The 56,342-nt window shown below is 64.4% G+C and carries 56 protein-coding genes and 1 riboswitch (1 of these 57 running past the window's edge); of the genes, 30 read left to right on the top strand and 26 right to left on the bottom strand.

Annotated features, from left to right (window positions below; all coding sequences use genetic code 11):
- Nucleotides 1–112 precede the first annotated feature (112 nt).
- Complete coding sequence (locus tag IVA98_RS21755) at nt 113–760, bottom strand: EF-hand domain-containing protein (protein WP_247355495.1); 648 nt, start codon at nt 758–760, stop codon at nt 113–115.
- On the opposite strand from IVA98_RS21755, the gene IVA98_RS21760 reads away from it, so the two are divergent.
- The 5 genes from IVA98_RS21760 to IVA98_RS21780 all read left to right on the top strand — a co-directional run bounded on the left by IVA98_RS21760 (nt 759) and on the right by IVA98_RS21780 (nt 2,560).
- Complete coding sequence (locus IVA98_RS21760) at nt 759–989, top strand: hypothetical protein (protein ID WP_247296709.1); 231 nt, start codon at nt 759–761, stop codon at nt 987–989. The two genes, IVA98_RS21755 and IVA98_RS21760, sit on opposite strands and share 2 nt — an antisense overlap.
- 177 nt (nt 990–1,166) lie before the next feature.
- On the top strand, nt 1,167–1,868 hold the full coding sequence (gene rpe, locus IVA98_RS21765; RefSeq protein WP_247296618.1) for a ribulose-phosphate 3-epimerase: 702 nt from the start codon (nt 1,167–1,169) through the stop codon (nt 1,866–1,868).
- Between the two features lie 149 nt (nt 1,869–2,017).
- Nucleotides 2,018–2,161, top strand: coding sequence for a hypothetical protein (locus IVA98_RS21770; protein WP_247334490.1), 144 nt, complete (start codon nt 2,018–2,020; stop codon nt 2,159–2,161).
- Between the two features lie 4 nt (nt 2,162–2,165).
- Entirely contained in the window at nt 2,166–2,345 is a 180-nt protein-coding gene (locus IVA98_RS21775) for a hypothetical protein (protein ID WP_247334489.1), read from the top strand.
- Between the two features lie 23 nt (nt 2,346–2,368).
- Nucleotides 2,369–2,560 (top strand): hypothetical protein, encoded by a 192-nt coding sequence (locus tag IVA98_RS21780; protein ID WP_247334488.1) that lies wholly within the window; start codon nt 2,369–2,371, stop codon nt 2,558–2,560.
- Nucleotides 2,561–2,582: 22 nt separating this feature from the next.
- On the opposite strand, the gene IVA98_RS21785 is transcribed toward IVA98_RS21780, so the two are convergent.
- The 5 genes from IVA98_RS21785 to IVA98_RS21805 all read right to left on the bottom strand — a co-directional run bounded on the left by IVA98_RS21785 (nt 2,583) and on the right by IVA98_RS21805 (nt 6,922).
- Nucleotides 2,583–4,022, bottom strand: coding sequence for a serine/threonine protein kinase (locus tag IVA98_RS21785; protein WP_247355496.1), 1,440 nt, complete (start codon nt 4,020–4,022; stop codon nt 2,583–2,585).
- Nucleotides 4,023–4,027: 5 nt separating this feature from the next.
- A complete protein-coding gene (locus IVA98_RS21790; protein WP_247296610.1) occupies nt 4,028–4,768 on the bottom strand; it encodes a metallophosphoesterase family protein in 741 nt (246 codons plus the stop codon).
- Nucleotides 4,769–4,885: 117 nt separating this feature from the next.
- A complete protein-coding gene (locus IVA98_RS21795; protein ID WP_247296608.1) occupies nt 4,886–5,491 on the bottom strand; it encodes a hypothetical protein in 606 nt (201 codons plus the stop codon).
- Entirely contained in the window at nt 5,484–6,155 is a 672-nt protein-coding gene (locus tag IVA98_RS21800; protein ID WP_247296606.1) for a DUF2135 domain-containing protein, read from the bottom strand. The genes IVA98_RS21795 and IVA98_RS21800 overlap by 8 nt, the downstream gene beginning before the upstream one ends.
- On the bottom strand, nt 6,152–6,922 hold the full coding sequence (locus IVA98_RS21805; protein WP_247296604.1) for a MotA/TolQ/ExbB proton channel family protein: 771 nt from the start codon (nt 6,920–6,922) through the stop codon (nt 6,152–6,154). Before IVA98_RS21805 ends, IVA98_RS21800 begins: the two co-directional genes overlap by 4 nt.
- Nucleotides 6,923–7,136: 214 nt before the next feature.
- Between IVA98_RS21805 and IVA98_RS21810 the strand changes: the two genes are divergently transcribed.
- The 3 genes from IVA98_RS21810 (at nt 7,137) to IVA98_RS21820 (ending at nt 9,577) form a co-directional block, all read left to right on the top strand.
- Nucleotides 7,137–8,507: a sensor histidine kinase gene (locus IVA98_RS21810; RefSeq protein ID WP_247355497.1), complete on the top strand. Its 1,371-nt coding sequence runs from the start codon at nt 7,137–7,139 to the stop codon at nt 8,505–8,507.
- A 7-nt stretch (nt 8,508–8,514) separates the two neighbouring features.
- Nucleotides 8,515–9,168, top strand: coding sequence for a response regulator (locus IVA98_RS21815; protein WP_247296599.1), 654 nt, complete (start codon nt 8,515–8,517; stop codon nt 9,166–9,168).
- A gap of 103 nt (nt 9,169–9,271) precedes the next feature.
- On the top strand, nt 9,272–9,577 hold the full coding sequence (locus IVA98_RS21820; RefSeq protein WP_247334485.1) for a hypothetical protein: 306 nt from the start codon (nt 9,272–9,274) through the stop codon (nt 9,575–9,577).
- A 33-nt stretch (nt 9,578–9,610) separates the two neighbouring features.
- Here IVA98_RS21820 and IVA98_RS21825 read toward each other — a convergent pair whose 3' ends face one another.
- Nucleotides 9,611–10,198: a TetR/AcrR family transcriptional regulator gene (locus IVA98_RS21825; protein WP_247296598.1), complete on the bottom strand. Its 588-nt coding sequence runs from the start codon at nt 10,196–10,198 to the stop codon at nt 9,611–9,613.
- 557 nt (nt 10,199–10,755) lie between these two features.
- On the opposite strand from IVA98_RS21825, the gene purB reads away from it, so the two are divergent.
- Nucleotides 10,756–12,063, top strand: a complete 1,308-nt coding sequence (gene purB, locus IVA98_RS21830) for an adenylosuccinate lyase (RefSeq protein ID WP_247334483.1) — start codon at nt 10,756–10,758, stop codon at nt 12,061–12,063.
- A 147-nt stretch (nt 12,064–12,210) separates the two neighbouring features.
- Complete coding sequence (locus IVA98_RS21835; protein WP_247355498.1) at nt 12,211–13,380, top strand: M20 aminoacylase family protein; 1,170 nt, start codon at nt 12,211–12,213, stop codon at nt 13,378–13,380.
- Nucleotides 13,381–13,768: 388 nt separating this feature from the next.
- On the opposite strand, the gene IVA98_RS21840 is transcribed toward IVA98_RS21835, so the two are convergent.
- The 4 genes from IVA98_RS21840 to IVA98_RS21855 form a co-directional block, all read right to left on the bottom strand.
- Nucleotides 13,769–15,574: a caspase family protein gene (locus IVA98_RS21840; protein ID WP_247355549.1), complete on the bottom strand. Its 1,806-nt coding sequence runs from the start codon at nt 15,572–15,574 to the stop codon at nt 13,769–13,771.
- A 203-nt stretch (nt 15,575–15,777) separates the two neighbouring features.
- Nucleotides 15,778–17,685 (bottom strand): acyl-CoA synthetase, encoded by a 1,908-nt coding sequence (locus IVA98_RS21845; RefSeq protein WP_247355499.1) that lies wholly within the window; start codon nt 17,683–17,685, stop codon nt 15,778–15,780.
- Nucleotides 17,686–17,858: 173 nt separating this feature from the next.
- Nucleotides 17,859–18,680: a hypothetical protein gene (locus tag IVA98_RS21850; protein ID WP_247355500.1), complete on the bottom strand. Its 822-nt coding sequence runs from the start codon at nt 18,678–18,680 to the stop codon at nt 17,859–17,861.
- A gap of 1 nt (nt 18,681) precedes the next feature.
- Nucleotides 18,682–19,026: a hypothetical protein gene (locus tag IVA98_RS21855; RefSeq protein ID WP_247296591.1), complete on the bottom strand. Its 345-nt coding sequence runs from the start codon at nt 19,024–19,026 to the stop codon at nt 18,682–18,684.
- Nucleotides 19,027–19,200: 174 nt separating this feature from the next.
- Between IVA98_RS21855 and IVA98_RS21860 the strand changes: the two genes are divergently transcribed.
- From IVA98_RS21860 to IVA98_RS21895, 8 genes are all read left to right on the top strand, one after another.
- Nucleotides 19,201–20,277, top strand: a complete 1,077-nt coding sequence (locus IVA98_RS21860) for a SecDF P1 head subdomain-containing protein (RefSeq protein ID WP_247355501.1) — start codon at nt 19,201–19,203, stop codon at nt 20,275–20,277.
- A 251-nt stretch (nt 20,278–20,528) separates the two neighbouring features.
- Entirely contained in the window at nt 20,529–21,335 is an 807-nt protein-coding gene (locus IVA98_RS21865) for a Crp/Fnr family transcriptional regulator (protein ID WP_247280699.1), read from the top strand.
- 232 nt (nt 21,336–21,567) lie between these two features.
- On the top strand, nt 21,568–22,365 hold the full coding sequence (murI, locus tag IVA98_RS21870) for a glutamate racemase (protein ID WP_247355502.1): 798 nt from the start codon (nt 21,568–21,570) through the stop codon (nt 22,363–22,365).
- Nucleotides 22,366–22,426: 61 nt separating this feature from the next.
- The gene (locus IVA98_RS21875) at nt 22,427–23,200 is read left to right on the top strand and encodes an HpcH/HpaI aldolase family protein (protein ID WP_247355503.1); all 774 of its coding nucleotides are present in this window, start codon (nt 22,427–22,429) and stop codon (nt 23,198–23,200) included.
- Nucleotides 23,201–23,267: 67 nt separating this feature from the next.
- Entirely contained in the window at nt 23,268–23,651 is a 384-nt protein-coding gene (locus IVA98_RS21880; protein ID WP_247355504.1) for a cupin domain-containing protein, read from the top strand.
- 112 nt (nt 23,652–23,763) lie between these two features.
- On the top strand, nt 23,764–24,531 hold the full coding sequence (locus IVA98_RS21885) for an acyltransferase (protein ID WP_247355505.1): 768 nt from the start codon (nt 23,764–23,766) through the stop codon (nt 24,529–24,531).
- A 198-nt stretch (nt 24,532–24,729) separates the two neighbouring features.
- The gene (rpsD, locus tag IVA98_RS21890) at nt 24,730–25,347 is read left to right on the top strand and encodes a 30S ribosomal protein S4 (RefSeq protein ID WP_247296581.1); all 618 of its coding nucleotides are present in this window, start codon (nt 24,730–24,732) and stop codon (nt 25,345–25,347) included.
- A 273-nt stretch (nt 25,348–25,620) separates the two neighbouring features.
- Complete coding sequence (locus tag IVA98_RS21895) at nt 25,621–26,688, top strand: threonine aldolase family protein (RefSeq protein WP_247355506.1); 1,068 nt, start codon at nt 25,621–25,623, stop codon at nt 26,686–26,688.
- Nucleotides 26,689–26,732: 44 nt separating this feature from the next.
- Here IVA98_RS21895 and IVA98_RS21900 read toward each other — a convergent pair whose 3' ends face one another.
- From IVA98_RS21900 to grxD, 4 genes are read right to left on the bottom strand one after another with little or no spacing between them, the layout of a single operon-like run.
- Nucleotides 26,733–27,995, bottom strand: a complete 1,263-nt coding sequence (locus IVA98_RS21900; protein WP_247296577.1) for a serine hydrolase domain-containing protein — start codon at nt 27,993–27,995, stop codon at nt 26,733–26,735.
- Nucleotide 27,996: 1 nt separating this feature from the next.
- Nucleotides 27,997–29,283: a serine hydrolase domain-containing protein gene (locus IVA98_RS21905; RefSeq protein WP_247296575.1), complete on the bottom strand. Its 1,287-nt coding sequence runs from the start codon at nt 29,281–29,283 to the stop codon at nt 27,997–27,999.
- A 45-nt stretch (nt 29,284–29,328) separates the two neighbouring features.
- A complete protein-coding gene (locus tag IVA98_RS21910) occupies nt 29,329–29,880 on the bottom strand; it encodes an O-acetyl-ADP-ribose deacetylase (protein ID WP_247296573.1) in 552 nt (183 codons plus the stop codon).
- A 3-nt stretch (nt 29,881–29,883) separates the two neighbouring features.
- Complete coding sequence (gene grxD, locus IVA98_RS21915; protein WP_247296571.1) at nt 29,884–30,210, bottom strand: Grx4 family monothiol glutaredoxin; 327 nt, start codon at nt 30,208–30,210, stop codon at nt 29,884–29,886.
- A 236-nt stretch (nt 30,211–30,446) separates the two neighbouring features.
- Between grxD and egtB the strand changes: the two genes are divergently transcribed.
- Nucleotides 30,447–31,745: an ergothioneine biosynthesis protein EgtB gene (gene egtB / locus IVA98_RS21920; RefSeq protein ID WP_247355507.1), complete on the top strand. Its 1,299-nt coding sequence runs from the start codon at nt 30,447–30,449 to the stop codon at nt 31,743–31,745.
- Nucleotides 31,746–31,796: 51 nt separating this feature from the next.
- Complete coding sequence (egtD, locus tag IVA98_RS21925) at nt 31,797–32,768, top strand: L-histidine N(alpha)-methyltransferase (protein WP_247296566.1); 972 nt, start codon at nt 31,797–31,799, stop codon at nt 32,766–32,768.
- Between the two features lie 10 nt (nt 32,769–32,778).
- Here egtD and IVA98_RS21930 read toward each other — a convergent pair whose 3' ends face one another.
- On the bottom strand, nt 32,779–33,960 hold the full coding sequence (locus IVA98_RS21930) for a low temperature requirement protein A (protein ID WP_247280766.1): 1,182 nt from the start codon (nt 33,958–33,960) through the stop codon (nt 32,779–32,781).
- A 39-nt stretch (nt 33,961–33,999) separates the two neighbouring features.
- Nucleotides 34,000–34,254: a BolA/IbaG family iron-sulfur metabolism protein gene (locus tag IVA98_RS21935; RefSeq protein WP_028137365.1), complete on the bottom strand. Its 255-nt coding sequence runs from the start codon at nt 34,252–34,254 to the stop codon at nt 34,000–34,002.
- 175 nt (nt 34,255–34,429) lie between these two features.
- On the opposite strand from IVA98_RS21935, the gene IVA98_RS21940 reads away from it, so the two are divergent.
- Nucleotides 34,430–34,789 (top strand): DUF427 domain-containing protein, encoded by a 360-nt coding sequence (locus tag IVA98_RS21940; RefSeq protein ID WP_247355508.1) that lies wholly within the window; start codon nt 34,430–34,432, stop codon nt 34,787–34,789.
- A gap of 73 nt (nt 34,790–34,862) precedes the next feature.
- Here the strand turns inward: IVA98_RS21940 and IVA98_RS21945 are convergent, their stop codons facing one another.
- Nucleotides 34,863–35,036, bottom strand: coding sequence for a DUF1328 domain-containing protein (locus IVA98_RS21945; protein ID WP_007612121.1), 174 nt, complete (start codon nt 35,034–35,036; stop codon nt 34,863–34,865).
- A 161-nt stretch (nt 35,037–35,197) separates the two neighbouring features.
- Between IVA98_RS21945 and IVA98_RS21950 the strand changes: the two genes are divergently transcribed.
- Nucleotides 35,198–36,385, top strand: a complete 1,188-nt coding sequence (locus IVA98_RS21950; RefSeq protein ID WP_247355509.1) for an acyltransferase family protein — start codon at nt 35,198–35,200, stop codon at nt 36,383–36,385.
- Nucleotides 36,386–36,418: 33 nt separating this feature from the next.
- Here the strand turns inward: IVA98_RS21950 and purL are convergent, their stop codons facing one another.
- Nucleotides 36,419–38,629 carry a phosphoribosylformylglycinamidine synthase subunit PurL gene (purL, locus tag IVA98_RS21955; protein WP_247296560.1) on the bottom strand — a complete coding sequence of 737 codons (2,211 nt, stop codon included), beginning with the start codon at nt 38,627–38,629 and terminating at the stop codon, nt 36,419–36,421.
- A gap of 184 nt (nt 38,630–38,813) precedes the next feature.
- Between purL and IVA98_RS21960 the strand changes: the two genes are divergently transcribed.
- Both IVA98_RS21960 and IVA98_RS21965 read left to right on the top strand, forming a co-directional pair.
- Entirely contained in the window at nt 38,814–39,293 is a 480-nt protein-coding gene (locus IVA98_RS21960; protein WP_247334472.1) for a PaaI family thioesterase, read from the top strand.
- A gap of 74 nt (nt 39,294–39,367) precedes the next feature.
- Nucleotides 39,368–40,330 carry a DMT family transporter gene (locus tag IVA98_RS21965; RefSeq protein ID WP_247296551.1) on the top strand — a complete coding sequence of 321 codons (963 nt, stop codon included), beginning with the start codon at nt 39,368–39,370 and terminating at the stop codon, nt 40,328–40,330.
- A gap of 181 nt (nt 40,331–40,511) precedes the next feature.
- On the opposite strand, the gene IVA98_RS21970 is transcribed toward IVA98_RS21965, so the two are convergent.
- Both IVA98_RS21970 and purQ read right to left on the bottom strand, forming a co-directional pair.
- Nucleotides 40,512–41,483: a tripartite tricarboxylate transporter substrate binding protein BugD gene (locus IVA98_RS21970; protein ID WP_247296549.1), complete on the bottom strand. Its 972-nt coding sequence runs from the start codon at nt 41,481–41,483 to the stop codon at nt 40,512–40,514.
- Entirely contained in the window at nt 41,480–42,181 is a 702-nt protein-coding gene (purQ, locus tag IVA98_RS21975) for a phosphoribosylformylglycinamidine synthase subunit PurQ (RefSeq protein ID WP_247296546.1), read from the bottom strand. The genes IVA98_RS21970 and purQ overlap by 4 nt, the downstream gene beginning before the upstream one ends.
- Nucleotides 42,182–42,350: 169 nt before the next feature.
- Between purQ and IVA98_RS21980 the strand changes: the two genes are divergently transcribed.
- Nucleotides 42,351–43,367, top strand: a complete 1,017-nt coding sequence (locus IVA98_RS21980; RefSeq protein ID WP_247296544.1) for a magnesium and cobalt transport protein CorA — start codon at nt 42,351–42,353, stop codon at nt 43,365–43,367.
- Nucleotides 43,368–43,379: 12 nt separating this feature from the next.
- Here IVA98_RS21980 and purS read toward each other — a convergent pair whose 3' ends face one another.
- Both purS and purC read right to left on the bottom strand, forming a co-directional pair.
- On the bottom strand, nt 43,380–43,619 hold the full coding sequence (gene purS / locus IVA98_RS21985) for a phosphoribosylformylglycinamidine synthase subunit PurS (protein ID WP_247355510.1): 240 nt from the start codon (nt 43,617–43,619) through the stop codon (nt 43,380–43,382).
- 15 nt (nt 43,620–43,634) lie between these two features.
- Nucleotides 43,635–44,402, bottom strand: coding sequence for a phosphoribosylaminoimidazolesuccinocarboxamide synthase (gene purC, locus IVA98_RS21990; RefSeq protein ID WP_173015815.1), 768 nt, complete (start codon nt 44,400–44,402; stop codon nt 43,635–43,637).
- Between the two features lie 310 nt (nt 44,403–44,712).
- Between purC and IVA98_RS21995 the strand changes: the two genes are divergently transcribed.
- Nucleotides 44,713–45,036: a DUF1476 domain-containing protein gene (locus IVA98_RS21995; protein WP_247355511.1), complete on the top strand. Its 324-nt coding sequence runs from the start codon at nt 44,713–44,715 to the stop codon at nt 45,034–45,036.
- A 75-nt stretch (nt 45,037–45,111) separates the two neighbouring features.
- On the opposite strand, the gene cynS is transcribed toward IVA98_RS21995, so the two are convergent.
- The gene (cynS, locus tag IVA98_RS22000) at nt 45,112–45,600 is read right to left on the bottom strand and encodes a cyanase (RefSeq protein ID WP_247296540.1); all 489 of its coding nucleotides are present in this window, start codon (nt 45,598–45,600) and stop codon (nt 45,112–45,114) included.
- Nucleotides 45,601–45,869: 269 nt separating this feature from the next.
- Entirely contained in the window at nt 45,870–47,078 is a 1,209-nt protein-coding gene (locus IVA98_RS22005; RefSeq protein WP_247355512.1) for a TrmJ/YjtD family RNA methyltransferase, read from the bottom strand.
- A gap of 336 nt (nt 47,079–47,414) precedes the next feature.
- Here IVA98_RS22005 and IVA98_RS22010 point away from each other — a divergent pair, with 336 nt between their 5' ends.
- Entirely contained in the window at nt 47,415–48,629 is a 1,215-nt protein-coding gene (locus tag IVA98_RS22010) for an NADP-dependent isocitrate dehydrogenase (protein WP_247280674.1), read from the top strand.
- Between the two features lie 180 nt (nt 48,630–48,809).
- Here the strand turns inward: IVA98_RS22010 and alaS are convergent, their stop codons facing one another.
- Nucleotides 48,810–51,488, bottom strand: a complete 2,679-nt coding sequence (alaS, locus tag IVA98_RS22015; protein WP_247296535.1) for an alanine--tRNA ligase — start codon at nt 51,486–51,488, stop codon at nt 48,810–48,812.
- A gap of 235 nt (nt 51,489–51,723) precedes the next feature.
- Nucleotides 51,724–51,814, top strand: a riboswitch (glycine riboswitch).
- Between the two features lie 146 nt (nt 51,815–51,960).
- Here alaS and gcvT point away from each other — a divergent pair.
- From gcvT to gcvP, 3 genes are all read left to right on the top strand, one after another.
- A complete protein-coding gene (gene gcvT / locus IVA98_RS22020; protein WP_247296534.1) occupies nt 51,961–53,109 on the top strand; it encodes a glycine cleavage system aminomethyltransferase GcvT in 1,149 nt (382 codons plus the stop codon).
- 10 nt (nt 53,110–53,119) lie between these two features.
- Nucleotides 53,120–53,488, top strand: a complete 369-nt coding sequence (gene gcvH, locus IVA98_RS22025; protein ID WP_247296532.1) for a glycine cleavage system protein GcvH — start codon at nt 53,120–53,122, stop codon at nt 53,486–53,488.
- Nucleotides 53,489–53,662: 174 nt separating this feature from the next.
- Nucleotides 53,663–56,342, top strand: partial view of an aminomethyl-transferring glycine dehydrogenase gene (gcvP, locus tag IVA98_RS22030; RefSeq protein WP_247355550.1) — the 5' portion only. Its footprint extends 188 nt past the window's final position; the window shows 2,680 of its 2,868 coding nt (coding positions 1–2,680); the start codon lies at nt 53,663–53,665; its stop codon lies beyond the right edge, outside the window.

The raw sequence follows: 56,342 nt of genomic DNA on the forward strand, positions 1-56,342 counted from the left end.
CGCCATGCCCGCCGGCCTCCAATCCCGGCGGCAAGCTTGAATCATCAAAACGCTGATTTGTGAATCCCCAGCGATTCAGTCCGATGGGCTAACGCTCTAGCCTGGATCCCGCTCACACGCTCATTGACGTCGAGGAAGCGGTGGACGCGGTCTGCGCCTGGCGCTGCATCATCTGCCCCAACCAGTCATACGGCGAATTGCCGCCACCATTCGCGGTTGACGAGCGGGACGCGCCAGGGACCATCGTCGACATCTTGAAGCCGTCCGCATAGGTGACGGTCGTGATGGTCGAGCCATCGGCATTGGTCGTCGTCGAGGTCGATCCTCTGCTTGCCTTCGACGAGGACTCCGATCCGCCGCCCGACGCATCGCCCGATCCGCTGGCGCCTTGCGCCTGATGGCGGCCATGACCGCTCGTCAGCGCCTTCGTCATTTCGCCGAGGTTGATGCTGCCATCCGAATTTGCATCCATCTTCGAGAACACGTCATCGGCCTGTGCGAGATTGGTGCCGCCGGCACTGAGCGCGTCATCGAACTCGGCCTTGGTGATCTTGCGGTCGCCGTCCGCATCGATCTGCGAGAACAGATCTTTCAGCGCCGCCTCCCGGCCCTTCGAGGTCGAGTGCGCCGAACTCGATGAGGTCGAACCGGTCGCGCCGCTCGCACCATCGGTCGACTGACTCTGCGCGGCGAGCAGCGCCGTCATGGTCACGGGCGCGATCTGTGGCGGACTGGCTGAGCCGACCAACGAGGTCGTCATGCTGCTGCTGTCGATCGCGAACGGGTTGGTCGCGCCTTGCGAAGTTCCGATCTTATGCGTCGACCCGGCCTTCTGCGTTGCCGACGACGACTTCGAGTTCGTCAACGACTGGATCGCGTCGAGCGCACTCGATACCGCGCCAAGGGCAAACAACATTGCACAACTCCAAGCGATGCGGCATGCCGCGGCCAATGTTCCGACGACGTCAGCAAGCGTCGTGCCAGCGTGAAAAGCTCAACAAAATCCGCCTTCGCTGCGCCTTGCACGGCCCGGGAACACCGGCAATTCGTGCCGGTCGCGGCAGAAATTTCCGCCCACAGGAAGCAGCCTCCCCCTGCATTGCCCGCCGCAGAGGCCCATGTTAGGCGAGGCCATTCTTCTTCGGCCGCCACCCGGAAAACGCGCCATGACCCAAGCTTTCGCCCCCCGTCCCCTGGCCATCGCGCCCTCGATCCTGGCCTCCGACTTCTCAAGGCTCGGCGAGGAGGTGCGCGCGGTGGACGCGGCAGGCGCCGACTGGATCCATCTCGATGTGATGGATGGACACTTCGTTCCCAACATCTCCTACGGTCCCGAGGTCATCAAGGCGATGCGCCCGCATACGAAGAAGATCTTCGACGCGCATCTGATGATCTCGCCCTGCGACCCCTATCTTGAGGCATTCGCGAAAGCCGGCTGCGACCACATCACGGTGCATGCGGAGGCAGGTCCCCATCTGCACCGTTCACTCCAGGCCATTCGCGGCCTCGGCAAGAAGGCGGGCGTGTCGCTCAACCCAGGCACGCCGATCAGCGCGCTCGAATACGTCCTCGACCTGGTCGACCTCGTGCTGGTGATGTCGGTCAATCCCGGCTTCGGCGGCCAGGCCTTCATCCCCTCCGCGATCGGCAAGATCCGCGACATCCGCGCGATGATTGCGGGACGCCCGATCGACATCGAGGTCGATGGCGGTGTTGGTCCTGACGTTGCCGGCGCGCTCGCGGCCGCCGGCGCCAACGCCTTCGTCGCCGGCACCTCCGTGTTCAGGGGCGGCACGCAGGAGGCCTACAAGACCAACATCGCGGCCATCCGCAACGCGGCTGCAGGCGCACGCGGCGAAGCGATTTGAGCTGGATCGGGAGTCCGCAAACCTGCGGCTCCCAACTCTTGCGGCGGGCAATGCCCAAAACGGAAATCTTGATCCGTACTCATCCGGACTTCCCTGATTCGCGCAAATCACCGCAAGTGACTCCTGCCTGCTTTTGACGGGAGCACATCATGACGACGACCCTGGTTTGGACTGGCGTAGCGTTATGGTTTGGATTGAATGCTGCGATTGCAGCTCGCAGCCTCTACATGGCGCGACCGGTGAAGGCCGCATCCTCTGCCCGCATCATTCACCTTCAGCGTCGCCGGGAGTGATGCCATGCAGCTCGCACTCGTGAAACGTCAGCCGAAGCGCAGGTGCCGTATTCCGCGGCGACCGCATCCGAATCTCGACTACTTCTTCGGCCGCCTCGAACGCGCCGATCGCACGCGGAACGACGATGCCCGGCCCGACAATGCGGACGTCGACCATTCGCTTGCCGCGCAGCGCAGACACTGAGATCTCCTTTTCTGGACCGTCCCATGAGACCGCATTGCCCGAACTGCCTGAAGGAAATGACCAAGGCATCCGCGTCGCGTAACCTGTTCAATTGCGAACCCTGCCGCGAGATCATCCAGTATTTCGGCGGCAGCGCGGATCAGGGCGAGGCCGGCCCGCAATTCTCCTGGCCCATCCGCCGTAAGCACGCGGCTCACACCGCCCACGCGGCCTGATCCGCCGTTTGAAGGCGCAGCCCTATCCGGCCGCCTCACCGTCATCCGCTTCAGCCACATCCCCCGCCATGCGCGGCGGCCGCACAATGGTGACGGTACAGCTCGCCTCCGAGGCCACCTTGGCCGAGACGCTGCCGAGCAAGGTGCGCCTGAACGAGCCTTGCCGCGCGCCGATGATGACATGGTCGACATGGTTGACCTCGGCGAACTCCAGGATCGCAGCGGCGGGATCGACGGCCTCCAGCACATGGACCGACAACCGGCTCTCGTCCAGCTTGAGCGGCGCCGCCCAATGCCGGAGCGCCACCAGGCGGTCGATATGCTTGTTGGAGCCCTGCTCGTCGAGCGTCCGATCGATCGCGATGCGATTGAGCTTGAGCACGTTGAGGCAGGCCAGCCGCGCCGAGGGCAACGTGGCGAGAATGCGCTCGGTCGTCACGCGCAGTGCCTCGTTTAGCTCCGGTGCGCCCTCCACCATGTCGAGCGCGATCGCAAGAATTGGGCTCGACGCGATCTGCGCCGCGACATCCGATTTCGCTCGTGGCTGCATGACGCCTTGATTGAAGCGGCGCCGCCACACCACGCCAAGGGAATCACGCTTCAGCCGTTCCGCGCGCGCGGTGAGCTTGACCTGGTCCGGATGGGTGAGATCGAAGGCGAGCTGGGACGCCGTCGGATAACGCCACACCGGCTCGATCTCGAGGCAGCGCAGCACCACCTCCTGGAGCCAGGGCGGATAGTCGGCGCGCAATGCGCGCGGCGGATAGGGATCGCGCCACAGCCGGCGCCGCATCGCGCGCAACGTTTCACCCTCGCCGAAGGGACGCTCGCCCGTGGTGAAGAAATAGAGCAGCACGCCGAGCGAGAACAGGTCACTGCGCGGATCGTCGCGCACGCCTAGCAGCCGCTCGGGTGCCATGTAGGGCGCGGTTCCGTAAGGCAGACGAAATTCTTCCTGCAACAGGTCAGGCAGATGGTTGTGGTGCGACAGGCCGTAGTCGATCAGCACCGCCTCGCCACTGTCGCGGAACATGATGCTGCTCGGCTTGATGTCGTGATGAATCACGTTCTGCCGATGCAGGTCGGCGAGCGCGGCCGCGATCTTCGCCACGAGCTGCCGCGCCTCGTCATAAGGCAGCGGCAAGTCCGGCAGTCGCTTGTAGAGCGTCGCCCCGGGGATACGCTCGATCACGACATAGGCCTGATGCGCGAAATCCCCGGTGCCGAAGCAGGCCGGCACGTGCGGCCCCGCAACCCGCGGCAGGATCATCATCTCCATCTCGAACGAGACGATCGCCGCGGGATCCTCACCTTCCGACACCCGCGGGATCTTCATCAGCAAGGGCATGTCGATGCCGGGATGAGTGACGGTCCACAACGTCGCCATGCCGCCGGCATGAACGCATTCGCCGATGGTGAAACCGTCGATCTCCGCACCTGATCTGACCAGGGATTTCGGCATCGCCGTCAGCGCCCCTGCGACAGGCGGTCGGCCAGCCAATGCGGCAGGCCGTTGTCGCGGATCCTGCCGGCCGCGGTCGCGACGTCATAAGGCGCGCGGCAATAGGTGATCTGGCACGAGACCGTGTCGAACAGCACGAAGGCCGCGGACGGATCGCCGTCGCGAGGCTGGCCGACCGAACCGAGCACGGCAAGCCATTGCCGCCCGCGCAGGAGCTGCACGGAGACATCGGTCTTCGGCACGAAGCTCGTCATCTTCGCCGTCACCGACATCGAATAGAGCGCAGGTCTGTGGATGTGACCGCAGAAGGTGATATGCGCGGGTGTCGCGATCAGGCTCTTGGCGGCATCCGCCGTCGACCGGACATAGTGCCAGCGCTGCGGGCTGGAGGCTTCCGAATGCACGAACAGGCGGCCGTCGTTCTCCACCAGCATCGGCAATTCGGCCAAAAACCGACGCTGCGCGCTGTCGAGCCGGCCGCGAGTCCATTCGATCGCAACCTGCGCCTCGGCGTTCATGGTCTCCGCCGAGGAATTGACCGCCTGGTCGTGATTGCCGCGCACGGCGATGGCGCCGCCGGCAACGAGCTCCATCGCGGTGTCCACGACCCATTCCGGATCGGCGCCATAGCCGACGAAATCACCGAGCAGGATGAAGCGCTCCGCGCCTTTCGCGCGGGCCATCTTCAGGCACGCCTCGAACGCCTGCCGGTTGCCGTGGATATCCGAGAAGATAGCTAGGAGCACGCACCCTCCACCCTCAAAATCTTATCGGAAGCCGATAAGGCCAAATTGAGGGACGTCAAGAACATGCGCCGGCGCGTGCCGGTTTTCCAGCGGGACGCTGCCGCGATGGTGAAGGGCCTATTGCTCGTCCTTTGGCGGCATCCGCGGCGGCGGCAGCGGCGTGAACACGACGCCCTGCGCGCCGGCCGGCGGGGCGTTGAACTCGCCGGTCGAAGAATCGCCGCCGCTGGTCTCCAAAATCGTCTTCGGCGTCACATATTCTCGCACCATGTCGATCAGGCTGCCGTCACCGCCGCCGAAGTCGGCGGCGCGCCCGCCCTGCGGATGCCCAGCCGCGATCTCGTTCTGCGCTGCATGGGTCTTGTCGGCCAGCCTGTCGTCATAGGGCACCCGGAAGGCCCGCGGAATGCCGCTCGGCCGATTGTCCTCGTCGAGCGCCTCGACCCAGAGATAGATCGAGCCGGGATCGCCCTCCAGCGAATGCGGCTCGACGATACGGGCCTGGAGCAGCTTGAAGGCGGTCGGCATCCGGTCGGAGCTGGCCCAGCCGAGCAGCCCGCGCATTTCGGTGAAGCTGACTATATAGAAGGCGCTGGTGATGACGACGGCCGTCGCCTTCAGGACCCAGTGCAGCCGCGCATAGACCAGCACCACCAGCAGCAGCGCGCCGATCACGGCATAGGCGACCGACAAGGTGAGGATGACCGTTTGCAGATTACTCACGGCGCACCCTCACCCGGGTCTTCGGATCGACATCAGCGCCGTTGCGCCAGCTGCTGCGGAACGTCTCCAGCAGCGATTTCGGCCGCTGGTCCACATTGACGACCTTGCCTTCGGCATCGAGCCGGAACCGGACCGCGGTCTTCTCGTCGCCGGTGTGATCGAGCGTGAACTTGTTGTCGAAGACGACCTGCGCGGTCGGATTGAGCTTCTGCACCTTCACATTGGCAGTCACGGGCTCGCCGGTCGTCGCCACGAAATGCGAGACGTTGACGGTGTATTCGCCGGCGACGATGCCCCGCACCGTGACAATCTCCTCGCGGATGGGCGAGGCGATCTTCTTGCCGTTGACGATGATGAAGTCATTCGCCCCGCCGCGGTCGTCGCGATCGAGGGTGAGGAAGCCGGCCTCGCGGTGGCGATACCAGGCGATGTTGCCGGCGGGGTCCTGCACGAACAGGTCGAGATCATCGGGGTGGTTGTCCGGCCAGTCCAGCGTGATCATGAACTCGGCCTTGGAGTCGATCTTGCCCTCCTTGGCGTCCGGGGAGACCGCGAGCAGCGCCAGGAAAAACAGGAAGGCGATCACCTGGAGCGCCTTGAACAGCATCACGCCGAGCGGATCGAACGGCTCCTCGCGCGGATAGAGACCGAAATCATCCATCATGACGGCGATCCAGCACCCTTGTGCTCCAGGACCGGCGTCACATAGGTCTCGGTCAGCACCACCGCATCCGAGAACACACGCTGGGTCGCGGCATCGAGCATGTAGTACTGGATGCGGACCAGGATCGAGCCGACGAGGCCGGCCAGCGTCGTGTACATCGCCACCGCCATGCCGTCGCTCATCAGCCCCATCGAGGACCGCATCGCGGCCTTGTCGGCGGCATCGAGACCCGCGATGGGCGCCAGCATGATGATGAAGCCGATGATGGTGCCGAGCAGGCCGAGCTTCATCAAGGTGTCCGAGACGAAGGCGCCAAAACCGTTGGAGCCGCGCAGCCGGTCGGCGAGCGTCCGCAGCAGCAGCGTCTGGTCGACCGGCCGGTAGCCTTGCGCAGCGGCCTTGGTCACAAGGCTCTCGATGTGATCGCGCACCAGGCCGCGCGGAAGCGCTGTCGCGCTAGTATCGAGCGCCTTGCTGCCGCCGGCGGCCGACAGCACCGCCCGGCAGCGCCGTGCCGCTGCTCCCTCCCGCGCGATCGCGCGCGTCCGCAGGAAGCAGTGGCCGCAGGTGACGACGTAAAGCACCGCGATCACGCTCGAAATGTAGGTGCGGTCCGAGGTCAGCATCAGGTGAATCAGTCCGAAGCGCCACAACAGCACGATGGCGAAGATCGAGAGCCCGGTGAAGATCATCCAGAACAGCAGCGCGCTGCGCTCGGTCGGGTCGGCAGCGTGGCCCGCGATCGGCCCAATCGTCATCGAACTCATGCTGCACTGCTCCTGGCTTGCGACGATTGGCCAAGAAAGATTGGCCTAGAAGGATTCTTCGGCCGATTAGATCAAAACCGCCGCGCCAGGTCCAAAGAGCCATGCCCAATCCGGCTTGGGAAATTTGCCCGAGCTGCCATCCTGCCGTTCCCCGCAATTGGCAAGGCGCGGCGGCGTTGTTAGGCTGAGCTTACCAAAGGTTGGGGGTGATCGCATGCGCCTCGTGCTTCAGCTCGTCGCCCGTCTGCTGCTCATCGTGGCGCTGTGCCTGGGAGCAGCGACGGTATGGGCGACGTTCGACGCCTATCGCAGCATCGACCGGGCGACCGCGGCTTCCGCACAAAGGGTCGCGCAGGCGCTTCAGGCGCTATATTGGCGCGAGCTCTTGTTGCGCAGCAGCAGAGCACGTGAACATCTGTTGCCGGTTCCGGACTGGCGTTCGCTGGAGACAATGAAGCTGATATCGCCCGGTGTCTGCGTCGAGTTCCAGCCGGCTACGGCGTTCGAGAAGCCGCTCTGCGGTCAGAGCCAAGGCATCGGCAAGACGCCGCCGCATTGGTTCGCATCGATCGTGCCGACCTTCCTCGGCAGCCATGCCGAGGTGGTGCGGCCCGTTAGTCCGCGCGCGGCGGCCGCCGGCACGGTGGTTGCAACGCCGGACGCCGCCGCCGCGATCTCGCTCGCCTGGGAGTACATCCTCAACGTGATCGACGTTGCGCTCTTGATGGGGGCGGCAATCGCGCTGCTGGCTTCGCTCGCGATCGCGCACGCGCTGGCGCCGGCACGCACCATCGTCATCGCGTTGCAGCGCATGGCGCGCGGCCAGTATCGCACGAAGCTGCCGCGCTTCCGCTCGATGGAGCTTGCGATGATCGGCAGCGCCGTCGATGCGCTCGGCGGCCGGCTGGAGGAAGCGACCGAGCAGCGCGCGGCGCTGACGCGGCGGCTGATCGAGATCCGCGACGACGAACGCCGCGCGCTCGCCCGGGAGCTGCACGACGAATTCGGACAAAATCTCTCCGCCATCCTCGCCTTCGCCAACACCATCGAGACGGCGAGCGCGAAGGATAACAGGGATAAAGGCATCGCGCAGGATGCGCGGATGATCTCACAGGCCACCCATCATCTGATGGCCTCGCTGCGCGATGCGCTGAAGCGGCTGCGCAATCCCCTGCCCGAGGAGCTCGGGCTCGAGGCAAGTCTCGTAAATTTGGTAGATAGCTGGCGTTCGCAGAGTGCGGCGCGGCCGACAATCCAGCTCGACCTCAGGGGCGATCTTACCGATATCAGCGGCCCGGCGGCCATCACCGCCTATCGCGTGGCGCAGGAATGCCTGACCAACGCCCTGCGCCACAGCTCCGCGCGCGAGATCTCGCTACGCGTTGAGCGGCGCGCGGGCGAGCACGACGCGCTCCTGATCCGGGTCGAAGACGATGGCGGCGGCGATGCCAAGCGCGTCGCGCAATCGGCCGGACTCGGCCTCACCGGCATCCGCGAACGCCTTGCAGCCGCCGGTGGATCACTCTCGATCCTGCCTGCGAATCGCGGCCTCAGCGTGGCCGCCACCATCCCGCTCGCCGCATGAGGCCGACGTGAACGATGTCGCGGCAACAGGCATCTCCGTGCTACTGGTCGACGACCACCCGATCGTGCGGCAGGGCTACCGGCGCGTGCTGGAAAGCCAGGGCGATCTTCGTGTCGTCGCGGAAGCCGACAACGCTGCGGACGCCTATAGCGCCTTCAAGGCGCATGACCCCGACGTCGTCGTGCTTGATATCTCGATGCCCGGCGCGAGCGGGCTGGAAGCGATCCGCAACATCCGCGCACGCAGCCCGCGGGCGCGGATTCTGGTTTTCACCATGCACAACGAAGCCGTGCTGGTGAAAGCCGCCTTCGGCGCAGGCGCCTCTGGCTTCGTCACCAAGAGCAGCGAGCCGTCCGCGGTCGTGAATGCGATCCGCAGCGTGGCGCGCGGCGAGCGCGCCATGAGCGACGACATCGCGCATATTCTCGCCGAGGACAGCCTATCGCCGACGGGTTCAGCGCTGGATCAGCTGGGCGAGCGGGAGATCGAGATCCTACGCCAATTCGCCGGCGGCGCTACCACCGAGCAGATTGCAGCGCATCTCAATCTCAGTGTGAAAACAGTCCAGAACTACCATTATCTGATCAAATCAAAGACCGGCGCACGCACGGATGCACAGCTCGTGCGGCTCGCAGCAACGTGCGGACTGACGAGGATCTAGCAGCAAAGCTGCCGCACTCCGTCTTGAAGCTCGTCAATCTGCCGAACGAATTGGAACGGAGCCCATCCGGCTCCGGTTAGTACGGCAGAAGGAGTAAAGGGTCATGAGTAAGGGTCATCACAACGCAGTCGACCATCCCCCGATCATCACTGTAGGCGAGCTCATCGACGAACTCTGCCGTCTGCCGGACACCGCCGTCGTCCACTTCCGCTGCCCCATGCTCGATCAGGAGCTAACCTTCTACCGCCTGCGCAAGCGGTCAAAGGACGCCGTCGAAATCGCAGTCAATGCATACCCGGAAAGTCCCCCGGTGGTGCCATCGTCCGACCCGAACTTCCATGCGCGGAGACGCTCGGCTTCGGCGCCCCCGGCTCGCAATGGTAGCTTTCTTCACAAGGCGAGAGGTTGATGGCCCTCGCGCCAATTGGGCAGGTGGCGTGGCCTAACCCGCCTTCAATCCGCGCAGCAGTAGCGCCAGCGTTGCATCGACCCGCGCGGAAAGATCGGCGTCCTTCCACTCGTCGGCATGGGCCGGATGGTGGAAGCGGACGGTGGCATCGAAAATGGCGCGCGCGGTCGTCTTGACGTCGTCCACCTCGAATACGCCCTGCTTGATGCCGTCGGCCAGGATCGCCGCGATCTGGTCGATCATGGTGTCCTTGTGACATTTGACGGCTGCGCAGGCCTCGCGCGCCAGCGTCAGATAAGTCTGGAACATCTCGGGGTCGTCGAGGACGCGCGAACGCTTGGCGGCGAACAGCGTGCGCAGCCAGCGGCTGAGCCTATCAGGCGCGGGGCCCTGCTCCTCGGCGATCGCGCGCAACGGCGCGTCGATGCGGTCGAGCCAGCGTTTGGCAACGGCTTCGCGCAGCGAGGCCTTGCTCGGGAAATGGCGATAGACGCTGCCGTGGCTCACATCGAGCGCACGGGCAACGTCGACCACGGTGGCCTTGGCAAGTCCGAAGCGCCTGAGCACGTCCTCGGTGACTTCGAGGATTCGCTCCGGCGTCAAGACAACAGCTTCATTCATGCCAGCACCATTGTTCCCGTTCAGGGCTCAGTTACCCGGCAGTAGGGCTGTTTCCGAAGCGCCCTCGCCGGTCGTTTCGGAAAGCCTATGCCTTAATGAGGCAGTTTTGCAGCCTGCGCCGCGATCTGGCGCGCCACCAGTAAATTGAGCCAATGCCCAATCATGCCGGTGAAATTGAGGATTTCGGTCGTCATGTCTTAAGTCTCCATTCGTCCGCTTTCCCCGTTCTTCAATCGGCCCTCCGATCCGAGCTTGCTTCGGATGTCGGGCTCCCCGGGGCTTATCGCGGGACGCCCGATCGGAGCGTCCGGAGACGGATATACACATAGCGCTGACAGATTTCAATATCTGTCAGTCAATGATCCGTGATTGATAGCTGATCTTTGGTCCGGCGCGGGCCGGCTTCGCCCCACCGGTGGATAGTTGCCCCGTACCCGGGCCCGGATCGTTTGTTTCGTCCTCCCCGCTCTGCTAAATCGCGGCGTAAAAAGCATTTTGGCCGGAGCCCGCGCCCCCAGATCCCCAGGGGTGTCCCGCCCACCTCTTGGAGCCGTCAGATGATCCCCCGCTATACCCGCCCGGAAATGGCCTCGATCTGGGAGCCGCAAACCCGGTTCAAGATCTGGTTCGAGATCGAGGCGCACGCGGCGGACGCGCTCGCCGAGCTTGGCACCATCCCCAAGGAGGCTGCCAAGACGGTCTGGGCCAAGGCCAAGGACGCCATTTTCGACGTCGGCCGCATCGACGAGATCGAGCGCGAGACCAAGCACGACGTCATCGCCTTTCTCACCCACCTTGCCGAGATCGTCGGTCCCGAGGCACGCTTCGTGCACCAGGGCATGACCTCCTCCGACGTGCTCGACACCTGCCTCAACGTCCAGCTCACCCGCGCCGCCGACCTGCTGCTCGCCGACATCGACAAGGTGCTGGCCGCCCTGAAGAAGCGCGCCTTCGAGCATAAGATGACGCCGACCATCGGCCGTAGCCATGGCATTCACGCCGAGCCCGTCACCTTCGGCCTCAAGCTCGCTTATGCCTATGCCGAATTTACGCGCGCGAAGGAACGTCTGGTCGCGGCGCGCAAGGAGGTCGCGACCTGCGCCATCTCCGGCGCCGTCGGCACATTTGCGCAAATCGATCCGCGCGTCGAAGAGCACGTGGCCAAGGCCATGGGCCTCGTACCGGAGCCGATCTCGACCCAGGTGATCCCGCGCGATCGCCACGCGATGTATTTCTCGACCCTCGGCGTGATCGCCTCTTCCATCGAGCGCATCGCCGTGGAGATTCGCCACATGCAGCGCACCGAGGTGCTGGAGGTCGAAGAGTTCTTCTCGGAGGGGCAGAAGGGCTCGTCCGCGATGCCGCACAAGCGTAATCCGGTGCTGTCGGAAAACCTCACGGGCCTGTCGCGCATGGTGCGGGCCTATGTGACGCCGGCACTGGAGAACGTCGTGCTCTGGCACGAGCGCGACATCTCGCACTCTTCCGCCGAGCGCATGATGGGCCCGGACGCGACGGTGACCCTCGACTTCGCGCTGGTGCGCCTCGCCGGCCTGATCGACAAGCTCGTGGTGTACCCCGCCAACATGCAGAAGAATCTCGACCGCCTCGGCGGCCTCGTGCACTCCCAGCGCGTCCTGCTGGCCTTGACGCAGAAGGGCGCCAGCCGCGAGGATTCTTACAAGCTCGTGCAGCGCAACGCGATGCCGGTCTGGCGCGGCGAAGGCGACTTCCTTCAGCTTCTGAAGAAGGACACTGAGGTGAAGAAGTATCTTACCGACGCCGAGATCGAGGAGCAGTTCGACCTCGGCTATCACCTCAAGCACGTCGACACGATCTTCAAGCGCGTGTTCGGACAGAGCTGAATTTTCTTCGTCATTCCGGGGTACGCGAAGCGTGAGCCCGGAATCTCGCGCTACAATCTCCAGATTCTCTGGTGCACAGATGCGCACCATAGCTCGATGCTTCGCATCCCTCCGGAATGGCAAGAACCCACAAGAGACGGATCCCTCATGCCCATCGTCAATCGCGTTGCCGCCCTCTCCGACGAAATGGCCGCCTGGCGCCATGACTTCCACGAGAATCCGGAGCTGCTCTACGAAGTCCACCGCACCGCCGGCATCGTCGCCGATAAGCTGCGCGAGTTCGGCTGCGACGAGGTGGTGACGGGCATCGGCCGCACCGGCGTGGTCGGCGTGATCCGCGGCCGCAAGTCGGCGTCTGGCAACACGATCGGCCTGCGCGCCGACATGGACGCGCTGCCGATCATGGAGACCTCGGGCGTGCCCTACGCCTCCAAGGTCCCGGGCAAGATGCACGCCTGCGGCCATGACGGCCACACCGCCATGCTTCTCGGCGCTGCCAAATATCTCGCCGAGACGCGCAATTTCGACGGCACGGCCGTGTTGATCTTCCAGCCGGCCGAGGAAGGCGGCGGCGGTGGCAAGGCCATGGTCGAGGACGGGCTGATGACGCGCTGGAACATCCAGGAGGTCTACGGCATGCACAACATGCCGAACCTGCCCGAAGGTCATTTCGCAACTACCCCTGGCGCGATGCTCGCCTCGTCCGACAACATCCAGATCACCGTTCACGGCAAGGGCGGTCACGCCGGCGCGGGTCCGCACAAATCGATCGACAGCGTGCTGATCGGCTCGCAGATCGTGGGTGCGCTACAATCGATCGTCGCTCGCAACGTCGATCCGCTGAAGTCGGCCGTCATCTCGATCACGCAATTCCACGCCGGCACGGCCTTCAACATCATCCCGGAGGTCGCCGAGCTCGCGGGCACCGTGCGCACGCTCGATCCAGAAGTGCGCGATCTCGTCGAGCGCCGCATCGGCGAAGTCGCCGACAGTGTCGCCCGCGCCTATGGCGGTTCGGCCGACACGAAGTACACGCGGATGTATCCGGTGACGATGAACCACGCACGCGAGGCCGGCATTGCCGCCGACGTCGCCCGCGACATCGTCGGCACCGAGCGCGTCAACGACAAGTTCATTCCCATAATGGGCGCCGAAGATTTCTCATTCATGCTGGAAGCCCGCCCCGGCGCGATGATTTTGGTCGGCATGGGCGACGGCAACGAGTGCCACCACCCGGCCTATGTCTTCAACGACAACATTTTGGGCCACGGCGCCTCGTTCTGGGCGCGGCTGATCGAGACGCGGCTGCCGGCGTAGAGTCTGTAGTGGACTAGCCGAAGGCGTAACCCACCATTTTTCTGTCGACGCGGACGTAAAGTGGTCGGCTACACTTGCTAACTCACCCGACTCAATCGCAGACGTCTCTCGTCCGGCCAACCCTCACTGAACTCGCATCAGCGGTGCTAGCGCGCTCCATTCTGCATCCGTTGCCGACAAGCTGGCAGCATTGCCTCAACCTGGGCGCGCTCGGCAACGAGCCTCACCTTCTCCTGCTCGGCCGCCTTCGCCTTTTGCTCGGCTGCGGCACGCGTGTCTTCCGGCAGTGCTCTTCAGCACATCATCGCGCACGAAGCCAAACGCTTTGCGCAGGTCCAGGCCGAGAGCTCTAAGCGCGACGAGTACGCTCGAAATGAACGCTTGATCATCAGTTGCATATTTCGGCAGGTATTTTAGACGCCGGATTGGAAGGATGATTGGCCGTCCCGAGCCGGCACCCTTTGGCAATCGGCCTGCACCCGGCCGCGTTGCAGATCACCTGACCAGATGCCTGCGGCGCTGAGGGCGCGGCTTCCGTTTGTTTTCGGTCCCGATCCCGCCTCTTCGAATCCTCGCGCGTCGCAACCGGCTTCTTCTCCGGGATCTTCGCGCACTCATTGTCGTCACCGACGCGATAGCCGGCACGGCAGGTGATCTTCACGCATTGGTCGCCGTCGGCCTTGAAGCCGAAATTGCACACCAGCGGGCAGACGCGCCCCGGCTTCGCCTTCAGCGCATCGAGTGCGTCGCTGCTTGCGAGCTTCACGTCGAACTGGGTGCCGGCATATTTGTTGAACAGCGTCAGCGAGCGCTGCGCGGCCGAAGTCCACTCGCCCTCTGCAGCCGAGGTGAGGCAGCCGACCCGGCGCAGTTCGCTCTGCACCGATTTGGCGAGCTCAGCTGCGGATAATGTCGAGGTCGGTGCAGGCGAGAGCGCGGCCACCTTCTGGTTCTCAACTTCGGGAATCTGCCGGTCGGCCGCCGGCTTTGCGGCCTGCTCCGCTTTCCCTGCCGCCTGCTTTGCAGCGAGTTCGGCCTTGGCTTTCTCCGCTGCTTGCTTCTCGGCCAATGCCTTCGCCGCCGCCGCTTCGGCCACCTTGCGCTGTTGCTCGGCGGCCTCGGCCCTCGCCTGCTCGATCTGCTTCTGCTTCTCGGCCGCAATCCGCGCCTCCTCGGCGGCCTTGGCCGCCGCGGCCGCCTTCTCCTGCTCGGCCTTCTGGGCGCGCTCGGCAACGAGCCTCGCCTTCTCCTGCTCGGCGGCCTTTGCCTTCTGTTCGGCCCCCGCGCGCGTCTCCTCGGCGGCGATCTTGTTCAACTGCCCCTTGGCGAGGTTGGCGTAGAAGCCGTCCGGATACGCCGCCAGAAACGCTTCCCAGCCGTCGCGCGTGCCGAGTTGGAGCGCCAGCTCGTAATCCCTGCGAACGGCCTCCTGCGGGTTAGCCTGCGGACCGGTCGCGGCCGGCTTGACCGCGACTAACGGCACGTCGTCGCCGCCGAGTGAGCCGTAGACATAGGGCTCCTGCTTGTAGCTGGTCGCCTTGAGCACGTCGTCGCGCACGAAGCCGAAGGCCTTGCGCAGATCAAGACCCGGCTTCGGCAGGTGCTCGACCAGCGCGGCGGCGAACGGGCTGTTTCGGGAATCGCCATCCGATGCCGTCGATCCTGCTTTGGCGGCGAATGCGATCATCGTATTCGGGCTGGTGGGCTCGACCTTGGCCAGGCCGCGCCCGACCGCGCGCGAGGCCAGCGTGCGCTTCATCGTTTTCGCAAACGGATTGTCCCGGCACGCATCCAGGATGATCAGGCGCAGCTGCTTGGCCGGCTCGACTGCGAACAATGCCCGCTCGACTGGGATGGTCTCGTCGAGAACGTCGCCGTCCGTCTCCAGCGTGGCGTCGGTCGGAATGAGATAGTTGTTGCCGTCGAGCTCGATACCGTGGCCGGCGTAATAGATCACCGCCATCTCCGCATCACGCGACCTGCCGGCAAATTCGCGCAGCATACGCCGCATCTCGCTGGCGCTGAGGTCGAGCCTGACGTCCACAGAATCGAAGCCAGCCTTCTTGAACATGCCGCCGACCAAGGTGGCGTCGTTCACGGGATTGCCGAGCTTCGGTGCGCTCTTGTAGGCGGAATTGCCGATGACGAGCGCGACCCGGCGGTCGGCATGCGCCGGTCCGCAGGCAAGGCCCATCGCAAATATCAAAAAAGCAAACAGCCGAAACGGAATCACTTGCGTCCCCCCGGATGCAATTCCCTGAGACTATTCGGTAGCGTCGCCGATTGCTAATTCTTCCTATGTGATACCGGTCACAGAGAGGTCCTCAAAACAGGGGTATGGATAATGCGGCGAAGCGTCGCCCTGCTGCCCAGCTGACCCCGCGGCCTTTCGGGCCGCTACGCTTGCACCACCTCGTGGCGCATCACGAATGGTGCCAGCAGCGCGTGCACCTCGCCCGCGACCGCTTCGCGCTGGCCCGCCGGCAAGCCGGTCAGCGTCACGATGGCGATGGAGCCGTGGCTGCCGTGCGGACCGACCTTGACCTTGCAATCGATGCCGCGCTCGACCAGCGGTGCCAGCACCTTAGTGAACACACGCTGCGCTGCGTCCCAGCGCAGCTGCGGCTTGAACACTTTGCCGACGCCCGTCAGCGGCATCGGATCGATCGGAATGACCTGCACCGGCACGGCGGCGCGCTCCGGCGTGCGCTCGCGCACCCACGCTTCGAGCTCGCCCGGCTCGACGCTCGCGCCGGGCTTCAACTGCACGTACCCCACCGGCAATTCGCCAGCATAGGCGTCGGGCTGGCCAACCACGGCGGCGAAGCCGACGGCGGGATGTCTGAACATGATCTCCTCGATCGGCGCCGGATCGATGTTGTGGCCGCCGCGGATCACGAGGTCCTTGGCGCGGCCCGTGATCCAGAGATAGCCGTCAGCATCGAGGCGACCGAGATCGCCGGAATTGACCCAGACCTCGTCGATGAAAGCGCCCTTGTTGTGCTCGTCGTTGAGATAGCCGCCGAACACGCCGGGCCCGGCCATGATGACGACGCCGATCTCGTCGGGCGCGCAATCGCGGATCAGGCGTCCCTCGGCATCGAGCTGCACGATGCGCACGCGCGCGTAAGGCATGGGAAGGCCGACCGAGCCAAGCCGGATCGGCCGCGACGGATAGGCCAGCGTGTGCACGCTCGAGGTCTCCGTCATACCGTAGACCTCGATCACCGGCAGCTTCAGTTTCTCCTGAATCGCCGAGCCGACCGCGACCGGAATCGACGAGCCGCCACCTGCCGCATATTTCAGGCTCGAAATATCCGCGTTACCCGGCGGCACCGCCAGCGCGGCAGCGAGCACCGTCGGCACGCTCGACAGCGCCTCGGGCTTGAAGCGCTCGACCAGCCCCCAGATGTTCTTCACCGCATTCGGATTGCGCCAGCCGCTCGGCGACAGCACGACCAGCGAGCCGCCGCTTGACAGCGTCAGCAACGCCTGTGTCAGCGAGCCCCCGACGTGGAACAGAGGCATGCCGAACAGCAGGTTTGCGCCGGGCTTGGGCTTCAGCAGCAGATTGAGCGCCCAGGCCTGATAGACCTGGTTGGCATGGGTGTGCCGCACCAGCTTCGGCGTGCCGGTGGTGCCACCGGTGTGGAAATAGGCGGCGATGTCGCTGCCCAAGATCTTGCGGCCGCTGATAAGCCGGTCCGCCGGTTGCTGCTTGATCAGGTCGCTGAAGGTAAAGATGCCATTCGCCGGATCGCCGCCGCCGAACACCTGCACGATTGCCTTGAGATGCTTGAGTTGCGGCCGGATCTGCTCGACCTTCTGCCAGATGTCGGTGCCCGGCATCGGCCCAAGCGCCACCAGGATTTTCGTGTTCGCAGCCTCCAGGATCTCCGCGATCTGGTGCGGCTGGAGCAGCGGATTAACGGGATTGGCGATGCCGGCGGCTTCGGCGCCGAACAATGTCACGAAGGCGTCCGGCACCAGCGGCAGCATGAAGCTGATGACGTCGCCCTTCTCCGCGCCCAGCGCGTGAAACATGTTGGCCGCCTGCGTGACGCGCGCCATGAAATCGCGATACGTGACCACGACCGGCGTGTCGGCAGGATCGGCGTTTTGCAGGAACTGGATCGCCGCCCCGTCGGGGTTGCGCGCTGCACCCAGCCGGATCGCGTCATACGTGCTCTCGGCTGCGACGCGATCGGCGTAAGGAACCTGCTCGAAGGCCCGGACCTCCGCGTCCGTCAACAAATCCGGATAGTCGTTGCCGATGAGCCGATCGAGCGCATGGATGCCCGCCATGGATTTCCGTCCTCCCTCAGATGCATGTCCCCACCCTTCTTGTGACATTTTGGTTCGGCGGGGCCTCGACCGATGACCCGTCGAGCGCGGACAGAATGATGGATGATTTGGCGTTCGTCCATGGCCGATGCCATTGGCCACACGCTGCGACCCGCCGTTGTCCCCTTGAGGAGTTACGGGCGGTCGGGCGTCCAGCCCACCGCGTTGAAATCGGCTGGAGCCGGCATCACTTCCGGCTCGGCAGTCGGCTTTCGCAGGATTGCATTCGCGAGGTCCGAATCTGCGACCTCGAGCGGGACGCTCGCCTTGCTTACGGCAAGTATCCCGATCAGCTCCGCCGGCGCGGCCATCACGTAGCCGTCCGCAATTTCAATCAGACGAAGCACCTCGTCACGAATGAAAGGCGCCGACCATTCCGACGGCAGGCCCCTTACGGCGGCAAATTCCTCGGCCGGGATCGACAACGCATGCCGACGGACTTCTTCGATGGTTCGACGCGGAGAGAAATTGGGCGGCTTGCCCGCCGCAGCGAGCACGAGCGGCCCGAGCGGACAGTAGTCGCGACCGATGGCCACGAGATCGGCGATGTCGCGCGCCTTCGAACGACCTGCGGCGGCTAGCACCTTGTTGACGGCAAGATCGGCTTGATGAAGGCGGGCCCCCCATTCCTCATCTCGAATGAGCGGAAAGAATCGGAGCTTCGTCTCGGCGAACCATTGAATGATTGTCGACTCGCCATCGCGCGAAACGGTTGCATCGACGCAGCCATAGATGATGAAGTCCCGCTGCGCCTTGAAGCCGGCTGCATCGAGGGCGGCCAGATCGGACTTTGCCGCCTCGGTCACTTCCTCATCGCTGTCGTGGAAAATGTCGATGCCGTCGGATCGTCTCTGCCAATCCTTGTTGAGCATCAAACCGCCGGCAAGATAGCTGCTCTCCGAGCGGTTCTTGGCAAGAAGCCGCAGGATGTCGCTCTGTAGCTTGCTTAGAGCCATCTTAGTCCTCGCACGCGTTGACCCGATCCAGCATCTTCCTGCCCATCGCAAACGCCCTTGCGTCGCCGCGATCGATCATTGCGCGGGCAGCGACCGCGGCACGTGACCGGAGATCGGGAAGCCGATCGAGATCGACATTGTCGAGTATGCGCGGTCCATACAGACGAAGCGCATTGTCGAGGAGTGATTGGAGCTCTTTGGTCAGGCGATATTCCGCCCGCATGCGCGAGGCCATCACCAGAAGCTCGTTGCGAGCAGTCGGCGGAATCAGGACCTCGACACGCACCAGATCTGCGGCGCCGCCTTCGCTTCGGTATTTCCTAACACGCTTGTTCGCGGGAACCACGTCGGCCTTGCTCCTTTGAACAAGATCTATCACGCGTATCCCGGTTACGCAACTTCGTAACCTGGTTACGTCATCAAGTATTTGAAAATGCTGATGAAAAGTGCGAGCTGCGATGAACCTCCTCGACCGATTGCGGGACCAAGAATTGCCCCGACCGCAACACGCGAGAACATTATGCCTGCGCATCTGCGGAACCGCATCACAAGGCTGCTCGTCGTGCTCGCGATGGCATCGGCGATCGTGCTGCCTCGCGCGGCGTTCGCCGACACTCAATTCGACAAGATGCGCGCCAAGGTCGCGGCTTTCGTCGCCGAAAAGATGGAGAAGCTGGGCGGATCCCGCATCATTTACAAGGTGGACACCGACGCTCTGCGCGAGGTGGTCGTCACGGACCTGCGCGACGACGTTTACAAGATCCTGCGCGAGGGCCGGATCGCCTTCTCCGGCCTTCCGATCCGTGACGGCGGCGTCGAGGTGAGAATCCCGGACGCGAAGGGCCGCGAACAGCTCACGCGCAAGCTCGCCTCGGCGGCGGAGGGGCTGGCCACGCAAGCGCTCAGCGTGACCGATGCCGGAGATGGACTGATCAGGCTCGCGCCGACCGACGCCGCATCTGCCGCACGGCTGCACGACCTCGTCGAAGATTCCATCGCGATGATCGAGCAGCGCCTCAAGGACGCCGGCATCACGCTTGCCAGCGTCCAGGCTGAGGGAACAGACCGCATCCGCATCTTCCTGCCGGGCACGATGGAGCCCGAGCGCGTCACCGCGATCTTCGCCAAGAAGGTGCGGGTTAGCTTCCGCCTGATCGATCTCTCGATGTCGCCAGAGCAGGCGCAATCCGGCACGCCGCCCGCTGGCACGAAAGTCCTGCTCGGCTTCAAGGACAAGCTCCCCTATCTGGTGAAGGCCAGCGTGCTCGACGGCGACGACATCAGCTATGCGGGACCAGGATTTGCGAGCAGCACGAAAGAGCCGATCGCCTCGTTCCGTTTCAACGGCCGCGGCACGCGGCGCTTCGCCCACCTCACCGCAGAGAACGTCGGCAAGCCCTTCGCCATCGTGCTCGAAGACAGGGTGCTCTCCGCCCCCGTGATCCGCGAGCCCATCACCGGCGGCTCCGGCCAGATCTCCGGCAACTTCAGCCTCGAAGAGGCCAACAGCATCGCCATGCTGTTGCGCGCGGGCTCGCTGCCCGGACGCCTTGGCCTCGTCGAGCAGCAGGTCGTGCAGCCCGCCGCCAGGCCCTGAGGCGGAGATCGGGCGGCCCCGCCTTGTTGCGGCGCGCGGGTCCATCCCCAGCACCAAAGCCCGCCCCAGGCCTCGAATCATCGGCCAGACGCGCAAACCAACGAGCAATTGCCGAAACGCCCGATCAAGCTAAAATTTGCCTCTTGCGGCGTGACGGCCAAAGGCTTCATTTCAGCCGGCCGTCATTCGATTTGGGCTACACGTGTCGAGCATACCGACCAGGACTGAAGGCCTTACGCGGGGTTAGTATCATGCCGTCCGGCAGCGCAGACGTTTCGTCGATCCTCGACCGCATTCTCGATGCGGCAACGGACAATCTCAGGATCGCGAAGATCCTGGTCCAGATGGGCCTCGATCCAAACAACGTAACCTACGACGCCATCTTCAATCGGCTGCTGGAGATCTTTGTCCAGAACATCACGCTGGCCAATCTGTTTGCCGCGGTCGGCGCCGGCTTCTTCGTCGCCACCCTCTTGATGCGGACGATGGTGCCGCTGCGCGTCGCGAACATGGTCGGCTGCGCGTTGTTCGCCGTTTTCGGCGCGCTCTCCGCCAACGTCGCGACGTTCCTGCTGTATCTTCTGTTGCTTCCGATCAACGCCCTGCGCCTGCGGCAGATGCTCAAGCTGGTCAAGAAGGCGCGCCATGCCGCCGAAGGCGACATGTCGATCGAATGGCTCAAGCCGTTCATGACCGAGCGCAAATACCGCCGCGGCGACATCCTCTTCAAGCTGCGCGACCCCGCTAACGAAATGTTCCTCACGGTCACCGGCAAGTTTCTGGTCAAGGAGATCAACGTCGAAATTTTGCCCGGAGCTCTGATGGGTGAACTGGGCTTCCTCACGCCGGACAACCGGCGTACCGGAACGGTCGAATGCATCGAAGACGGACACGTGCTGACGATCACCTATGACCGGCTGCTCGAGATTTATTTCCAGGATCCGCAGTTCGGCTATTACTTCCTGGTGCTGACCAGCCAGCGCCTCTTGCAAAACATCGAGCGTCTGCAGAGCCAGCTCGCGGCCGAGCGGGCGGCAACGACGAACAGGATTGCGTGACCGCTGCGCCGTCCCCGCCGATACGGATGGCAGTGACACATCTGCTCCGTCGTTGCGCGTGCCACATTTCCTCCTGCGCCGGACGCAGCGCAGCGCTTCAGCGGTGCCCCCGGAATTTTGCGGATGTGTGCCCTCCGCGGCGCATTCAGCCGATCCACATTCGCCCCAAGCGGCCCCGCCGCAAAACCGCCCTAAAAACAGATTGGTAACCATGGCGCCTTAGGATAATGACGTGACCAATTCTCCGACGATCCTGGTGTTCGATTCCGGCCTTGGCGGACTCACGGTGCTCCGTGAGGTCGTCGCCGCACGCCCGGACGCGCATTACGTCTATGTCGCCGACGATGCCTTCTTCCCCTATGGCCACCATGGCGAGGGCGAGATCATCGCCCGCGTGGTGCCGTTGATGGGGGAATTGATCGGCACGCATGATCCCGACCTCGTCGTAATCGCCTGCAACACGGCATCCACCCTGGTGCTGTCTCACTTGCGCGCCGCTTACTCCCTGCCCTTCGTCGGCACGGTGCCGGCGATCAAGCCGGCCTGCGCGCAGTCGAAGACCCGCCGCGTCTCGGTGCTCGGCACCAAGGGGACGGTGAAGCGGGAATATACGAAAGCTTTGATCCGCGAGTTCGCGCAGGGCTGCGAGGTGACGCTGGTCGGCTCGCCCGAGCTTGCCTCGCTGGCTGAAGCCGAGCTGAGCGGCGCTCCAATCAGCGACGAGGCCATCCTTGCCGAACTCGCTCCCTGCTTCGTCGGCGACGCCGGGGATGCGACATCGCGCACCGACACGGTGGTGCTCGCATGTACGCATTATCCGCTGCTGCTCGACCGGCTCAAGCGGCTGGCGCCCTGGCCGGTTGACTGGATCGACCCGGCGCCCGCGATCGCCCGCCGCGTCTCGGATCTGCTTGGCCCGCGGGTCGTCGGCATCGCGCAGTCCGGCGCCGAGATGATCTTTACTTCGAACCGCGTGCATGGCCTTTCGGCGATGCTGACGCCGTTCTTCGGCGGCCGCGCCCTGGCCTGACTTTGCGCCGCAATGGCGCGCTGCTAGGCTTTGCCGTCGTCACCTTGCCGCAGGCCTTTCCATGTCGGTCCCGTCCACACCACTCAACCGTCTTCGCCAGCTCTGGCGCGAGGGGCGACCCGCCTTTGGCGCGATCGCGACGATCCCGAGTGTGCAGATGGTGCAGATCATGGCGCGCTCGCTCGACTGGATCATCATCGATCTCGAACATGGCCCGATCGGATTGACCGAAGCACATGCGATGATCGCCGCGACCACAGGCACGCCGTGCACGCCGCTGGTTCGGATTGCCGCGAACGAGCCATGGCTTGCGAAAGCACCGATGGACATCGGTGCCTTCGGCATCAACTTCCCGATGATCACCAACCGCGACGATGCCGAGAAAGCGGTGCGCAGCGTGCGCTACCCGCCGCGCGGCGATCGACTCTGGGGTCCCTTCCACGCGCCATTCCGCTGGGGCCAGTCGATGCCGGACTATATGGCTACAGCCGACGACGAGATGATCTGCATGATCACCATCGAGCATGTCGATGCCGTCAACCGCATCGACGAGATCATGGCGACGCCGGGCGTCGACGTCGCGGTCATCGGTCCCGGCGATCTCGCCACCTCCATCAACAAGCGCGGTCAGATGGACGATCCGGAGCTGCTCGAGCTGGTCGCCCGTGCGGAAGCCGGCATCCTCAGAAGCGGCGTGCCGATCGGCGGTGTGGCCCGCACCGCCGACCAGGCCAACGCTCTGATTGACCGTGGCTACCGCGCGATCGCGCTCGGCTTCGACTGGTCGCTGTTCCAGCGCGGCATCATGGCGGCGTTCGACGGGGTCAGGCGCTAAATCGCCGATACGGCCTTGCTGGGCACCGCGGCGCTGCTAGGGTCGTCGGCTCCAGGGAGGAAAAACCATGCTCAGAAAGACTTTGCTTGCGCTCGCTTTCACTGGCATCGCCGTCGCGGCCTCCGCCCAGCAATCCGGCATCAAGCGCACCCCGCTCCAGAAGATCGACTTTCCGGAGGGCTACACGACCGTGACCGCCATCGCCGAAGTGCCGGCCGGCGGCGCCGCCGGCCGGCATACCCATCCGGGAATCGAGACGGGTTATGTCCTGGAGGGCGAGCTCGACCTCCTCATCGAGGGCCAGCCGGACAAGCGCCTGAAAGTCGGCGATTCCTACCAGATCCCGGCGGGCGCCGTGCACGACGCCAAGACCCATGGTGACAAATCATTGAAAGTGCTTGGAATTTACGTCGTCGACAAAACCAAGCCGCTGGCGTCGCCGGCACCCTGATGCGGCGAACCGACCGGGTCCAAACCCGTTGGTTCGTGCTAGAGCACGCGGCGAGCGGACGACCCGCTTGCTGCACATACTTTAATCTTTGATCCCTAGGACCCGGAGACCAATGCGCGGGACGCCCAAGACCATCTCCCTGCGGCGCCGTCTGATCTGCGACCTCATGCACGCTTCGATGGGCGTGCCCTTCGTTTCGCTATCCCGTTCGCTCAATGTCCGCCCTCTGCTGGAAGCTCGCGCGGGCGCAACGGCGCCCGCCGGCTGGGCAGCGATGTTCGTGAAGGCTTTCGCCCTGGTCGCAAGGGAGGAGCCGATCCTCCGCACGGTCTACGCCAAATGGCCCCGGCCAGCCCTCTATGAACTGCCCAGGAGCGTGGCACTGGTGGCGGTCGCCCGCGTCGAGGATGGCGAGGAATGCGTGATGCCGCAGCGGATTGCGGCCCCCGAGGCCATGACGCTGGCGGCGGTCGATGCCGAGATCCGGCGCGCCAAGACGGCACCGGTTGAGGAGGTTCCCATGTACCGCAAGATCATGCGGGCGACCCGCCTCCCGTTGCCGCTGCGACGCCTGTCCTGGGCGGTGGGACTGAATTTCGGCCGGCAGCGCGGCAACTGGTTCGGCAGCTTCGCGGTGAGCTCGGTGGCCGCCTATGGCGGCGGCGAGCTCCACCCCATCACACCGGGACCCTTCATCGTCAGCTATGGGGTGGTCGAGGCCGACCAGACCATCCATGTCGTGATCCGCTGGGACCATCGGGTGACGGATGCCGCCCCGATCGCTCGGGTCCTGACCCGGCTGGAACAGGTCCTGAACACTGAAATCGCTAGCGAATTGCGTGCGGCCGGGCCAAAGCCGGTCCGGGCGGTGGGTACCTGATTCCGGGTTCATTCGCATTGACAGCGAGCCCCAAACTCCCCTAAAAGCCGCCTGCTCGCGGGCCGATTTCGGCCCGCGAAGCGTTTCGCGACCCGTGGTCCTATCCCCCCGCTTTGGGGATCGGACCTGTCGGTGCCGGGATCTCCCCGTCACACAGGAGGGCGCGTTTCCTCAAACCATGTACCTGAAGAGGACGCGATGACTAAGCGCAGTGAGGCGAAGTACAAGATCGATCGCCGTATGGGCCAGAACATCTGGGGCCGCCCGAAGAGCCCCGTGAACCGCCGCGAATACGGCCCTGGCCAGCACGGCCAGCGTCGCAAGGGCAAGCTCTCCGACTTCGGCGTGCAGCTGCGCGCCAAGCAGAAGCTGAAGGGCTACTACGCCAACATCAGCGAGCGCCAGTTCCACGGCATCTACGTGGAAGCCAGCCGCCTCAAGGGTGACACCGGCGAGAACCTGATCGGCCTCTTGGAGCGCCGTCTCGACGCGGTCGTGTACCGCGCCAAGTTCGTCTCCACCATCTTCGCCGCGCGCCAGTTCATCAACCACGGCCACATCAAGGTGAACGGCCGCAAGGTCAACATCTCGAGCTACCAGCTCAAGGTCGGCGACGTCGTTGAAGTCAAGGAAGCCTCCAAGCAGCTCGCCCATGTGCTTGAAGCCAGCCAACTCCCCGAGCGTGACGTGCCCGACTATCTCGAAGTCGACCATGGCAAGATGACCGCGAAATACACGCGCATCCCCAACCTTTCCGACGTGCCGTTCCCGGTGCAGATGGAGCCGCATCTGGTCGTCGAATTCTATTCGCGCTAATCGTTTCGGCAGATCGAAGTTCAAAGGCCCCGGTTTCCGGGGCCTTTTTCGTTCAGGCAGCCACTCCGATGTCTCAGCCTATCCGCATCCTTATGCAGGACGGCAGACCACGCGTGCATACGTCCGTCGCTTGCCGCTCAACGCTTATCCTCATCTGATCGATTATCGTGTGACCGAGACAGAAATCGCTATTATGCCGTTTCGTCACGCCGCCGGCGTCCACCTAGAACTCGCTGACCGCGAGTGAATGCCAATCCCTCAGGGAGCAAGTTGATGCTCTACACCCCTCCCCCCATCGACCCGAAGGCACCCCCGGTGCACATCAATCTGCTCTCGGACACCCAGACCAAGCCGACGGCTGCGATGCGCGAGGCGATGGCACGGGCGGAGGTCGGCGACGAGCAGGTCGGCGACGATCCGACGGTGAACGCGCTGTGCGAGCGCGTGGCGGATCTGCTCGGCAAGGAAGCGGCGGTCTACATGCCCTCGGGCACGATGTGCAACGTCACCGCGACGCTTGTGCATTGCCGTCCCGGCGACGAGATCCTTGCGCACGAGACCGCGCACATCATCGCCCGCGAAGGGGGCGCGCATGCCGCGATCGGCGGCTTTCAGGTGAGGCAGCTCAAGGGCGAGAACGGCCAGTTCACGCCGGAGACTCTCCGTCAGGCGCTGCATCCACGCACGCGCTATCAGCCGCCGCAGACCGTCGTCAGCGTCGAGCAGACCGCCAATATCGGTGGCGGCACGATCTGGAAGAAGGCGGCGCTCGACGAGATCGTCGCGATCGCCAAGCAGCACGGCCTCATCACGCACATGGACGGCGCGCGCCTGCTCAACGCCACCGTGGCGAGCGGAATCTCGCCGCGTGACATGACCGTGGGATGGGATTCGGCCTGGATCGACTTTTCCAAGGGCCTCGGCGCGCCGATTGGCGGCGTGCTTGCAGGCTCACGCGTCTTCATCGACGCGGTGTGGCAATGGAAGCAGCGCCTCGGCGGCTCGATGCGGCAGGCCGGCATCTGCGCGGCCGCCTGCATCTACGCGCTCGACCATCACGTCGAGCGTCTTGCCGACGATCACGCCAATGCACGCGCGCTCGCCCGCGGGCTGTCGCAGATCGCAGGCATCGAGGTGCAGGAGCCCGAGACCAATCTGGTGTTCTTCAAGCCCGACGGCGCCGGCATTCCCGGCGACAAGATGGTCGCAGCGTTGCGCCAGCGCGGCGTGACGCTTGCGATGATGGACGGCCGCATCCGCGCCTGCACCCATCTCGATGTCAATGCGCACCAGATCGAGGAGACGATCGGATACGTGCGCGAGATCGTGCGCGGGGCGTAAAGTCGCGTAGATGGAGTAACGGGCCGACCAACCAACGCTCGCGATCATCGCCCCATTGCTTGATAGATCAGCGTCTTCAGCGCCAGCTGGATCCGGCCGCGCTGCGAGGGGGTCTGCACCATGAAGATCCCGAACAGATCGTCTTTGGGATCGATGAAGAAGAATGTGCCGCCGACGCCGTCCCAGCGATATTCGCCAAGCGGCCAGGAAGTACCCGACGGCACTGCGGTACGTACGGCGAAGCCGAGGCCGAATCCGCTTGTGGCGCCCGGGTAATAGTTCTGGTCGCGCGCGATCTTCGTCTCAGGTCCAATGTGATCGGATGCCATCAGCGCGATCGTCTCGGGCTTGAGATAACGCCGTCCCTCATATGTGCCGCCACTGAGCAGCATCTGCGCGAAACGGGCGTAGTCGCCGACCGTGCCGACCATGCCGCCGCCGCCCGATTCCCACTTCGACGGCCGCCTGATGTCGCGAACCGGCGTGGTCGGGTCGATGTTGCGATCCTCCGGCATCGGCTCGGCAATGCGCGGGAATTTGGCGGGATCGGCGACGAAGAACGCGGTCTCGGTCATGCCAAGCGGATCGAGCAGCCGCTCTTTCTCAAACTGAAGCAGGGTCTTTCCCGCGACCACCTCGATGACGCGGCCGAGCACGTCGGTGGAAAAGCCGTAATCCCACGCGGTGCCCGGCTGCTCGACCAGCGGCAGCGTGGTGATCTTCGCGACGAAGTCGGCATTGCTGAGATTGCTTTGGAACAGATTGGCCTCGGCATAGAGCTCCCGCACCATGCCGCCACCATAATAGCCATAGGGCAGACCCGACGTGTGGCGAAGCAGGTCCTTGATCGTGACGGGACGATTCTGCGCTTCCAACGCCAGCGCGACCTTGCCGTCCTCGGCCTTCTTCTCGACGCCGACCTTCATCTTGGCAAAGGCCGGAATGTATTTCGAGACGGGATCGTCGAGCGAAAGCTTGCCCTCCTCGACCAGCATCATCGCCATGACAGAGGTGATCGGCTTCGACATCGAATAGAGCCGGAAGATCGTATCCGCGCTCATCGAGATCTCGGTCGCGACGTCGCGGACGCCGAAATTTTCGTAATAGACCGGCTTGCCGTGCTGCTGAAGGAGCAGGATGGCGCCGGGGATCTTGCCGGTGGCGATCTCGTTTCGGATGTAGTCGGAAACCTTCGCCAACCCTTCGCGCGAGAAGCTGCGCGCGGCCCGTCCCTCAGAGCCGGCCTTCGCACCGCAGGCACCGACCAGAACAACGAGCCCCGCGATCAGCGCGCGGCGCCCGCGCACTTCACTTCTCCATGGCTTCATAGACCAACTGCTTCAATGTCCGTTGCACGCGCTGGCGCTCGGTCGGGGTTTGTTCCAGGAGGACGAAGAACATGTCCTGCTTGGGGTCGATCACGAAATAGCAGCCGGAGGCGCCGTCCCACTTCAATTCGCCGAGATTGCCCGGCGGCGGCGGCTTGGCATTGCCGGGATCAGTGCGGACGGCAAGGCCGAGGCCGAAGCCAAACCCGTCACCGGGAAAGTAGAAGTAGTCGCGCTCGACGCCGGAGCCTGGTCCGACCTGATCGGTCACCATCAGCTTGAAAGTCTCGGGTTTGAGAATGGTCTTGCCATGGAGGCTGCCGCCGTTGAGTAGCATCTGCGCAAAGCGCTCATAGTCGGCCATGGTCGTGACCATGCCGCCGCTGGCGAATTGGATCTTCTTGACGACTGTTGGATCGTTGATACGGCCGACCCGGAAATCGCCGTCGTTCGGCACCGGCTGCGCTAGCAGCTTCTGCTTCTCCGGGTCGGTGACGAAGAACCCGGTATCGACCATGCCGAGCGGATCGAGCAGCTTTTCCCGCATGATATCGATCAGCGGCTTGCCGGCCGCGATCTCCATCACGCGCGCCAGCACGTCGGTGGAATGGCCATATTGCCAGAGCGCACCCGGCTGGTTGTGCAGTGGCAGTTTTGCGATCCGCTCGGCGAACTCGGCAAGATCGAAATCGCCGGCATAGATGTTCGCCTCGCGATAGGCTTTGCGCACCAGGCTGTCGCCATAGAAGCCATAGGTGATGCCCGAGGTGTGGCGCATCAGGTCGAGCACCGTCATCGGCCGGTTGGGCGGCACCAGTTCGAGCGACCTGCTGCCGTCCTCGGCCTTCTTCTCGACGCCGACCTTCACATTGGCGAAGGACGGGATGTATTTCGCGACGGGATCGTCGAGCTTGATCTTGCCCTCCTCGACCAATTGCATCGCGACCACTGAGGTAATCGCTTTGGTCATCGAGAACAGGCGGAAGATCGTCTTATCGGTGATCGGCGCCTTGCTGACCACGTCCTGAACGCCGAACGCTTCGTGAAAGACCGCCTTACCGTGCTGCTTGATCAGCACGGTTGCGCCGGCGATCTTGCCGGTAGCGACTTCGTTCTTGAAGAACTCGCTGATCCTCGCGAGCTTGTCCTGGTTGAGATGCGCGCCGGCTGGAATCTCGTAGGTGCCCTCCGCCCGCGCCAGCGACACGGGGCCAAGCGACATCAGCGCGCCGCAGACCAGCGCACGCAATCCTGATTGTGAAATCATATCCCCTCCCCGGAACATGGCCCGCGGAGTGTACCGACCGCGTTGTCAGGCACAAGGGCTGCCGTATCGCGCCAGAACGGCCGTGTGAAGAGCGGCGCTTATCTCCGAGAAACAACAGAATATGACGCGGGTGACCGAGGGCGTGGCCGGCAGCGTGTCGATGGTCGTATGAACTGCAATCGTCGCGGCCTGGTCGGCCGGGAAACGATACACGCCGGTGGAGATCGCGGAGAAGGCCAGCGAAGTCAGCCCGTTGGCCTGACAGAGCTCGAGCGCGCGCCGATAGCACGAGCGCAGCGCCTCCGCCTCGCCGCGGCCGCCGCCGTGCCAGACGGGGCCGACCGCATGGATCACATGCCGCGCAGGCAGAAGATAGCCCTTGGTGATCTTGGCATCGCCGGTCGGGCATCCTCCAAGCGTCCGGCACTCGGCGAGAAGCTCGGGACCGGAAGCGTCGTGGATCGCCCCGTCGACGCCGCCTCCACCAAGGAGAGACGAATTTGCGGCGTTGACGATGGCGTCAACGCCGAGCGTGGTGATGTCGGCAACGATGACCTCGAGCTCGGCGCCGCCGATCCGGCGCGTCAGCTGGGCCATGCATCAAGCCGCGACGACGACGCCCTTCTCAGAGAGGAGCTGCTGCAATTCGCCGGCCTGAAACATCTCGCGGACGATATCGCAGCCGCCGACGAACTCGCCCTTCACATAGAGCTGCGGGATGGTCGGCCAGTTCGAGTATTCCTTGATGGCGTTGCGCAGCTCGGCGGATTCGAGGACGTTGAGGCCTTTATAGCCGACGCCGATGTGGTCGAGGATCTGGACGACCTGGCCGGAGAACCCGCATTGCGGAAATTGCGGCGTGCCCTTCATGAACAGAACCACGTCGTTCGACTTCACTTCGTTGGCGATGAATTCCTCGATGCTCATATCCGTGTCCTTCTGGGGCGGAGCCCTTCTTTCACGTCGGGCCGGCTCAGCCGATCTAACCCGATATCTGTCATATATGTAGCCCAAACCGTTGTGCATCCAAAGCAAAATGGCGGCGAACGGTCGGCGGCGGCCGGTCTGAACCGCCCCCGGTGCATAGGCTGATGACAACAATATCATCGCCGGGGAGGACTTTCATACCGTAACGGAGCCCCTATCTAGGACGAACCCTGGTCATGGAACCGGGAAACGCGAACAACGTTCTCTTGTCCTGTCTGGAGAAAACCGTGACGAAACCAGCCTCCGCTACGGCCGCCCCTCAGCTTTCGTCGCTGTCCTCCGACCCGGGCAAGTTCGCCCAGCGGCTTCAAGACGCGTTTCTGACCGTACGCGACGAGACCGAGCGCCGTGCCGCCCCGCTGTCGCCGGAGGACCAGCAGATCCAGTCCATGCCCGATGCGAGCCCGACGAAATGGCACCGGGCGCATACCACCTGGTTTTGGGAGCAATTCCTGCTCGGCGAGCACTGTCCTAATTACCGGCCCTTCCACCCCGATTTCGCGTTCCTGTTCAATTCCTATTACGTCAGCGCCGGCCCGCGTCATGCCCGGCATCGCCGCGGCGACATCACGCGTCCCAACGCCGACCAGGTCGGCGCCTATCGCAGCTATGTCGATGCAGCCGTCGTCAAATTCTTCCGCGAGGCCGGCTGGGACAAGCTGCGCGAGATCGCACCGCTGGTCGAGGTCGGGCTCAATCACGAGCAGCAGCATCAGGAATTGATGTTCACCGACATCCTGCACGCCTTCGCGCAAAACCCGGTCTCGCCGGCCTACGATCCGAACTGGCGTTTCCCGGCCGCGACCCGGGGCGGCGAGGACTGGCTGACGCTGAACGAGGGCATCCACACCGTCGGCCACGTCGACGACAGCTTCCATTTCGACAATGAGAAGCCGCCGCATCGCGCCCTCATCGGCCCGGTCAAGATCGCCCGCCATCTCGTCACCAACGGCGAATGGCTCGCCTTCATGCGCGACGGCGGCTACCGGACCGCAACGCTGTGGCTGATGGACGGTTTTGCCACCGTGAGCAACGAGGGCTGGGACGCTCCGGGCCATTGGCGCGAGGTCGATGGCGCCTGGCACGTGATGACGCTGGCCGGCCTCAAGCCGATCGATCCGAACGCGCCGGTCTGCCACGTCAGCTATTACGAGGCGGATGCGTTCGCGCGCTGGGCCGGAAAGCACCTGCCGACCGAGATAGAATGGGAGGTCGCGGCCCGCACGGGCCAGCTCAACGATGCTTTCGGCATTGTCTGGCAATGGACCCGCTCTTCATACGCGCCCTACCCTGGCTACCGCGCCGTCGAAGGCGCGCTCGGCGAATACAACGGCAAATTCATGGTCAACCAGTTGGTGCTGCGCGGCTCCTCGCTTGCAACTCCCGAAGGCCACAGCCGTATCACCTATCGCAACTTCTTCTATCCGCACCACCGCTGGCAGTTCACGGGGCTGCGGCTTGCCGACTACGAGTAAAAAAGCTTCCGACGACAAATGCGCGCCGGACAGCGCGTTCAGGAGAGTATCATGAATGTGCACGCCAGCGCTTTGGCCGAAGCCCATCTCCCCGACGAGCAGACGACTGCCTTCGCCCGCGAGGCGATCGAGAATCTCTCGCAGCAGCCGAAAAAGCTGTCGCCGAAATATTTCTACGATGCGACCGGATCGGAATTGTTCGAGGCGATCACGCGCCTGCCGGAATATTATCCGACGCGCACCGAGCTATCCATCCTGAAAGAGCGCGGCAGCGAGATCGCGAAGATCATCCCAGAGCATGCGGCCCTGGTCGAGTTCGGCGCCGGCGCGACCACGAAGGTCCGGCTGCTGTTGAACCACTGCAAGTTTGCAGCCTATGTGCCCGTCGACATCTCCGGCGATTTCCTGAAGGCGCAGGCAAACGGCTTGAAGCGGGATTTTCCCGCGCTCGGCATCCACCCGGTGGCGGCCGACTTCACCACGCCGTTCGAGCTGCCCAGGGCGGTCGCGTCCATGCCCAAGGTCGGCTTCTTCCCTGGCTCGACCATCGGCAATTTCGAGCCGCAGGAAGCCGAGGGCTTCCTGAAGAGCGCACGCAAGATCCTCGGCCGCGGCGCGCAGATGATCATCGGCGCCGATCTCGAGAAGGACGAGCGGGTGCTCTTTGATGCCTATAACGATGCCGCCGGCGTCACTGCGCGCTTCAACCTCAATGTGCTGGTCCGCATCAACCGCGAACTCGGCGGCAATTTCGATCTCTCCGCGTTCACCCATCGCGCGATCTACAATCGCGAGCGTCATCGGATCGAGATGCACCTGATCAGCAAGAAGAGCCAGATCGTGCGCCTGCTCGGCACCAGCTTCTCGTTCCGCGCCGGTGAGAGCATCCACACCGAGAACAGCTACAAATACAGCCTCGAGCGCTTTGCTGCGTTGGCGCAAGACGCAGGCTGGCGCGTGCGCGAAAGCTGGACCGATGCGGCCAAGATGTTCTCGGTGCACGCGCTGGAGGTCGCCGACTAGGCCTCCGCGCTTAGGCCTCGGTTGCCGACCCGAGCGACACCGATTCCCACACCGCAACGACAATCATGATCACGGACGTCGCGACCGACAGCCAGAGCGGCGAGAGGTCGGCGGCGAACCACCACAGCACCAGCAGCAGGATGATGCCGATGCCGTGGGAGAGCTGAAGGAAGCCGCGAATGGCGTGCTTGAACAGGATGGTGCCGACCAGGAATACCAGCGGCCCGCCGATCGTGCTCAGGATGATCCGCAGGTCGGAATGACCGGTGGGATGCTTCAGCACCAGTTCGTCCGAGACCGCGGTCAGGATGATGCCGGCGACGATCGGCATGTGCAGATAAGTGTAGGCGAGCCGCGCCAGCCGCCCGGATTCGGTGGACTTGGAGATGCGCTCGGAGCCGGCCTCCGCGCCCTTGTGGAAATAGACCCACCACATCGCGATGGCGCCGACCAGGGCCGAGACGAAGGCGAGGATGTTGCCCGCGGTCCAGGTCAGCTCAGCAAAAGTGGCGCCGTTGACGACGACGGCTTCGCCAAGCGCGATGATGACGAACAAAGAGCAGCGCTCGGCCATGTGCGCGCCTTCGACGGCCCAGGCCTCGACCGACGAGAAGCCCAGCTTCGGGACCCAGAAGCGTGCGGCCGGCGAGATGTACTCCCAGGTCACTGCTGCGATCCACAGCCATAGCCGGGTGTCTCCCTCGGACAAGCCGCCTGCGATCCACAACACAGCGGAGAGCGACAGCCAGGTCAGGATGCGAATGGCGTTGTGCCGCACCGCGGTGCGATGATGGGGGGTCGCGAACAGCCAGAACGCCGTGCGTCCGACCTGCATGGCCGCATAGGCAATCGCAAACCACAGGCCCCGGCCCTCGAAGGCGGTTGGGATGGTCGTCGACAGCACGAGGCCGCCCAGCATCATCGCAAACAGCAGGATGCGGACCGGCGTCAGCTCGGGATTGAGCCAGTTGGTGACCCAGGCGGTGTAGACCCACACCCACCACACCGCCAGAAACAGCACCGCGACATGGACCGCGCCGAGCGGCGTGAAATGGTGCAGCAGCGTGTGGGAGATTTGCGTGACGGCAAAGACGAAGACGAGGTCGAAGAACAGCTCGGCATTGGTGACGCGGCCGTGCTGGTTCGGACCGATGACGCGAAACATTGCGCCGCGCGGGTTGTCCGCAGCCATCATCGTCCCCCGTCGCGCCGAGATCAGGTGCCGTTCAGATCAGGTGCCCGGCGCCCCGGGTCCGCCAGGTACCCCGGTTTGCAGCGCCAGGGCGTGCAGGACGCCGCCCATCTGCCCGCGCAGGGACTGATACACGATCTGGTGCTGCTGGACGCGGGACTTGCCGCGGAAGGATTCAGAGATCACGGTCGCGGCATAGTGATCGCCGTCGCCGGCGAGGTCTCGGATGGTCACCTCGGCATCGGGGATCGCTGCCTTGATCATCGCCTCGATATCGTGGGCGTCCATGGGCATTTCGGGTCTTGCTCCTTCTGGTCTCGAATCGCTTGCCGGGGTCCCCTCACCGGCTCGGCCAAACTTAGCGTGAACGGCCTTCACCGTCACGCCGTCCGGCACTATATCCCTGATCGCAACAGGAAGGCACGATAAAGTGCCGCGCGCGGCAGGTTGATCGAAAAGGCGTGACATCATGAAGCTTCCAGGGCCCGACCACCCCATCACCATCACCCAAAATCCCCGGCGCGTCCGCGTGTCGGCCGGCGACATCGTGATTGCCGAGACCAGCAAGGCGCTGACCCTAAAGGAGGCCAAATATCCGGCGGTACAGTATGTACCGCGGGAGGACACCAATATGGCGCTGCTCGAGCGCACCGATCGCGTCACCCACTGCCCGTACAAGGGCGACGCGAGCTATTACAGCATCAAGGCCGATGGCAAGACGCTGGACAATGCGATCTGGACCTACGAGACGCCCTTCCCCGCGATGACGGAGATTTCCGGCCATCTCGCCTTCTATCCGGACAAGGTGAAGATCGAGGAAGCGGGCTAGCCCTGGCTAGACGCCGCCGTCACGGCCGGGCTCGTCGCCGGCCATGACGAGTGTAAGCATGGATGCCGCAGGGCTACGCCCTGAAGATCGTGAGCCCCAATATTAGCAGCACCAGGAAGATCACGACGAAGACGTAGAACAGGAAGCGGGCGATATCGGCGGAGGCGGCCGAAATGCCGGTGAAGCCGAGCACACCGGCCACGATCGAGACAAGTAAGAAAATCAGCGCCCACTTCAGGATCGTCATCGCCGCCTCCGAATTGGTGCCGCCCCCTCGCGGCCCTCACACCTTTTTCGCGAACGCTAACTTCGCTGCGCGGAACTGGTTCCTAGGTGAGCCAAAGGGCCCTTGATGAATCTGGTTCCCGGCGGCACAGTCCGCACCGGGAGCGGGAGCGCGGGGCAACGATGATCACGATGTCACATTCAGCGACGATCGGCGCGGAGGCGCATGCTGCGCCCAAGAGCAAGGCGCGCAATTTGTCGCTCGATCGCGCCCGCACCTTCCTGACGCTGGTCGTGCTGCTGCATCACGCGGTGATCCCCTACACGCATTTCGGTCACACCGATCCGGCCTCCTGGGCCGGCTTCGACGTGATCGTGCTCGCCACCGACAGCTTCTTCATGGCGATGTTCTTCTTCCTGTCGGGACTGTTCACCTGGCCGGGCATCGCGCGCAAGGCGCCGTCAGTCTTTCTCCGCGACCGCCTGTTGCGCCTCGGGCTGCCGTTCGTGATCGCGGCCTTCACCGTCATTCCGCTCGCTTATTACGCGATCGCGCTGCGGCAGGAGCCGGAGCTGACCTTCGCTTCGTTCTGGTGGAAGACGGTGACGGCGGGCCCGTGGCCGAGCGGCCCGATCTGGTTCGTCTGGGTGCTGCTGGCGTTCGACCTGACGGCGAGCCTGCTCTACCGGGTCTCGGCGCATCTGGTCGATCCGGTCAACCGCATCTCGGTGCGCGGTTTCGAGCAACCGGCCCTATTCTGGCTGCTGCTCGCGGCCATCAGTGTCATCGTCTACGTGCCGGCGCTGGTCAATTTCGGGGCCAACAAGTGGTTCGAGTTCGGGCCGTTCTCGGTGCAGGCGAGCCGCATCCTGCTCTATTTCGCGTATTTCTTCATAGGGGTCAGCGTCGGTGCGGCGAACTTCGACCGCGGTGTGCTCAGCGCCGAGGGCCAGTTGCCGAAAACCCGCTGGCTGTGGGTGGTCGTCACGCTGATCCCCTACTGCCTGATGTGGGGCATGATCTATGTCAAGCGTGAGATCCTCGGGAATCCGGATCCGCTGCCGCACTGGTATCATGTGTTCTACGGCACGTTTCTCGTGCTGTTCTCGGCCTCGATCCTGCTCGCGATTCTCGCCTTCTTCCTGCATTCGAAGGCGCCAGGGCCGACCCTGCTCGACCGCATGCAGGCGGATGCCTACGGCATGTTCCTGGTGCATTATCCGATCGCGCTGTGGATCCAGTACGCTCTGTTCGACTATGCGTGGCCTGCGATCGCGAAGGCGGCGATCGGCTTCGTGCTCACGGCGATCCTGAGCTGGGGCCTGACTGCGGCGTTGCGGAAGATTCCGGGCGCGTCGCACGTGTTGTGAAGCGTAATCCGGGTCTGAGTATGCGGAAGCCGCTCAGGCCACCTTCCCGCCCATATACTCCGGCAGCCAGCGCTCGAACGACTGACGCAACACGTCGATCGCCACCGGCGCTTCACCTGAGATCGCAACCGCATCGCCACCAGTGGTGCCGATGCGCACGCAGGGCACCTCGCAGCCGCGCATCTTGGCGAGCACGCGGCCGGCCTCCGTTTCCGGCACGGTGACGAGATAGCGCGCCTGGTCTTCGCCGAACCAATAAGCCTGCGGAACGAGCGCGGTCGGTGCTGCGAGCAGTCTTGCGCCGATGCCGCTCGCCATCGCCATCTCGGCGAGCGCGACCAGCAGACCGCCATCGGAGAGATCGTGCACGGCCGTCGCTGTGCCCGCATGGATCATGCCGCGCACGCAATCGCCGTTGCGCTTTTCGGCGCTAAGATCGACCGGCGGCGGGGCGCCCTCCTCGCGACCGCAGATGTCGCGCAGGTACACCGACTGGCCGAGCCAGCCATGGGTCTCGCCGATCAGCAGGATCGCTTCGCCCTCGGCTTTGAAGGCCAGGGAGGCAGACTTGGTGAAATCGTCGAGCAGACCGACGCCGCCGATCGAGGGCGTCGGCAGGATCGCCCGGCCGTTGGTCTCGTTGTAGAGCGAGACGTTGCCGGAGACGACCGGGAAGTCGAGCGTACGGCAGGCTTCCGAGATGCCCTGCAGGCAGCCGACGAACTGGCCCATGATCTCGGGCCGTTCAGGATTGCCGAAATTGAGGTTGTCGGTAATCGCCAGCGGCTTGCCGCCGACCGCGGTGATGTTACGCCAAGCTTCCGCCACCGCCTGCTTGCCCCCCTCGAACGGATCGGCTTCGCAATAGCGCGGCGTGACATCGACGGTGAGCGCCAGGCCCTTCGGCCCGTCCTGCACGCGCACCACGGCGGCATCGCCGCCGGGACGCTGCATGGTGTTGCCGAGAATGACGTGGTCGTACTGCTCCCAGACCCAGCGCTTAGAGCACATGTCCGGCGTGCCGATCAGCTTCTCCAAGGCCGCACCCAGGCCCATCGGCGCCGGCACGTCGCGGGCGTGCACGATCGGCGGCGCGGCGGAGGGGACATGCGGGCGGTCATAGACCGGCGCCTCGTCGCCGAGCTCCTTGATCGGCAGATCGGCCATGACGTCGCCGCCATGCTTGACCACGAAACGCTTGCTCGGCGTGGTGTAGCCGACGACAGCGAAGTCGAGCCCCCACTTCCTGAAGATCGCCTCGGCCTCTTTCTCCTTCTCGGGCTTGAGCACCATGAGCATGCGCTCCTGGCTCTCCGAGAGCATCATCTCGTAGGCGCTCATGCCGGTCTCGCGCGTCGGCACCGCATCGAGATCGAGATCGACGCCGAGGTCGCCCTTGGCGCCCATCTCGACCGCCGAGCAGGTCAGGCCCGCCGCGCCCATGTCCTGGATCGCGATGACGCAGCCCTTCTCCATGATCTCGAGGCAGGCCTCGAGCAGCAGCTTCTCGGCGAAGGGATCGCCGACCTGCACGGTCGGGCGCTTCTCCTCGGACTTATCGTCGAACTCGGCCGACGCCATCGAGGCGCCGTGAATGCCGTCGCGGCCGGTCTTGGAGCCCAAATAGACGATCGGCATGTTCACGCCGGAGGCAGCCGCATAGAAGATCTTGTCGGCATCGGCGAGGCCCACGGCCATCGCGTTGACGAGGATGTTGCCGTCATAGCGGGTGTGGAAGCGCACCTGGCCGCCGACCGTCGGCACGCCGAAGGAATTGCCGTAGCCGCCGACGCCGGCCACCACGCCGGACACGAGGTGCCGCGTCTTGGGATGTTCCGGCGCGCCGAAGCTCAGCGCGTTGAGGCAAGCGATCGGACGCGCGCCCATAGTAAAGACGTCGCGCAAAATGCCGCCGACGCCGGTGGTCGCGCCCTGGTACGGCTCGATGTAGCTCGGGTGGTTGTGGCTCTCCATCTTGAAGACCACAGCCTGCCCATCCCCGATATCGATCACGCCGGCATTCTCGCCGGGCCCCTGGATCACCCAGGGCGCCTTGGTCGGCAGGCCGCGCAAATGGATGCGTGAGGACTTGTACGAGCAATGCTCGTTCCACATCGCCGAGAAGATGCCGAGTTCCGTGAAGGTCGGCTCCCGCCCGATCAGCTTGAGGATGCGCTCATACTCGTCGGGCTTGAGCCCGTGGGCGGCAACCAGTTCTGGGGTGATCTTGGGTTCATTCTTCATGGATTGGGGGCTTTCGGCAGCGTTTGGCCGTTCTTAGGAACATCGGGGGCTCACGAAAAGCCCTTTATGGCGCATTTTCCCGCTGTCCCACGTTTTGCGGCAGGCGAGCTGCGGGAACAGGAATTGCACGGCGCGGACGGATCGGATTTAAGGGCTAAAGACCCGCAATTGAAGGCCCACGTCCGTGCACGAATTGACCAAAGCGCCCCCGCTCCGCCGCCCCGACCTCCACGTCGCCACAGACGGCGAATTCAAGGGCTGGCGGACCTGGATTCGCGACAGTTTTGAATCCCATGTCGGCCCCTTCTGGCACCGGATCGAGGCGGACGGCAGCGTCCGCTGCGCCTTCCGGGTGGAGAGGAAGCACCTCAACGGCTCCGGCAACGTCCATGGCGGCTGCTTCATGGCCTTCGCCGATTATTGCCTGTTTGCAATCGCCACACATGAGTTGGATGGACCTGCCGTGACCACCAATTTCGCCTGCGACTTCCTCGATGCAGCACGCGAGGGCGAGTTGATCGAATGCGTGGGCGAAGTGTCTCGCGCCGGCGGCTCGCTGATCTTCCTGCGTGGCAAGCTGGCCTCCGACGGACGGCCGCTGTTCACCTTTTCCGGGACGATCAAGCGGGTGAAGCGGAAGCCGCAGCCCCAGCCAAACGCATAGCTCGAGGCCTTCCCTTTTCACGCTCCCTCGCCCAGAGTTGGTCAAGCGCTTGTGCGCCGGGGAGCAAGAACAAGGTGCCGCACAGCACATCGGAGGCGGGTCGCACGACGGCGTCCGCATCAACGTTGCCGTCAATCGCCACCACCGGCGCACGCAGCTGGCGCGACTTCGCGCTGCTGCTGGCGCTGGCCTGCTGCTGGAGCTCGACCTATCCGCTGGCCAAGCTGGCGCTGGACACGATCCCACCCATCACCTTCATCGCGGCGCGCTCGCTGATCGCGGCCGCCTTCCTGTTCGCGATCCTGTGGATGCGCGGCGTCACGATCCCGACCGACGCGAAAGCCTGGAAGCTGTTCGCGACCCAGCAATTGATCAACTCGACCTTTCCGTTCCTGATCATCACCTGGTCGCAGCAATATGTGCCGGCGTCGAACACGGTGGTGCTGGCTTCGACGACGCCGATCTTCGCCTTCCTGATCACGTCGCTGATCACGCGGCACGAGCCGGCGACGCTGCTCAAGCTCGCGGGCGCGATCCTCGGGCTTGCCGGCACGATTCTCATCGTCGGCCTCGATGCGCTGCGCGGGCTCAGTCGCGAGATCATCGCGGAGGTCGCGATCCTCTTCGCCACCATCTCGTTTGCCTGCGCCACGATCTTCGGCCTGCGCCTGTCCGATTACGACCCGATGGTGGTGGCGGCCGGTTCGCTGCTGTTCGGCGGCATCATCCTGCTGCCGCCCTCGCTTCTCATCGACCAGCCCTGGACGCTGCACCCGACGCCGACCGCGATCACCGCCACCATCGTCATGGGCATCGTGTCGAGCGCATTGGGCTTGATGCTGTTCTATGTTTGCCTCGGGCGGCTCGGCACGCTCACGACGAACGCCCAAGGCTATTTGCGCATCCCGATCGGCGTCGGCCTCTCCGTGCTGCTGCTCGGCGAGAGCGTGCCGTCGAACCTCGCGCTGGGTCTGCTGCTGGTCATGGCCGGTGTTGCGGCAATGACGGTGCCGACCGAACGGCTGAAGCTGCGCTAGAGCGGGATGAGATGGGGCGTAGCGGCCGCCACGAGGAAGATGCGCCCCCTTCTTCCGCTCCATTTTTGTGACGAGCCCGACCCCTCCTGATTGAGCTGACTTTCGGTCTGGCGCCACTGATGCGCAACCATAGCTGCGCCGCCTGCAAACAAATGAATGATTGTCGATCGAAGGCTGGCCGCTACTTGGCGTCGTCCGCGAGCATTTTCCGGTATTTTTCCACGTCGCGCGTCACGAGCTTTTGCAGCACTTCCGGCGTGTGCTCGTCGGGATCGGGCGCAACGGTCGAGAGGTCAGCGAAGCGCTTCTTCACCGCGTCGGATTCCACAGCCGTGCGCGCGGCGGCATTCAGCTTGGCGATCACGGCCGGCGGGGTGCCCTTGGGCGCGAACAGGCCGTTCCAGCCCTGCGCCTCGAATTCGGCTAGGCCGGCTTCGGCTGATGTCGGCAGATCGGGCAACGAGGCCAGCCGCACGGTCGAGCCGACCACGAGGCCCTTTACCAGCTTGTCGTTGATTGCCTGCGAGACGGAGGCGGCCGCATCGCAGACGCCGTCGATCTGGCCGCCGATCGCATCGGTCAGCGCGGGCGCGGCACCGCGATAGCCGACCAGCGTCGCGTCGATCCCGGCGGCGGTGACGAAGCTCTTGCAGATCAGATAGTTCGAGGAGCCGACGCCGGCATGGCCGAGATTGATCCTGCCTGGATTGGCCTTGACGTAGGCGATGAACTCTTTCAGGTCCTTGGCCGGAAAATCCTTGCGCACGGCGACGACGCCGAACGTCTTCGCCACCATGGCGATCGGCACGAACGATTCCGGCGTGAACGGCAGCTTTGGATAGATCGTGTAGGTCGCCGCGTTGGTGCCGGCATTGCCGATCGCGATGGTGTAGCCGTCGGGCTCGGCGCGGGAGGCGCGTGCCAGCGCCGTCGAGCCGCCGGCGCCGGCGACGTTCTCGATCACCATGGTCTGGCCGAGCGCGATGCCCATCTGCTCGGCCACGGTCCGCGCGATCACGTCCGAGGTGCCGCCGGCCGCGAACGGCACGATCATGGTGATTGGACGCTTGGGATAATCCTGCGCGAACGCAACGGTCGCGAACGACAGCGCCGCGAGCGCGGCGAGCGACCGCTTCAGCACGAACCAGATCACGCGGCTTTTTCCAGATGCTGGACGAGGCCGGCGAACAGGCCGCGGCCGTCAGTGCAGCCCATGATGTCTTCGACGTGGTTTTCCGGATGCGGCATCATGCCGAGCACGTTGCCCTTGTCGTTGACGATGCCGGCGATGGAATGCGCCGCGCCGTTGATGTTATGGGTCTCATCAACCACGCCCTCAGGGGAGCAGTAGCGATAGAGCACCCGCCCCTCGCCTTCGAGCCGCTTGATAGTCTCTTCGTCCGCCTCGTAATTGCCCTCGCCATGCGCGACGGGCACGCGGATCACCTGCCCGGCATTGTAGCCGCGGGTGAACGGCGTGTCGGAACGCTCGACCCGCAGATGCACGTCGTGGCAGATGAATTTCAGCCGCGCATTGCGCATCAAGACGCCCGGCAACAGGCCGGATTCGCAGAGGATCTGGAAACCGTTGCAGACGCCGAGCACGAGGCCGCCCTTGGCTGCATAGTCGCGCACCGCGTCCATTACGGGCGCGCGCGCCGCGATCGCGCCGCAGCGCAAATAGTCGCCATAGGAGAAGCCGCCCGGCACCACCACGAGGTCGGTGCCCGCAGGCAGTGAAGTCTCGGCGTGCCACACCATCGCGGGCTCGCGGCCGGAGATCAGCCTCAAGGCACGCGCCATGTCGCGCTCGCGGTTGATTCCGGGAAAGACGAGGATGGCGGCTTTCATGGCGTAAGGTTCCGACGGTGGCTGGAATCGAGATGGCAGGGAGGGCCAATTCGCCAAGAGACATAACGATTTGACGGGGATTTTACCAGTGCTAGCCTCGGCAAAGGGCCTTGTACACAGGCCATGGCCGCATGCGGTTTGGCCGCTCGAATTGCCCGGGATTGAAGCCATGAACGTCCCGTCGCTGTCCGCATCTCCTGCCGAACCGGTGTCCGCCGAGGGCGTCGTCGCGGCCGGCGCCTATGTCGACGGCCGCCGCGTTGCCAATATCGCCATCAGCGAGGCCTCGAGCTGGCGGGCCAAGCCCGGACACGTGGTCTGGATCGGCCTGCACGAACCCGACATGGCGCTCCTCGGCGCCGTGCAGAAGCAGTTCGATTTGCACGAGCTCGCCATCGAGGACGCCAACCACGCCCATCAGCGGCCCAAGATCGAGCAATATGGCGAGGCTCTGTTCATCGTCGCGCGCACCGCGCAATTGATCGAGGGCCGCATCGCCTTCGGCGAGACGCACATCTTCGTCGGCGAAGGCTATCTGGTGTCGGTGCGCCACGGCGCTTCGACCTCCTACACGCCGGTACGCGAACGCTGCGAAAGCTGCCCGCGGGCGCTGGCGCGCGGCGAGGATTACATCCTCTACGCCATCCTCGATTTCATCGTCGACAATTACTCGCCCGTGCTCGAAAGCATTCACGATGAAGTCGAGGCCATCGAGGACGACGTGCTCTCCAAGCCGATCAGCAAGGCGCAGATCGAGCGGCTTTACATGCTGCGCCGCGACCTGTTGCGGCTCAGGACCGCGATCGGCCCGCTGGTGGAGGTTTGCCGCCGGCTGGAGCACGACGAACTCGCCATGGTGCGCCAGGCCATGCAGCCGCTGTTCCGCGACGTCACGGACCACGTCCGCAACATCCAGGAGCGCATCGATTCCATGCGCGAGGTGCTGGCCTTCGCCTTCGAGGCGAGCCTGCTGGTCGGCCAGGCGCAGGAAACGGCGGTGTCCAAGAAGCTCGCCTCCTGGCTCGCGATCATCGCCATCCCGACTGCCCTCGCCGGCATCTACGGCATGAACTTCAAGCACATGCCGGAGCTGGAATGGGAATACGGCTATTACATGCTGCTCGGCGTGATGCTGACGGCATGCGGCGCGCTGTACTGGCGTTTTCGGCGTGTCGGGTGGCTGTGAGCGGCGCGCGCGTTAGACGATCTCGACCCGATAATTCTCGATCACGGTGTTCGCCAGCAGCTTGTCGGCGGCTTCCTTCAGCGCGGCTTCCGCCTTGCCCTTATCGGCGCCGGCGAGCTCGATGTCGAACACCTTGCCCTGCCGGACGCTGGCGATACCGTCGACGCCGAGCGACTTCAGCGCGCCTTCGATGGCCTTGCCTTGCGGATCGAGGATACCCGTTTTCAAGGTAACGGTAACACGTGCCTTCACGTCAAAGATCCTCTTTCAGCTTTTCACCAGCACCGGGCCGGAGCCCTGCGGACGCTCGTTCTCCATGAGGATGCCGAGGCGCTTTGCGACTTCGGTATAGGCCTCGAGCAGGCCGCCGAGATCCCTGCGGAAGCGGTCCTTGTCGAGCTTCTCGTTCGACTTGATGTCCCACAGACGGCAGGAGTCCGGCGAGATCTCGTCGGCGACGATGATCCGCATCATCTCGTTCTCGAACAGGCGCCCGCACTCCATCTTGAAGTCGACGAGGCGGATGCCGATGCCGAGGAAGAGCCCGGTGAGGAAATCGTTGACGCGGATGGCGAGCGCCATGATGTCGTCGATCTCCTGCGGCGTCGCCCAGCCGAACGCAGTGATGTGCTCTTCCGACACCATGGGGTCGTTGAGCTGGTCATTCTTGTAGTAGAACTCGATGATCGAACGGGGCAGTTGGGTGCCCTCCTCGATGCCGAGGCGCTGCGACAGCGAGCCGGCGGCAACGTTCCGCACCACCACTTCCAGCGGCACGATCTCGACCTCGCGAATCAACTGCTCGCGCATGTTGAGCCGGCGGATGAAATGGGTCGGCACCCCGATGTCGTTGAGGTGCTGAAACAGGTACTCCGAGATCCGGTTGTTGAGGACACCCTTGCCCTCGATCACCTGATGCTTTTTCGCATTGAACGCGGTGGCGTCATCCTTGAAGTGCTGGATCAGGGTACCGGGCTCCGGGCCTTCATAGAGAACCTTTGCCTTGCCTTCATAAATGCGACGCCGACGGCTCATTGGGATGTACCGTGTTTTGTTGAAATCCATGAATCTGGTGTGCTCCGGTTGACTAGGATTACGACCCACAGCGGAGCTGCCGTGAACGGCCTGGAACCTCTGGAAACAGAACAGGAACCAAACCTTCAGGCAACCTATCCGATTGGCTGTCCCAGCACAATCGATCCGGTCCATCCGACGCCGACTTATACCGCCTTGACTGCGGCTTAACGGCCCGTTGTTTTGCCGATATGTGCTATCTATGTAGGCATGCAGTCGGGGCGCCGCAACGGAAGGCTCCCGCTCCATTCAGAGGGATTTGGAACAAGGCATGAGCGAGTTCGACAAGCGGCAGGAAGGTTTCGAGAAGAAGTTCGCCCTCGACGAGGAGCAGAAATTCAAGGCAGAGGCCCGTCGCAACCGGCTGCTCGGCCTGTGGGCGGCGGAAAAGCTCGGCATCACCAGCGATGCCGCCACTGCCTATGCCAAGGAGGTGGTCGCGGCGGATTTCGAGGAGGCCGGCGATGCCGACGTCCTGCGCAAGATCATGGCCGATTTCGCCGCCAAGAACGTCACCGTCACCGAGCAAACGATTCGCGCCAAGATGAGCGAATTGCTCGCGGTGGCGGCCGCCGAGGTGAAGGCGGGGAAATAAAATAGGCGAATAGGGAGTGGCGAATGGCGAATTGGGCGTCCCCATTCGCTACTCGCAATTCGCCACTCGCCTCTATCACTCCTCCCTAAATCCGTATTCCGGCACGTTGCCGCTGGCGCCGTAATATTTGTACGGCAGGAACTTGCCGCTCATAGTGATCTTGACGCGGTCGCCCTTCGGGTTCGCAACGCGCTCGATTCCCATGTCGAAGTCGATCGCCGACATGATGCCGTCGCCGAACTCTTCCTCGATCAGCGCCTTCCAGGCCGGGCCGTTCACCATCACCATCTCGTAGAAGCGGTAGATCAGGGGATCGGTCGGCGGCATCGGCGTGCCGGTGCCGCGCATCGGCACCTCGTTGAGCATCGCAACTTCCGCCTTCGACAGACCGAACAGCTCGCCGGCGTTGGCGGCCTGCGGTTTTGTCAATTTCATCTGGCCGAGGATCGCGCCCGTAATCAGCACTTCGGAATAGCCGCCGATCTTCTCGCAGATGTATTTCCAGCTCCAGCCCTTTTCGCGCTTGATGTCGAGCAGCTTTTCGGTGAGGTCTTCGCGTTTCATGCCAGGGTCTCCTTTTGGTTCGGCATCGTGCCGGCCTGCCGCTTTGGGAGGCACGAAGCGTGCCAATAAATGAGGCTAGCGCTTCACACCGGCGCCTCGCCTCGTGACGGCAAAGTCCGAGAACTGCCCGACCGCCCGCTCGTCGATGATGTCCCTCCCCGCGCGTTCTCCAGCGTCTGCGACAAGAGCAACGTTATCGCGAAGACACTGCTCGACGAAGGCAGCCAATAGTCTTCATTCGACGGTGGCACCCAGTCTGAGGTTACCTGCTACGAAGCGCTCGATCCTTCCGACATCATTCCCTGCAGCCGCACCAGCTCCGCCTCCATATCACGCTCCACATCGGCCGTCCGGATCTCCAGCACGCGATAATCCCGCGCCTCGAGCCAAGCCCGCCGCGACGCGCGATCTGCCGCGATGGCTTCCCCCTCGCCCGCGTTGACGAGCTCGATCGCGATCCGGTGCGGGAACGAGACGAAGTCGGGAATGTGCCGCCCCACCGGGGTCTGGCGCTTGAACTGGCCGGCGAAGCGGCGGTCGCGGGTCAGCGCCTGCCACAGCAGGCGCTCGGCGTCGGTCGGGTTGCGGCGGAGCAGGCGCGCGAGCCCGCGCACAGTCGAGCCGCTGTCAGGCACGCTGCCGCCCTGCCCGTGCTCGGCCAAGAGCGCGCGCAGGCGCGTCGCCTGCTCGCCGTCGAGCACGCCGCCCTTGGCCGGGCCCTTGCGGCCTTCCGCGATCGCCATCACCACGCCGTGCAGCGTGTGCATGTCCTGCTTGGTCGGCTCCATCCGGGTGAAGATGTTGCGCAGGTTCACCAGCATGGTGTCGCGCTTCTCGGCCGGGCGCAGGAATTCGACCTTGTCGAGCTCGCGCACGAGGTTGTCGAAGAAGGCCTGCATCTGGTGCTGCGAGGCGCGCTCGGAGCGCTCGGGCATGCCGTGCGGCAGTTCGCCTGACGTGGCGCGCTTGAACCATTCATAGCCGACCAGCAGCACGGCCTGGGCGAGGTTGAGCGAGGCAAAGCCAGGATTGACCGGGAAGGTGATGATACGGTTGGCGAGCCCGACCTCCTCGTTGGTGAGGCCCCAGCGCTCCCGGCCGAACAGGATACCAGCCTTGCCCTCTGTGGCGATGTGACCCGAGATCTCGGCCGCTGCCGCCTCCGGCCCGACCACCGGCTTGGCCTGGTCGTGGGCGCGCGCCGTGGTGGCGAACAACAGATCGAGATCGGCGACGGCCTCTTCCACCGTCGCAAACAGTTTGGCCTTTTCCAGAATGTGGTCGGCGCCGGCCGCGGCGCGCTGCGCGGCGATGTTGGGCCAGCCGTCGCGGGGATTGACGATGCGCAAGGCGGCAAGCGCAAAATTGCCCATGGCGCGCGCGGCCATGCCGATGTTTTCCCCGAGCTGCGGCTCGACCAGGATCACGATGGGGCCGTCGAGGGAAAGCCCCGCTTTGCTCTTGTCAGTCCCCGACATCTCACTTCGCTTTCACGCTGTCTCTCAAGGCCTTGCAGAGGCCGCTTCAGGAGTTGATTCAGGCCGGCCCAGCGGACCGGCCGCATCGCCGCTTGTCGTTTGCCTGTCCTGACAGAATTCTCAAGGGAAATAACGGGTTGGATTCGACTTTTGAATCTCGCCTGGAACGTCAGTCCCCGCCCGGCCGGGAGCCGGCTGCCGCTTCCCATCTGCGGAAGCTGGATGGGCTAAAAGTGCATAATCCCTTGGCTTTCGCCCGCCGCGCGGCGGTGCTAAGAGGCGCCGGATATACCCGTGGCGCGCCCAAAGCGCCGTTTCCAAGAGGCTTCCCCGATCATGGCAAAAATCAAGGTATCCAATCCCGTCGTCGAACTCGATGGCGACGAGATGACCCGGATCATCTGGCAGTACATCAAGGACAAGCTGATCAACCCGTTCCTTGACGTCGAGCTGCTCTATTTCGACCTGGGGATGGAATACCGCGACCACACCAACGATCAGGTCACCATCGACGCCGCCGAGGCGATCAAGAAGGTCGGCGTCGGCGTCAAATGCGCCACCATCACCCCTGATGAAGCCCGGGTGAAGGAGTTCAATCTCAAGCAGATGTGGAAGTCGCCGAACGGCACCATCCGCAACATCCTCGGCGGCGTGATCTTCCGCGAGCCGATCATCTGCAAGAACGTGCCGCGTCTCGTTCCCGGCTGGACCAAGCCGATCATCATCGGCCGCCACGCCTATGGCGATCAGTACCGCGCCACGGACATCAAGTTCCCGGGCAAGGGCACCCTCTCGCTGAAGTTCGTCGGCGAGGACGGTACCGTGATCGAGAAGGAAGTGTTCAAGGCACCGGGCGCCGGCGTCGCCATGGAGATGTACAATCTCGACGACTCCATCATCGACTTCGCCCGCGCCTCCTTCAATTACGGCCTGCTGCGCGGCTACCCCGTCTATCTGTCGACCAAGAACACCATTCTGAAAGTCTATGACGGCCGCTTCAAAGACATCTTCCAGGACATCTTCGACCGCGAGTTCAAGAAGGAATTCGACGCCAAGGGCCTGACCTACGAGCACCGCCTGATCGACGACATGGTGGCCTCGGCGCTGAAATGGTCCGGCGGCTATGTCTGGGCCTGTAAGAATTACGATGGCGACGTGCAGTCCGACACGGTTGCGCAGGGCTACGGCTCGCTCGGCCTGATGACCTCGGTGCTGCTCACCCCCGACGGCAAGACGGTGGAAGCCGAAGCCGCCCACGGCACGGTGACCCGCCACTACCGCGAGCACCAGAAGGGCAAGGAGACCTCGACCAATTCCATCGCCTCGATCTTCGCCTGGACGCGCGGCCTGTCGCATCGCGCCAAGCTCGACAACAATGCCGAGCTCGCCAAGTTCGCGAACACACTGGAGAAGGTCTGCGTCGACACCGTCGAAGCCGGCTACATGACCAAGGATCTCGCGCTCTTGGTCGGCGCCGACCAGCGCTGGCTCTCGACCACCGGCTTCCTCGACAAGGTCGCCGAGAACCTCACGAAGGCGCTGGCAGCGTAAGCCGGCGTCTCGCCTCAACCGTCATTGCGAGCGAAGCGAAGCGATCCAGACTGTCTCCACGGCGGACACTGGATTGCTTCGTCGCATCAGCGCAAATTTGCTCTGCAATTTTGTCGCGAGCTCCTCGCAACGACGAGACCTGTGCCCGAGGAAGCATCATGCGGGGGGGGACACGGGGTTTTAAGCGCCTGCCATCGCCTTTTCGATCGCCGAGAGCGCCGCGGCCGCATTGGCGCCGTCAGGGCCGCCGGCCTGCGCCATGTCGGGCCGGCCGCCGCCGCCCTTGCCACCGAGCGCTTCGGACGCGATGCGCACCAAGTTCACGGCGTTGAAGCGCGCGGTCAGATCCTGTGTCACGCCGACCACGACACCGGCCTTGCCGTCCTCGGTGACGCCGACGATAGCGACGACGCCGGAGCCGATCTGCTTCTTGCCGTCGTCGGCAAGGCTCTTGAGATCCTTCATCTCGATGCCCTCGACCGCGCGCGCCATCAGCTTGACGTCGCCGACCTCGCGCACGCCCGCCGCCGCGCCGTTGCTCGATGACGCGCCGCCGCCCATCGCGAGCTTCTTGCGTGCGTCGGAGAGCTCGCGCTCGAGCTTCTTGCGTTCCTCCATCAGCGCGGCGATGCGCGCCGGCACGTCGTCGATGGAGGTGCGCAGCTCGTTCGCCGCAATCTTCGCCAGCGCCATGGTGTCATTGGCGTGCTTGCGCGCATAATTGCCGGTCAGCGCCTCGATGCGGCGCACGCCTGAGGCGACCGCGCTCTCGCTCGTGAGCGTGATCAGACCGATGTCGCCGGTCCGCTTCACATGCGTGCCGCCGCAGAGCTCGACCGACCAGCCGAGCGTGTTGGCGCCGCGCTCGCGTGCGGTCCTGCCCATCGAGACGACGCGGACCTCGTCGCCATATTTCTCGCCGAACAGGGCGCGCGCCCCCGCCTCACGGGCTTCATCGACGCCCATGATACGCGTGGTGACCTCGTCGTTCTCCAGCACCACGTCGTTGGCGATGTCCTCGACGCGGGCGAGTTCCTCCGCCGTGATCGGCTTCGGATGCACGAAGTCGAAGCGCAGCCGGTCGGGCGCGACCATCGAGCCGCGCTGAGCGATGTGGTCGCCGAGCACCTGGCGCAGCGCCTCGTGGAGGAGGTGCGTCGCCGAGTGGTGGGCGCGGATCGACGCACGACGCGAATGATCCACCTCGAGCTGGAGCGCGGTGCCGAGCTTCACTTCGCCGCTCTCGACCGTGCCGATATGGACGAAGAGATCGCCGAGCTTCTTCTGCGTGTCGGTGATGCGGACCTTGATGCCGCCCTCGCCGAGCAGCACGCCGGTGTCGCCGACCTGGCCGCCGGATTCCGCATAGAACGGTGTCTGGTTCAGCACGATCGCGCCGGTCTCGCCGGCCTTGAGGCTGCCCGCCTCCTTGCCGTCCTTGACCAGCGCGGAAACCACGCCTTCGGCGCTCTCGGTCTCGTAGCCGAGGAATTCGGTCGCACCCAGCTTCTCACGCAGCGGGAACCAGATCGCTTCGGAAGCCGCCTCGCCAGAACCCTTCCAGGACTCGCGCGCCTTGGCCTTCTGACGCTCCATCGCATCAGAGAACGCCGCCTGGTCGACGCCGATACCGCGCGACTTCAGCGCGTCCTGCGTCAGGTCCAGCGGGAAGCCGTAGGTATCGTACAGCGTGAAGGCGACGTCGCCGTCGAACATGTCGCCCTTCTTCAAGGACGCGCTCTTCTCATCGAGGATGGCAAGTCCGCGCGACAGCGTCTTGCGGAAGCGGGTCTCTTCCAGCCGCAGCGTCTCCTCGATCAGCTTCTCTGCGCGGACCAGTTCCGGAAGGGCCTGGCCCATCTCGCGCACCAGCGCCCAGACCAGGCGATGCATTAGCGGTTCTTTCGCGCCCAAAAGCTGGGCATGGCGCATCGCGCGGCGCATGATCCGGCGCAGCACATAGCCGCGGCCCTCGTTCGAGGGCAGCACGCCGTCGGAGATGAGGAAGGCCGAGGAGCGCAGATGGTCGGCGATGACCCGGAACGAGGCGACGGTCTGCTCGTTCGGCCCGCTGCCGAGTGCGGACGCCGCCGCGTCGATCAAATTGCGGAACAGGTCGGTCTCGAACACGCTCTCGACGCCCTGGAGAATGCAGGCCATGCGCTCCAGGCCCATGCCGGTGTCGATCGAGGGACGCGGCAAGCCCACGCGCTCCTCCTTCGTCACCTGCTCGTACTGCATGAAGACGAGATTCCAGAATTCGAGGAAGCGGTCGCCGTCCTCCTCGGGCGAGCCCGGAGGCCCGCCCCAGATGTGCTCGCCGCGGTCGATGAAGATCTCCGAGCACGGGCCGCACGGGCCGGTGTCGCCCATCGCCCAGAAATTGTCCGAAGTCGGAATCCGGATGATGCGGTCGTCGGAGAAGTCGGCGATCTTCTTCCACAGGCCCGCCGCCTCGTCGTCGGTGTGGTAGACCGTGACGAGCAGCTTGTCCTTCTTCAGCCCGAACTCGCTGGTGATCAGTTTCCAGGCGAGCTCGATCGCGCGCTCCTTGAAATAGTCGCCGAACGAGAAGTTGCCGAGCATCTCGAAGAAGGTGAGATGGCGCGCGGTGTAGCCGACATTGTCGAGGTCGTTGTGCTTGCCGCCGGCGCGCACGCATTTCTGCGAGGTGGTGGCGCGCTGATAGGGCCGCTTCTCGACGCCGGTGAAGACGTTCTTGAACTGCACCATGCCGGCATTGGTGAACATCAAGGTCGGATCGTTGCGCGGCACGAGTGGCGAGGACGGCACAATCTCGTGGCCGTTCTCGGCAAAGAAGTTCAAAAAGGTCGACCTGATCTCGTTGACGCCGCTCATGTTCATCCAATCGGGTATGCTTGGGCCCGCTTCTCGCCATCCAAACAGACGCTAAAGGCTGATATCTGCGGGCCAAAGCGCTTTTAGACAAGGCCAGCTTCGCTGTCCAGAAACTGTGCAAGGAGATGTGCAAGCAGATCAGTAGGTTGCCGCGGTCGCGCAATCCCGGTTGAAAGCCGATGCCGGCCGCGTTGACAGGCTTGGCCAGGCTGTGGTCTTTACATATCTCTATCGTACGGCCACGTCGGGAGAGACCGGCTTTAGGCAGCCGGCGCCGAAGGAGCAACCGCCCCGGAAACTCTCAGGCAAAAGGACCGCGTGGCTTTGACGACATCTGGAAAGAGGCGCCGACGGGGTTAAGACCCGGACAGCGTCCGCCGACGGGATAATACTCTCAGGCACAGCGACAGATGGGGCTTCGATGGGTTGCTGCCGGGGAATCGTCCCCGGGGAACCGCCGAGGGCCCCTGTAATGCCTGCACCCGACGACCACGATTCCCTCCGACACACCCCGCTCCACGCCCTGCATGTGTCCCTGGGCGGCAAGATGGTGCCGTTCGCGGGCTATGACATGCCCGTGCAGTACCCCGCGGGCGTGCTGAAGGAGCATCTCCACACCCGCGCCTCCGCGGGCCTGTTCGACGTCTCCCACATGGGACAGATCGCGCTCCGGCCGAAATCCGGCAAGGTCGAGGACGCCGCCCGCGCGCTGGAGCGGCTGGTGCCGCAGGATATCCTGGCGATTGCACCGGGACGGCAGCGCTACGCCCAGTTCACCAATGCGGATGGCGGCATCCTTGACGATCTGATGGTTGCCAATTTCGGCGACCACCTGTTCCTGGTCGTCAACGCCGCCTGCAAGGACGCGGACGAGGCGCATCTGCGCGCGCATCTCTCCGACGACTGCGTGATCGATCCGCTGGACGGCCGCGCGCTGATCGCGCTCCAGGGCCCGAAGGCGGAAACGGCGCTGGCGAAATGGTGTGCAGAGGCGCCGTCCATGAAATTCATGGATGCCGGCCCGCGCGAGGTCGCCGGCCTCCCCTGTTTCGTCTCGCGCTCGGGCTATACCGGCGAGGACGGGTTCGAGATTTCCGTGCCCGCCGGCGATGCCGAGCGGCTCGCCAGGACGCTGCTCGAAAACCCGGACGTGATGCCGATCGGGCTCGGGGCCCGCGACAGCCTGCGGCTGGAGGCCGGGCTCTGTCTCTACGGCCACGACATCGACACCACGACCACGCCGGTCGAAGCCGAGCTGGAATGGTCGGTGCAGAAGAGCCGCCGCAGCGGTGGGACGCGCGCCGGCGGCTTCCCCGGCGCTGAGAAGATTCTCGCCCATTTCGACCAGGGTGCATCCCGCCGCCGCGTCGGCCTGCGCACTGAGGGACGCGCGCCGGTGCGGGAGGGCGCGCTGCTGTTTGCGGATGCGACGGCGGGCGAGCCGATCGGCAAGGTTACATCGGGCGGCTTCGGCCCGAGCCTGAATGCGCCGGTGGCGATGGGCTATGTGCCCACGCGCCAGAGCGCGCTCGGCACCAAGCTGTTCGCCGAGGTGCGCAGCCAGCGCCTAGCCGTCGAGGTCGCCGCCATGCCCTTCGTGAAAAACACCTACAAACGCTGAGGATTCGACAATGACCACGACGCTGTACACCTCCGACCACGAATGGCTCGCCATCGAGGGCGACATCGCCACCGTCGGCATCACCGATTACGCGCAGCAGCAGCTCGGCGACGTCGTGTTTGTCGAGCTGCCCAAGATCGGCCGCATGCTGAAGAAGGCGGAAGCCGCCGCGGTCGTGGAATCCGTCAAGGCCGCCTCTGACGTCTACGCGCCCGTTACGGGCGAGGTGCTCGAGACCAATCCCGCACTCGCGGCCGAGCCCGCGCTGGTGAACACGGATGCGCAGGGCGCGGCCTGGTTCTTCAAGATCAAGATTGCCGACAGAAACGAGCTCGGCGGCCTCATGGATGACGCTGCGTACAAAGCGCATACGGCGTGAGATGAAGCAAGTAGCCGCCTCACACTCACTGTCATGCCTCGCGAAGGCGGGACATCCAGTCGACGGAGCCGCTTCGGCTAGAGCCGAGGGGCCACGGCGTACTGGATCGTCCGCCCCTGTGCGCAAGTGCGCACAAGACGGACGATGACAGCAACTCCTAGCGAGGACCCTATGATGACCGCGCACCGCAAATCCAACGGCGACACCGCCGCCAACTTCGTTCGCCGCCACATTGGCCCCTCGACGCGCGACGTCACCGCAATGCTCGAGGCCGTCAGCGCCAAAAGCGTTGATGCGCTGATGGGGGAGACGCTGCCGGCCTCGATCCGGCAGGCCGCCCCGCTCGATCTCGGCAAAGCCTTGAGCGAAACCGAGGCGATCGCGCATATGGGCGAGCTCGCGCGGCAGAACAAGGTCTTCACCTCGCTGATCGGCCAGGGCTATTCCGGCACGATCCTGCCCGCGGTGATCCAGCGCAACATCCTGGAGAATCCGGCCTGGTACACGGCGTATACGCCCTACCAGCCCGAAATCAGCCAGGGCCGGCTCGAGGCGCTGCTCAATTTCCAGACCATGATCTGCGACCTCACCGGGCTCGACGTTGCCAACGCCTCGCTGCTCGACGAGGCGACCGCGGCGGCCGAAGCCATGGCGCTCGCCGAGCGGCACTCACAGGTGAAGGCAAAAGCCTTCTTCGTCGACAAGGACGTGCATCCGCAGACGCTCGCGGTGATGCGCACCCGCGCCGAGCCGCTCGGCTGGAGCCTGATCGTCGGCGATCCCCTCACCGATCTCGCTAAGAGTGACGTGCTAGGTGCGCTGCTGCAATATCCGGGCTCGTCGGGCGCGGTGCGGGACCTGCGTCCCGCGATCGCGACACTGCGCGCCAAGGGCGCGCTCGCGATCGTCGCCGCCGATCTGCTGGCACTGACGCTGCTCGCCTCGCCCGGCGAGCTAGGGGCCGACATCGCGATCGGCTCGGCGCAGCGCTTTGGCGTGCCGATGGGCTATGGCGGACCGCATGCGGCCTATATGGCGGTGCGCGACGCGCTGAAGCGCTCGCTGCCCGGCCGCATCGTCGGCCTCTCCGTGGATTCGCGCGGGATGCCGGCCTATCGCCTCGCCCTCCAGACCCGCGAGCAGCACATCCGCCGCGAGAAGGCGACTTCCAACATCTGCACCGCGCAGGTGCTCCTCGCCGTGATCGCCTCGATGTACGCGGTCTATCACGGCCCCGAGGGCCTGACGCAGATCGCGCAAGATGTGCATCGCCGCGCGACCGTGCTCGCCACCGGCCTGCGCAGGCTCGGCTTTGCGCTCCAGTCGGAGACCTTCTTCGACACGCTCAGCGTCGATGCTGGCGCCAAGCGTGCCGAGATCATTGCGCGCGCGACCGCCGAGACAATCAATCTCGGCATCAGTGAAACCGCGCTTCGCATTGCGCTCGACGAGACCACGACGCCTGCAACGGTGGAAGCGGTTTGGCGCGCCTTCGGCGGCACACTCGCCTATGCCGAGATCGACGCCGAGACGCGCGAGGCGCTGCCGGACGACTTGAAGCGCACGACCGCTTTCCTCACCCATCCGGTGTTCCATGCGCATCGCTCGGAGACCGAGATGCTGCGCTACATGCGCAAGCTCAGTGATCGCGACCTCGCGCTCGACCGCGCGATGATTCCGCTGGGATCCTGCACCATGAAGCTGAACGCGACCACCGAGATGATGCCGCTGACCTGGCCGGAGTTTGCGACGCTGCACCCGTTCGCCCCGCGCGAGCAGGCCGCCGGCTATCACGCGCTGTTCGCGCGGCTTGAAAAGTGGCTGTGCGACATCACCGGCTATGACGCGATCTCACTGCAGCCGAATTCCGGCGCGCAAGGCGAATATGCCGGGCTGCTCGCGATCCGCGGCTATCATGCCGCGCGCGGACAGAGCCACCGCAAGATCTGCCTGATCCCCTCCTCCGCTCATGGCACCAACCCGGCCTCGGCCGCGATGGTCGGCATGGACGTGGTGGTGGTCGCCTGCGAGAAGAACGGCGACGTCGACGTTGGTGATCTCCGCGCCAAGGCCGAGAAACATTCGAACGACCTCGCCGCTGTGATGATCACCTATCCCTCGACGCATGGCGTGTTCGAAGAGCACATCCGCGAGATTTGTGACATCGTCCATGGCCATGGCGGCCAGGTGTATCTCGACGGCGCCAACCTCAACGCGCAGGTCGGGCTGTCACGGCCCGGCGATTACGGCGCCGATGTCAGCCACCTCAACCTGCACAAGACCTTCTGCATCCCGCATGGCGGCGGCGGCCCCGGCATGGGCCCGATCGGCGTAAGAGCACATCTCGCCCCGTTCCTGCCCGGCCATCCCGCGACCAAGGCGGATGCACCGGTCGGCCCGGTGTCGGCCGCGCCGTTCGGCTCGGCCTCGATCCTCACGATCTCCTACATCTATATCTTGATGATGGGCGGCGAAGGGTTGAAGCGCGCGACCGAGATTGCGATCCTCAACGCCAATTACATCGCGGCAAGGCTCGATCCGCACTTCCCGGTGCTCTACAAGAACGCCAAGGGCCGTGTCGCGCATGAGTGCATCGTCGATCCCCGGCCGCTAAAGACGACCTCAGGCGTCACCGTCGACGACATCGCAAAACGCCTGATCGATTATGGCTTCCACGCGCCGACCATGAGCTTCCCGGTGCCGGGCACACTGATGATCGAGCCGACCGAGTCGGAATCGAAGGCGGAGCTGGACCGCTTCTGCGACACCATGATCGCGATCCGGAAGGAGATCGCCGAGGTCGAAGCCGGCCGCTTCAAGATCGAGGCCTCGCCGCTGCGCCACGCCCCGCACA

Origin of the sequence: Bradyrhizobium sp. 160 (assembly GCF_023073735.1) — a bacterium.
Classification (GTDB): Bacteria; Pseudomonadota; Alphaproteobacteria; order Rhizobiales; family Xanthobacteraceae; genus Bradyrhizobium.

Coding starts and splice junctions, on each gene's coding strand:
- egtD (WP_247296566.1), top strand. CDS start 31,797: ATGAATGTGCACGCCAGCGCTTTGGCCGAAGCCCATCTCCCCGACGAG.
- IVA98_RS21770 (WP_247334490.1), top strand. CDS start 2,018: ATGACGACGACCCTGGTTTGGACTGGCGTAGCGTTATGGTTTGGATTG.
- IVA98_RS21935 (WP_028137365.1), bottom strand. CDS start 34,254: ATGCCCATGGACGCCCACGATATCGAGGCGATGATCAAGGCAGCGATC.
- IVA98_RS21775 (WP_247334489.1), top strand. CDS start 2,166: ATGCAGCTCGCACTCGTGAAACGTCAGCCGAAGCGCAGGTGCCGTATT.
- grxD (WP_247296571.1), bottom strand. CDS start 30,210: ATGAGCATCGAGGAATTCATCGCCAACGAAGTGAAGTCGAACGACGTG.
- IVA98_RS21785 (WP_247355496.1), bottom strand. CDS start 4,022: ATGCCGAAATCCCTGGTCAGATCAGGTGCGGAGATCGACGGTTTCACC.
- IVA98_RS22005 (WP_247355512.1), bottom strand. CDS start 47,078: ATGTCGGGGACTGACAAGAGCAAAGCGGGGCTTTCCCTCGACGGCCCC.
- IVA98_RS21885 (WP_247355505.1), top strand. CDS start 23,764: ATGCGCGGGACGCCCAAGACCATCTCCCTGCGGCGCCGTCTGATCTGC.
- IVA98_RS21940 (WP_247355508.1), top strand. CDS start 34,430: ATGAAGCTTCCAGGGCCCGACCACCCCATCACCATCACCCAAAATCCC.
- IVA98_RS21850 (WP_247355500.1), bottom strand. CDS start 18,680: ATGGCTCTAAGCAAGCTACAGAGCGACATCCTGCGGCTTCTTGCCAAG.
- IVA98_RS21810 (WP_247355497.1), top strand. CDS start 7,137: ATGCGCCTCGTGCTTCAGCTCGTCGCCCGTCTGCTGCTCATCGTGGCG.
- IVA98_RS21840 (WP_247355549.1), bottom strand. CDS start 15,574: ATGGGCCTTGCCTGCGGACCGGCGCATGCCGACCGCCGGGTCGCGCTC.
- purL (WP_247296560.1), bottom strand. CDS start 38,629: ATGAAGAATGAACCCAAGATCACCCCAGAACTGGTTGCCGCCCACGGG.
- IVA98_RS21805 (WP_247296604.1), bottom strand. CDS start 6,922: ATGAGTTCGATGACGATTGGGCCGATCGCGGGCCACGCTGCCGACCCG.
- IVA98_RS21820 (WP_247334485.1), top strand. CDS start 9,272: ATGAGTAAGGGTCATCACAACGCAGTCGACCATCCCCCGATCATCACT.
- IVA98_RS21950 (WP_247355509.1), top strand. CDS start 35,198: ATGATCACGATGTCACATTCAGCGACGATCGGCGCGGAGGCGCATGCT.
- gcvT (WP_247296534.1), top strand. CDS start 51,961: ATGCCTGCACCCGACGACCACGATTCCCTCCGACACACCCCGCTCCAC.
- egtB (WP_247355507.1), top strand. CDS start 30,447: ATGGAACCGGGAAACGCGAACAACGTTCTCTTGTCCTGTCTGGAGAAA.
- gcvH (WP_247296532.1), top strand. CDS start 53,120: ATGACCACGACGCTGTACACCTCCGACCACGAATGGCTCGCCATCGAG.
- IVA98_RS21845 (WP_247355499.1), bottom strand. CDS start 17,685: ATGGCGGGCATCCATGCGCTCGATCGGCTCATCGGCAACGACTATCCG.
- IVA98_RS21945 (WP_007612121.1), bottom strand. CDS start 35,036: ATGACGATCCTGAAGTGGGCGCTGATTTTCTTACTTGTCTCGATCGTG.
- IVA98_RS21865 (WP_247280699.1), top strand. CDS start 20,529: ATGCCGTCCGGCAGCGCAGACGTTTCGTCGATCCTCGACCGCATTCTC.
- purQ (WP_247296546.1), bottom strand. CDS start 42,181: ATGAAAGCCGCCATCCTCGTCTTTCCCGGAATCAACCGCGAGCGCGAC.
- IVA98_RS21875 (WP_247355503.1), top strand. CDS start 22,427: ATGTCGGTCCCGTCCACACCACTCAACCGTCTTCGCCAGCTCTGGCGC.
- IVA98_RS21825 (WP_247296598.1), bottom strand. CDS start 10,198: ATGAATGAAGCTGTTGTCTTGACGCCGGAGCGAATCCTCGAAGTCACC.
- IVA98_RS21780 (WP_247334488.1), top strand. CDS start 2,369: ATGAGACCGCATTGCCCGAACTGCCTGAAGGAAATGACCAAGGCATCC.
- IVA98_RS21895 (WP_247355506.1), top strand. CDS start 25,621: ATGCTCTACACCCCTCCCCCCATCGACCCGAAGGCACCCCCGGTGCAC.
- IVA98_RS21905 (WP_247296575.1), bottom strand. CDS start 29,283: ATGATTTCACAATCAGGATTGCGTGCGCTGGTCTGCGGCGCGCTGATG.
- IVA98_RS21860 (WP_247355501.1), top strand. CDS start 19,201: ATGCCTGCGCATCTGCGGAACCGCATCACAAGGCTGCTCGTCGTGCTC.
- IVA98_RS21930 (WP_247280766.1), bottom strand. CDS start 33,960: ATGGCTGCGGACAACCCGCGCGGCGCAATGTTTCGCGTCATCGGTCCG.
- cynS (WP_247296540.1), bottom strand. CDS start 45,600: ATGAAACGCGAAGACCTCACCGAAAAGCTGCTCGACATCAAGCGCGAA.
- IVA98_RS21835 (WP_247355498.1), top strand. CDS start 12,211: ATGCCCATCGTCAATCGCGTTGCCGCCCTCTCCGACGAAATGGCCGCC.
- IVA98_RS21910 (WP_247296573.1), bottom strand. CDS start 29,880: ATGGCCCAGCTGACGCGCCGGATCGGCGGCGCCGAGCTCGAGGTCATC.
- rpsD (WP_247296581.1), top strand. CDS start 24,730: ATGACTAAGCGCAGTGAGGCGAAGTACAAGATCGATCGCCGTATGGGC.
- alaS (WP_247296535.1), bottom strand. CDS start 51,488: ATGAGCGGCGTCAACGAGATCAGGTCGACCTTTTTGAACTTCTTTGCC.
- purC (WP_173015815.1), bottom strand. CDS start 44,402: ATGAGCCGTCGGCGTCGCATTTATGAAGGCAAGGCAAAGGTTCTCTAT.
- rpe (WP_247296618.1), top strand. CDS start 1,167: ATGACCCAAGCTTTCGCCCCCCGTCCCCTGGCCATCGCGCCCTCGATC.
- IVA98_RS21880 (WP_247355504.1), top strand. CDS start 23,268: ATGCTCAGAAAGACTTTGCTTGCGCTCGCTTTCACTGGCATCGCCGTC.
- purB (WP_247334483.1), top strand. CDS start 10,756: ATGATCCCCCGCTATACCCGCCCGGAAATGGCCTCGATCTGGGAGCCG.
- IVA98_RS21995 (WP_247355511.1), top strand. CDS start 44,713: ATGAGCGAGTTCGACAAGCGGCAGGAAGGTTTCGAGAAGAAGTTCGCC.
- IVA98_RS21760 (WP_247296709.1), top strand. CDS start 759: ATGCTGCTGCTGTCGATCGCGAACGGGTTGGTCGCGCCTTGCGAAGTT.
- IVA98_RS22010 (WP_247280674.1), top strand. CDS start 47,415: ATGGCAAAAATCAAGGTATCCAATCCCGTCGTCGAACTCGATGGCGAC.
- IVA98_RS21980 (WP_247296544.1), top strand. CDS start 42,351: ATGAACGTCCCGTCGCTGTCCGCATCTCCTGCCGAACCGGTGTCCGCC.
- IVA98_RS21755 (WP_247355495.1), bottom strand. CDS start 760: ATGACGACCTCGTTGGTCGGCTCAGCCAGTCCGCCACAGATCGCGCCC.
- IVA98_RS21800 (WP_247296606.1), bottom strand. CDS start 6,155: ATGATGGATGATTTCGGTCTCTATCCGCGCGAGGAGCCGTTCGATCCG.